The organism is Companilactobacillus nantensis DSM 16982 (genome assembly GCF_001435815.1).
In the GTDB taxonomy this organism is placed as follows: Bacteria; Bacillota; Bacilli; order Lactobacillales; family Lactobacillaceae; genus Companilactobacillus; species Companilactobacillus nantensis.
Window position 1 is genome coordinate 1 of sequence record NZ_AZFV01000020.1, and the last position, 57671, is coordinate 57671.

Consider the following 57671-nt stretch of genomic DNA (forward strand, 5'->3'; position numbering starts at 1 on the left):
CGCCACCTTCACTGCTGCCAAAATTTCTGGTTCTCGAAGGCTAGAGTATTAGTTGTTTTCAGCATAATTAGTTTCTATTTAAATAAATAGCAACTCATAAAAAAATTTATTTCAATTCAATCTTTTTAGTAGCTACAGCATCGATTAAATCTTGATCATGGTCAATTAACAGCATTGTTGGGTGCTGTTTTTTAATTGCATCAATAATTTGTTGCCGCGTAATGACATCTAAATAATTTAACGGTTCGTCCCAGAAATATAAATTAGCAGGTTCCGACAAACTAATTGCCAGCGCTACTTTTCTTCGTTGGCCTTGACTCATATTTTCTACTGGTTGTTCGAATAGATAACGTTCAAAACCTAACTTCCGAAGATTTGAATAAACCATTTCCGGTTCAAGCTTTTTTTCGATTGCTAATTGTTTGATATTTCCGACTAACTCATTGTCCTGTCTCAAATAAGAAATTTTGAGATTATTTGCCAAATGAATATCGCCTGTCTGTGTAAAAGGTTGTGGCAATCCGAGGATTTGTTTGAAGATTGTTGTCTTGCCAATTCCGTTTGGTCCTAAGACTGCCAATACTTGGTCACGTTTTAATTCGAAATTAACTACTGGTGTCTTAATATCTTCGTGTTGCAACTGTAAGTTATCCACTGTCACAAAAATATTGGGATGTTTAACTTCTTCGTAATTTAAGGTAATTGGTTCTTCAATCTCAATATTCTTCAACAAACTTTGCTTTTCATCAATGGCCTCATTAGCTCGTTTCGTTGCTGTCTTGGCTTTTTTCATCATCTTAGCTGATTTATGACCCAAGAAGCCTTTGTCCAAATTAACTTTTTCAGTGTAATTTTTCTTATTCTTTTGTGCCTCTGATTGATTGGACCAGTTCTCTCGTTTAACAGCTGTTTCATGTAGACGATTAATATCTTTTTTCAATTGATCTTTTTGATTCATTTCTGATTGATCTTGACGTTCCTTGTTTTCTTGCCAAGTATCAAAATTACCCTTATACACATCCACATCGGCTCGGTTGATGGAAATAACGTGGTCAATCACTGGATTCAAAAATGACTTGTCGTGACTAATAACGATAAAACCTTTTTTACTTTTCAGATAATCAGAAACAATCTTACGACCTTCAATATCCAAGTGGTTGGTTGGTTCATCAATCAGTTGGAAACCGGATTCATCAATGAACAAGATTGCCAACAATACTTTAGTCCGTTCTCCAGGACTCAATGTTGAAAATTCTTGTTGCAAAACTTCGGGGTCAACTTGTAATTTATCTAATTCAATTTCAATTTTCCAAAGATCGTAATCTTCCAAATGTGCCAAGTTTTTAACAACTTTAATTGTTGGCACATTTTTATTAACAACTGTTTGTGGATAATAATAAAAGTTTAGGTTTGAAACGACCTTGCCGGTGTAATCGAGCTGTCCCATTAGCAGCTTCAATAATGTTGTCTTGCCACGACCATTACGACCAATTAAGCCTAGTTTCCATGATTCGTCAATTTTTAGATCCAACGAGTTGAACAAGTTATCAACCATTTGATCATATTTAAAGCTTACGTTTTCTATTTGTATTGTTCCCATTTAAAAACACCCTCATTCAGGTGCAGATCGATTCGGCTGAACGAAAAATTTCGTACAAAAAAAGGACGCTAAACAGCGTCCTTAATATTTTTAAGGAGACACTGTTGAGAAAATAAGCCAAATCAAACTACACACAATATTTATTATATTTGTATAATTTAAAATTTGAACTTAATTTCTCAACGGCGCACTTCCTCTCTGGTTTTAAGATATAAATAAATTTATCAGGTTAAATCATTTCTGTCAAGACTCAATTAAATCATCTTCACCAATTAATTTAACATCAGCACCTAAACAGTGCAACTTCCAAACGACTTGATCGTAACCACGTAAAATATTTTCTGCATGGTCGATCACTGTTTGACCGTCAGCCAAAAGGCCCGCAATCATCAAACAAGCACCGGCTCTGATTTCATCGGCAGTTACATTAGCACCTTTAAGTTTGGCACCTCCGTGAACAAAAATCAAATCATTTTCACTCGTAATATCGGCACCCATCTTTGTCAATTGTGATATGTGCTTCACACGCTTGGGATAAATAGTATCGATAATCATAGCTTCACCGCTTGCTTCCATCAAAAGAGGCGTAATCGGTTGTTGAAGGTCAGTTGCAAAACCTGGATATGGCATTGTCTTAATATTAACTGCTTTAAGGTTTGGAGAAGGTTTAACATAAATACTATCTTCACCAACTTCCAAATTAACACCCATTTCGTCCATTTTAGCCAAAAAGGCATCCAAGTGTTCACTGATGATATTTTTAACCAAAATATCCCCACCATTAGCTGCGGCTAAACTTAAATACGTCCCAGCTTCGATTCGATCAGGAATAATAGTGTGAGCATTGTTTGAACGGAGTGTATCAACACCTTCGATACGAATTGTTTCCGTACCAACACCACGGATAACGGCACCCATGTTGTTCAAGAATGTTGCCAAATCAATAATTTCTGGTTCTTTGGCTGCATTTTCAATCACAGTTGTCCCCTTAGCCTTAACAGCTGCCAAGATAACATTGATTGTTGCACCAACTGAAACCATGTCTAAAAAGATTTTAGCTCCTTTAAGGCCTTCTTCAGGAGTTGTAATAATGATTTGCCCATGTTTGTTCTCAACGTGTGCACCTAATGCTTCAAATCCCTTGATATGTTGATCAATAGGACGTGGTCCAATATCGTCGCCGCCGGGAAAACCGACTACAGCTTTACCGAATCGACCTAGCATGGCACCCATAAAATAATATGAGGCACGTAAACTACTTACCTTACCACTGGGCAATTCAGCAAATTGGATCTTGGTCGGATCAATTCGCAATACATCATTATTCATTTCTGAAGTAACGTTCATATCTTTCAAAATAGAACGTAAATTTTTTACATCTCTAATTTGGGGAACAGAATCTAACACTACAGGTGTATCAGATAAAATGGCTGCAGGAATCAACGCTACGGTACTGTTTTTAGCACCACCAATAGTCACTTCACCCGACAATTTCTTTCCACCGTTGATTACAAGTTTTTGCATAAGCTTTTTCCTAACTATATTTAACTACTTCAAAAGAAGACTACATGTTGTCTTCTTCAAGGCCTGAAGCTGCACCGATGAATCCCTTGAACAAGCCCTCTGGTTTAGTAGGTCTTGATAAGAATTCTGGATGGTATTGAGCAGCAACGAAGAACTTGTTTTCAGGAATTTCAATTACTTCGACCAAACGGTTGTCTGGTGAAACACCTGAGAATACTAAGCCAAGATCTTCGAATTGTTTACGATATTCATTGTTAAATTCATATCTGTGACGATGTCTTTCTTGGATAACTGATTGGTTATCATAGGCAGCAGCTGCTTTTGAACCTTCTTTTAGTTTACATGGATAAGCACCCAAACGTAAAGTACCACCACGATCTTCGACATCTTTCTTATCAGCCATGATATCGATAACCTTGTGTGGAGCATTAGCATCAACTTCACCAGTTGTAGCATCTTTGATACCAGCGACGTTTCTAGCAAATTCAATACTTGCCATTTGCATACCTAAACAAATTCCAAGATATGGCACATCATGTTCACGGGCATACTTAATAGTTGTGATCATACCTTCAAGACCACGGCTACCAAAACCACCAGGTACTAGGATACCATCAGAATCCTTTAGATAATCAGCAACGTTATCTTCAGTAATAAGGTCAGCTGAAATTTTTTCTAGTTCTATCTCTGTATTATAAGCATATCCTGCAGCACGTAAAGCTTCTGTAACGGAAATATATGCATCTTGTAACTTTGTATATTTACCAACTAAAGTGATCTTTGTCTTGTGTTTCAAGTTGTGAACACGGTCAACTAGCTTGTTCCAGTTTGCCATGTCAGCTTTCTTAGTATCTAAGTGTAGGTAACGACAAACGATATCATCGAAGTTTTGAGCTTGTAAGTTCAAAGGAATATCGTAAAGTGAACTAGCATCACGTGATTCGATAACTGCCTCTGAGTCAACATCACAGAATGATGCAATCTTGTCTTTCATGTTTTGTGGCATTGGCAATTCAGTTCTAACAACTAGGATGTTAGGTTGGATACCAATCCCACGTAATTCTTTAACACTGTGTTGAGTTGGTTTTGTTTTCATTTCTCCAGCAGCCTTCAAGTAAGGTACTAGTGACGTATGAATGTAAACAACGTTTTCTGAGCCAACTTCGGCTTTCATTTGACGCAATGCTTCTAGGTATGGTTGTGATTCAATATCACCAACAGTACCACCGACTTCAGTAATGATAACGTCTGAATCAGTTGTTGTAGCAGCACGCATAATTTTTTGTTTGATCATATCTGTAATATGTGGAATTACTTGGACAGTTGCTCCGTTGTAATCACCGTGACGTTCGCGACGAATTACTTCAGAATAGATCTTACCGGTAGTAACGTTTGAATATTTGTTCAAATCGTTATCGATAAATCTTTCATAGTGTCCCAAATCAAGGTCAGTTTCCGTACCATCGTTAGTAACATAAACTTCACCGTGTTGATATGGGCTCATTGTACCTGGGTCCACGTTAATATAAGGATCAAATTTTTGCATTGTCACCTTAAGGCCGCGATTCTTTAATAGTCTACCAAGGGATGCGGCAACAATCCCTTTACCTAATGATGAAACGACTCCACCTGTAATAAAAATGTATTTTGTCATAACTTTCCTCCACATATTAATTCTAGGGATTTCTTAATCGCAAAAATAAAAAAGTCCCCTATTCAACATGAACAGGGAACTTGAATTTGTCTATCTAATAGAGCCCGAACTATATAATACCGTGATATGTTCGAGTCGTCAAACTTTTAATTCAAAAAATTCAACTTATTTATTGCTATCTTCGTCATCATCATCAATGTCGTCGTCTTCGTCATCATCGTCGTCATCTGAAAGATCGATATCTTCATCGTCGTCGTCAGCGTCAAATTCTGACAATTGACCTTCGATACCATCTTCAAGACTGTCGTCGTGTTCATCATCATCGTCATCATCAACTGATGTCAAATCTGAATTAGTGAACTTAGATAAGTCAGGACCATTATCTGATGAGCCATCTGATTCGTCATCGTCGTCATCCATATCAGATACACTCAAATCACTGTCATCATCGTAATCGACAACATCGTCATCTTCATCATCGTCACTCAAGAAGGCATTAACCTTTTGTGCAGCTTTATGAGTATTTTCAGTACCATTATCCTCAGGGTGATTTACTTCTTCATCGACTGAATCATATGGATACCACTTACGTAGACCCCAAACATTTTCGCCGAGTGAAAGAAAACTACCGTCATTATTTAAATCTGTATAAAATTGTGGAAGTGCTTCCTTAATTTTATCATCAGACTTGCCCAAATAATCTTGAATTTCATTAACGATATCTGAGAAGTTCATTACTTCTTTATTGTTGTTGTTTAGAATCTCATAGGCAACCTCAATCAATGAGAGCTCGTCCTTGTTTTGATCCTTGAATTTATCAAACTTCAAACGTGTACACGTCCTTTCGCAGCGTCTTACTTATAATGATATAGACCTAAGCACTAAAAATCAATCTAAACTTATAATTACCTACTACATTATTGTCGTAAATCAAATCATAATCAATGTTTATTTTTCCAGAAAGCGGATTACTTACAATTTCGACCTTTGAATCCTTGGTATATGTGTCTAATGGCAAAACACCATATTCAGTCTCAAGGTGACCATTGTTATGTTCTTGGTGTGTAAAATATAACAACGATGCTAAATTAGTCGACTTAGCAACACGTTTAACATGAATCTCACCTTTTTCCGTAATCTTAACTAAGATCGAAGCCTTATCATTATTTTCTAGACTCTCGTTAAATTTCAAATAGATTGAATTTCCGATCTGAGTAAACTTACCCGGTTCAGAAATTTTCGTATGTGTTAATTCTCCAGATTGCAATGTTTCAATATTTAATTCAACATTTACATCAAAACTATTATTTTCCAATACCCTACAGCCTCTACATGATAAAATTATATTAATTGATTGCCGCCTCCGGGTGTGAACGATGTTAACCTGCTATGGGGACCGATTCGAGCCAAGGTCTCGAATCTCGCTTTTAAGCCTTGCACAAACCGCAAGTCTTAAAAGACGTCCCGTGCTGTAAGGACTAAAGTCCTAACAGCACCTTCACAGCTGGTTACATCGTTCACACCCTCCAGCTAAGTTGTTTTTCAGCTTTTTTATCAATAATTTTTTTATAAAATAAGTAACTAATTCAACTATCTACTTATAAGTTTTAACTAGCTTATGTTTGCTGGCAATTCCATAAATCTTGAATAATATAATAAAATTTATCCTCTTTTCAAGAGCTATGGAATTACCGGCAACTGTAAATTAAATTTATAAAAAAGCAATCATAATCAAACAATAATCTAGCCGGAGGAAGCGAATATGATGTAATGCTGTGAAGGTGGCGTTAGGACGGCTGGTTTTGCCGTTCTTACACCACGGGGCGACTTTTGAAATTCACACGCTTTTCGTGAAGTTCAAAAGCGAGGTTCGAGACCTTGGCTCGGACCGGTCCCCACAGCATTTCATCGTATTCGCTTCCGCAGGCGGCAGTGAACCATCTAACTTGACTAAATTAAAAGAAGTGATTAAGTGAACAATACTATTATATTATACGACCAACAAATTAGCTCTAACAAAGATATGCTTGTTCCATTTTCAGACACTGGTGCTATTTTGAAATTTGTCTCCGAAAATCATCAGCCGGTACTTCATTTTTGGGTTACTCCACCAACGGTCATTCTAGGTATGCAAGATAAACGTCTGCTTAATCTACAAGCAGGCTTAAGTATGTTATCCGAAAAAGATTATCTTTTTTACTTACGTAATTCCGGTGGACTTGGTGTTGTGACCGATGAAGGTATTTTAAACTGCACGCTCTTTTTACCTGATAAAGATAATTTACAAATTGATGATGCTTACGAAAAAATGTATTCCTTATTAAAACAAGCTTTCTCTAATCGTATCGAAACAGGTGAAATAACACGTTCTTATTGTCCAGGTACTTATGATCTCAGTATCGGTGGCCAAAAATTTGCTGGGATTTCGCAACGCCGAGCTGGAAATGCGGTCGCTGTCATGGCTTATATTAGCATCAATGGCGACCAAAAACAGCGCAGTCAGTTGATGAAAGATTTTTATGAAATCAGCAACTTTCCAAAGCATCCCCGTTTTGAGTATCCTGAAATTGATTTGCATGCCATGGAAAATTTGGATTCATTATTGAATCGGAACCTTTCCATTGACCAAGCTAAGCAAGCCATTCTTAATGTAATAACTCAGGAATACGATATCAATCGGGAAGAATTCTTCATCGTTCAAAATTCCCTACCTTATCAAGAAGCCTACAACGCAACACTAACCGACTTAATCAAACGCAATAAAATTTTATTGGAGGACAAATAATGTCATACAACGTTCAAATGTTACCACGTGAAAAAGTTTTCCGTGATCCGATTCATAATTATATTCATATTCAACACAAAGTCATTCTCGACTTGATCAATACCAAGGAATTTCAACGTTTACGCCGAGTTAAACAACTAGGTACTTCATCGTTCACTTTCCAAGGTGCTGAACACTCTCGTTTTACTCACTGTATGGGAGTTTACGAAATCACTCGTCAAATATGTGATAACTTCCAACGTAATTATCCAACTAAAACACCTGGTGACGGTCTTTGGGATGACAACGAACGAATCGTCGCTCTCTGTGCTGCCCTCTTACATGACGTTGGTCATGGTGCGTACTCACACACGTTTGAACATATTTTTAACACCGATCATGAAATGTGGACCCAAAAGATCATTACTTCGCCTGAAACGGAAATTAATGCTGTTTTACGCCAAGTATCTGATGACTTTCCTGAAAAAGTTGCCGGTGTCATTGCTCACACTTACCCTAATCCACAAGTCGTTCAAATGATTTCCAGTCAAGTTGACGCTGATCGAATGGATTACCTACTCCGTGATGCTTACTTTACAGGTACAAAATATGGAATGTTCGATTTAACTAGAATCTTGCGAGTAATGCGTCCTTACAAAGGTGGCATTGCTTTTGATAAAGATGGGATGCACGCGGTGGAAGATTACATCGTCAGCCGTTTCCAAATGTATCAACAAGTTTATTTCCACCCAGTTTCTCGTGGTATGGAGGTTGTTTTAACCAAACTTTTGCAACGTGCCAAAGATTTATACGAACACAATCATATGAACGGTTTTGAAATGCCAAGTCTACTCATCCCATTTTTCGAAAATAAAGTTACTATTGATGATTACCTTCTACTCGATGATGGAATTTTGAATACCTACTTCACCCTTTGGCAAAGTTATCCTGACGAGATTCTCAAAGATTTAGCTTATCGTTTCTTATCTAGAAAACCTTTCAAGTCATCAGAATATGATAACACGACTGAACATATCCTTCCGGAACTAGCCGATATCGTCGAAAATGTTGGCTTTGATAAAGACTATTACACAGCTACTAATACTAGTTACGATTTACCATACGATGTTTACAATCCTAATTCCAACAAGAGCCGTACTCAAATTGAAATTATGCAAGACGACGGTTCATTACTAGAACTATCAACCGTCAGTCGTTTGGTCAATGCTCTAACAGGCCGTATTTTAGGTGATGAACGTTTCTACTTCCCTAAATCAATGTTGATTCAACACGCTGACGATATTTTCAGCGACGATTATGACGAATTTCAAAAACATATTCATAATGACAAAATAGTTAAATGAAATTCTAACGGAGAGAGTGGGACAAAACATGTTCAGCTTTCGAGCATTAAGGCAAATAAGAGCGGTAATCCGATTTTGGATTGCTGCTCTTATTTGGTTTACGCGGAAAAAGCTATGTTTTGTTCCACGTTTATGCTGCATGTTTGGGGATAATAATGGTTTTGTCCCAAACTCTTTTTTTGTCAGCCCTATAACTAAACACGAGCGCCTATTGGATAGCAATACGCTGGCATAACCAGTTTTATTTTCTAAGTTCTGGATACATCACAACTAAAAGCTCGATGGCTCAAAACAAAAAATAAACTAGCCGGAAGAAGCAAGAATTTAGGTCGCTGTGCAGGTGGAGTTAGAGCTTTAGCTCTTACACCACGGGACGAGTTTTGAAACTCGCGTTTTGTGCGAGGTTCAAAATCGAGCCGAAAGACACAAGGCTGTCGGCGGTCCCCATAGCGACCTAAATTTCTTGCTTCTGGAGGCGGCATAACATAATTAAATTTCAAGATAATCATAGAAATCGCTTTCAACTTCTCCGTTATTTTATTAAAATAAAGCTAACATATTTTGATATCTTTTTTGTGCAATTTTCAGCAGATGAGCTTATGCTTATTTTGCCAGAATGTGTAAAATACAGGAGGTCATCATGACAGAATTTTCCAATCAGACTAGATCAAACAACTTGCAAAAAATGCAAGATGAAGTATTAGATTTATTAGTAATTGGTGGCGGTATTACCGGAAGTGGTATTGCCCTTGATGCTCAAACAAGAGGTATCCAAACTGGCTTAATCGAAATGCGTGATTTCGCATCCGGGACATCCAGCCGTTCAACTAAATTAGTTCACGGCGGACTCCGTTATCTCAAGCAAGCAGCTGTCAAAGAAGTCCATGAAGTTGGTAGTGAACGTGCTTTGGTTTATAACAATGCTCCTCACGTTACGACACCACTCAAAATGATGTTGCCATTTTACGATGATGGAACATTTGGACCCTTCACAACAGCTATCGGATTAGATGTTTACGACCGCTTAGCACAAGTCAAACGTTCAGAACGTAAATACATGCTCAATGCCCACGATGCCTTGGAACGTGAACCATATCTCAAGGGTGAAAACATGAAAGGTGCCGGTGTTTACGTTGAATATCGAACAGACGATGCACGTTTAACACTCGAAGTTTTAAAGAAAGCTAATTCTGAAGGTGCATTAATTGCTAACTATGTTAAGGCAACCGGACTCCTTTACGATGCTAATAATAAAATTTGTGGAGTTATTTTCAAAAATCTTCTCGATGGTACAACTGGTGAAATTCAGGCTAGGAAAGTTATTAATGCCTGTGGCCCATGGGTAGATGAAATTAGACAAATGGATAATTCCGATAAGAGTAAACATTTGCACCTGACAAAAGGGGTTCACTTAGTCATTGATCACGACAAGTTCCCTATTTCAAATTCCGTTTACTTTGATACACCTTTCCACGATGGACGTATGATGTTTGCTATTCCTCGTGAAGGCAAAACTTACATTGGAACAACTGATACAACTTGGACCGAAGATCCCAAGGAGCCTAATATTACTGCAACAGATGTTACCTATATCTTAGCAGCTGCTAATCAGATGTTTGACCTACCAGAATACTTAACCCCTGATGACGTGGAGAGTGGTTGGTCGGGTGTCAGACCATTGATTCAAGAAGAAGGTAAATCACCTTCTGAAATCTCACGTAAAGACGAAATTTTCCAATCAGATTCCGACTTGTTATCAATTGCCGGTGGAAAACTAACTGGTTATCGTAAGATGGCCGAAAAAATCGTCAATCGTGTTGCTGAACAATTAACCGTAGAAACAGAATACGAATTCAAAGCAACTATCACCCAAGATTTAGCTTTGTCCGGTGGTGACGTTGGTGGCGATAAAGGCTGGATGGAATTTTTCGACAAAGAAGTTCATGAAGGCATTATCAATTACAGCTTGGAACGTGAGGAGGCTGAAAAATTAGTTCAACGTTACGGCTCCAACATTAAAGACGTTTATGCATTATTACCAGAAACTAAAACTAAAGCTCGCCTACCAAGAATTGACTGGGCAATGTTAAATTACGGTTTACAATTCGAAATGGTGGAACACCCTATCGACTATCTACTCCGTCGTAGCAGCCAAATGTTGTTCGATATCAATCACATGAAGAGTATCAAAACACCAGTGATTGAATACATGAGCAAATATTATGACTGGGACGACGATACCAAACAAGCAATGACAGACGAAGTTAACGAAAAATTAGCTTTAACTGATTTAAGCGAAATTAAACAAAAATACGCTGCTTATCGTAAACAATAAAATTGAAAAAAGTCCTCGCAACAATCAAAACGATTGCAACGAGGACTTTATTTTGTATTAAGTTTTAAAAACTACACCTCTATCAAACTAGAGAGCAATACTCTAGCCGGAGGTCATGATGGAGTCTACCAGCAGTGAAAGTGATGTTAGGACGGTGCTTTTCCGTTCTTACATCACGGACGTATTTTGAGATTTGCGAACTTTGCAAAGCTCAAAATCGAGGCGAAAGACCTTGGCTTTCGCCGGTCCCACAGCAGGTAGAACTCCATCGTGACCGGAGGCGGAAACCTTAATATCGATTATTATGGTCATTTCTTTGTTGATATCTTAATAAATCACGGATTTGTTGTAAGTATTCAGTTTGTGGGTCAGGTATTTCTTCACCATTCTGATCAAACTTACTACGTGAACCGTCACGGCGCATTTTGTTCATCATCTTAACAATCATAAAGACCACAAACATAATGATTAGGAAATTGATCAAAGCATTGATTAGGTCACCAATTAAAAAATTAGCTCCTAAAACTTGAAACTTCATATCTGATAGATCAATTTGTCCAATAAAGAGTCCGATTAGCGGATTCAAAAGGTATGTAGTAATCGCTGATACTAGGTTATTAAAGGCAGCACCAACGATAACACCGACAGCTAAGTCAACAACAGTACCACGGGAAATAAATTCTTGGAATTCCTTAAACATTCTCGCCAAATCTCCTTCATTGATATTACCTTTTTCAAAGTACAAACTTCACTTTACTATATTTTGAGAAAAATTAAAGTAGCGTGATTAATTTTTATTTAAATTTTAATTGGTTTGAAATGTGCCGCTTCCAAGAGCAAGAAATTTAGGTCGCTATGGGGACCGGTTCGAGCCAAAAGGCGGTCTCGAACCTCGATTTTGAACCTCGCAAAAACCACGAGTTTCAAAACTCGTCCCGTGGTGTAGGCGCTAAAGCGCCAACGCCACCTTCACAGCGACCTAAATTCTTGCTCTTTCCAGCTAATTCTTTGTTGATGAATGACAATTTGTTATATTTTTACCATAATCACCTAGAAAAATAGGTTATATCCATACTTTAAATTTACTAAATCACACAATGAATCGCAAAAAGAGTAATCCTCACGATTACCCTTTTAACACAATTAATTCTACTTTAAAGGTGTAACAACTTTCAAATCAAGCGCTTGTAAGAATCCACTCTCACCGTCAACGACCATTGGAATAACATTGACACTTGGGGCGGCACTTGTGACATAACTTTCATCCAAAGGCATCATTCCGTCGATACTAATGTCCAATGTCTTCGGTAGCCCTTCGATGTGAATCTTATTGTCAATTGCAGGTGTCTTAACAACATCATCACAAATCTTATGAACGTAAATCAAGCTAACTTTAGCTTCGCCATCAACCATGCCACTCATCGTAAATTTGTGTCCACAAAGAGTACCTTTTTTAACTGTGCCAAATGTTGGGTGTAAATCTTCAGGAGCTGTGTACCATTGATGTTCAATCTTCATGTCGTCGAACTTAAATCCTAAACGCTCGCCCATTTCGTAAACACCTGAAACGTAATATGATGCAATTCCTAATTTGAGTCTATCTTGTGGGAATTTATCCGGATCCATGCCGTAACCAAAGACTTTGACCCAGCTTGAATAGTTGTGTTGATCATCTTCACCTGATTGAACTGTGATTTTATCAACTCGACCCATCAATCCTGCTAAAATAGTTGGAATATATGAGGCATATGCACCTGGCAACAAACCTGTTGGTAAATATGAAACACCATTCTCTTTGGCAGTATCGTTAATCATCTTATAAAGATCTGGTGTTGTAGCTTGAGAATAATAAATTGGTAACGTCGTTACAACATTTTTCTTAGCTTTCAAAACACGACAAACGTCCACTGCACTTGGTGTGAAACCACCTTTTTCATCACGAACCAAAGGTGTGTAATCTAAAACAACATCTGCATCCAGCTTTAAAGCTGTATCGATGTCGTCCGTTACCGTGATACCAGTCTTAGGAAAATCAAAAATTTCTCCGGCATCCTTGCCAATCTTCTTAGGATCAACATCAACGGCAGCGACTAACTGTAAAGATTCTTTTTCTTGAATCATTCTAATGGCAGCCCGGCCAACATTACCGAGACCCCAAACAATTACTTTATACTGTTTCATCATATCACCCCAATTCGGTCTAGAATCGGCCTATCTATTGCTCATAATATCACGAAGTCTGATGGGATTAAATCATTTACCAAATTAAAAAAAGTTAGTAATCAAAATTTCGATTACTAACTTTTTTAATTTCATTATTTTTAGGCAGTGTCGTTTTAGGGCCGGTAGTTTTGGCAGTGGCTCTGAAACGGGCTGCGGACGACAGATTCATAAAGTTTTCTACGCTTCCCAAACTATCCGCAAAATACGCGGATAATTCGTGAAGCTAGGAAAACTTTATAAATCTATGCGTCGTCCTTCGCCCTCTTTTATTTAGCAGCTTTTCTTTCGAAACGTGTATTGAACAATGGACTTACTGGGTCATTATCGTGGACACGTTTGATAGCTTCACCGATAAGTGGTCCAACTGAAACTTGAACCATCTTATCAATAATCTTTTCCTTAGGAAGGTTGATTGAATCTGTCACAACCAAAGTCTTGATTGGTGATGCTTCAATTCTTTCGATAGCTGGACCTGAAAGAATTGGGTGTGTACAACATGCATAAACTTCAGTAGCACCGGCATCGATAAGTGCTTGTGATGCTAATGAAATTGTACCTGCTGTATCAATCATATCATCGATAATGATTGCACGTTTGCCTTTAACATTACCAATAATGTTCATAACTTCGGCAACGTTAGCACGAGGTCTACGTTTATCAATGATGGCAATTGGTGTCTTCAAGAATTCAGCTAGTTTTCTGGCACGTGTAACACCACCATGATCAGGTGAAACAACAACAGCGCCTTCTTCTAGATGATTTGTTAAGAAGTAATCAGCCAATAATGGGGCACCCATCAAGTGATCAACTGGGATATCAAAGAATCCTTGGATTTGTGCAGCATGGAGATCAAGTGCAAGAACACGGTCTACTCCGGCACGTTCTAACATATTAGCAACTAACTTAGCTGTAATAGGTTCACGTGAACGTGACTTACGATCTTGACGAGCATAACCGTAATATGGAATCACAACGTTAATAACTGAAGCTGATGCACGTCTAAGAGCATCAACCATGATCAATAGTTCCATCAAGTTATCGTTAACTGGAGCTGAAGTTGATTGAATCAAGAATACTTCTGAACCACGAATACTTTCATCAATATTAATTTGGATTTCACCATCACTGAAACGTGTAACTGATGATTTACCTAGTGGTACACCAACCTCTTTAGCAATTTTTTCTGCTAAAGGTTTGTTTGAGTTCAATGCAAAAATCTTCATTGGTCGTTCGTTATTTTGACATGACATTTAATTATTCACCCTTATTTCCAATCTTCACTATTTGATAGTGGTAATCTATCCCAAAAATCTTCTTTATTTGTTTGTCTTTGACGTGCAATAGCCATTGCATGCTTAGGAATATCGTTGGTAATGGTTGAACCCGCAGCAATAAATGAGTGGTCAGACATTTCAACTGGAGCAACAATGTTTGAGTTGCTACCAATAAATGAATGGTCACCAATATTACTATGCCACTTCTTAACGCCATCATAGTTTACGAAGACGACACCACAACCAACATTGATATCAGTTCCAAGTGTAGCATCACCAACATATGATAAGTGCCCTACCTTAGTTCTGTCACCAATTTTAGCATTTTTAATTTCACAGAAATTACCAATATGAACATCACGACCGATTTCAGCTTTTGGTCTGAGGTGTGAATTAGGGCCAACATTGCTACCCTTGTGCATAATGGCACTTTCAATAGTTGAACTAATTACTTCAACATTATCTTGAATCTCTGAATCGGAAATTCTGGAACCAGAACCAATTACACATTCTGAGCCAATCTTTGTTTGACCAAAAATCTTAACATTAGGCTCAATAACAGTATCGTTGCCAATTTCAACATCAACATCGATATATGTATTGTCAGGATCAACAATTGTAACGCCATCACGCATATGAGCTTCATTGATTCTTCTTTGCATGATTTTTTCAGCTTTAGCCAAGGCTACACGATCATTAACACCTAATGATTCTGAAAGGTCAGCCATTTGATAGGCAGAAACTTTCTTACCTTGTTGCTTAAGCAATGAAATCACATCTGGTAAATAGTATTCACCTTGAGCGTTGTCGTTCTTAACTTTATGTAAGTTTTCAAACAACAATTTGTTATCAAAGCAAATAACACCAGTATTGATTTCTTGAATTTCTTGTTCACTTCTTGAAGCATCTTTTTGTTCAACAATCTTTTCCACATTACCGTTACCATCGCGAACAATGCGACCGTAACCAAATGGATCGTCAGCGTGGGCTGTCAAAATTGTGGCAGCAGCACCTTCTTTTTCATGAAAATCAAACAATTTTTCAAATGTGTCAGAAGTAAACAATGGTGTATCACCAGTCGCAACCAGTGTAATACCATCTTTGGCACCTAAATCTTTTTCAGTTTGTAAAACAGCATGTCCTGTTCCTAATTGTTCAGATTGCAAAGCGTACTTTGTTCTATCACCAAGTAATTCCTCAACCTTATCGGCACCATTACCAATAACTGTTTCGATCATGTCCGGTTGGACTTTTTCTACTTGAGTTAGGACGTGGTCAACCATGGCTCTACCTGCAACAGGATGTAAAACTTTGTATAATCTAGACTTCATTCTTGTGCCTTTCCCAGCAGCAAGAATTATTACATAACGATTCGACATCAGAAACTCCCTTCAGTCATTCAAATATCCTTATATATAATAGCATTATTATATATGACTGCTCAATCAAGAATTTATTCAAAATAACTGAAATCGGTATTAGCTAAATAATTTCCTGGTTCAACATTCAAAATCTTATTTTGTGTATCAATTTTAGTTACTTTAAAAATCGACGTAATCTCCGCGTCACTGAATTGGCTGTGCATGTTGATATTCTCAGCAAAGACTGTTGCACCAACAAAAATGGCATTAAATTCAGAAATCAAACTACGCAAACCATTAATAGTACCGCCGCCTTTCATAAAGTCATCAACTACCAAGACACGTGAGCCTTCATCCAAACTACGTTTTGAAAGTTCCATCTTTTCGACTCGATCTGATGATCCTGAAGCATAGTTCACACTAATTGTTGAGCCTTCAGTAATCTTAGAATCACGACGAACAATCACAAACGGAATGTTCAAGAAATTCGCAACGCTTTGTGCAATTGGTATACCCTTTGTAGCCACCGTCATAACGACGTCAATTGAGCTTTGAGAATATTGAGTAGCAATCATTCGCCCAACTGTTCTCAATAATTCTGGATCAGCCAATAAATCAGTTAAATACAAATAGCCACCTGGCAAAATCCGATTAGGTTCAACAAGGCGTTTTGAAGTATTTCCAACAAATTCAGTAGCTTCTTTCTTAGAGATTCCCGGTGTAAAAATCACACCACCACCAGCTCCAGGCAATGTTTCGAGAACTCCAATCCCCCGAATCATGAAAGTTCTACGTAAAATTCCTAAATCCTCAGATATTGATGACTTAGCTGATTCATAACGATCAGCAAAAAATGCTAAAGAAATCAATGTATGTGGTCGTTCCAATAAATAGCGAGTCATGTCAATTAATCGTTCGCTTCTTCGTGTTTTCATCTTTTTTTCTCCTAAAAACATATCTTCCTACAAGATTATAAAGCAAAACAATGAACAATTCATGTTTTTTTCATAATAAACTTGGTGATTTGATGCCGCCTCCAGTTGTAAGCAACAAAGTCTGCTGTGGGACCGCCCGGAGCCAAGGTCTCCAGGCTCGGTTTTGAACTTCGCACAATACGCGAATTTCAAAACACGTCCGTACTGTAAGGACTAAAGTCCTAACAGTACCGTCACTACTGACTTTGTTGCTTACAACCTCCGGCTAGTTGAACTGAATATTTGGTATTAACTATTACTAAATGCATTTAAAATTTAGTATATTTCGAACAAGTCCCACTGATAAATCAATTTAATTTTTCCAAATAAAATCAAAAAAATTCAAAATGATTAGCTAATAATCATGCCCAATTTATTTTCTGTTTTAATTCCAGTGCTTAACTGCCAAACAAACCAATAAATTCAAACAAACTCAAAATAAACATTACTTATTCAAAAATACCCTAGCCAGCAGTTGCGAGAAATTCTGGCAGCAATGCAGGTGGCGTTATGGCTTTAGCCATTACACCACGGGACGAGTTTTGAAACTCGCGGTCTATGCGAGGTTCAAAATCGAGGTTCGAGACCGCCCTTTGGCTCGAACCGGTCGCAACTGCTGGCGGCATCCTTAAAAAAACAACAAAAAAAGCCTGAACAAGAAATGTTCAGACCATCTAATGAACGCTTATTATATTTATTCAGCTTCAGCCTCAACGTCTGAGTCTGGTTCTGATAATTCTTCAGCAGGTTCATCGCTATCAAATTGAATATCAATTGATTTTGTTAACAAATCAGCATAGCTGTATGAAACTCTTTCAAAGGAGTTTTCATTTTGATCTAGATCTACGACAAAAACTGAATGGAATGTTTCGGATAAAGTTCCGCGACGGCGGACAACCTTCTTACGACCTGCTTGGGCAACAATCGTCAAATTCTCACCTAAGTGTGAATCTAAACGACTCTTGATTGTCTTCAATGATGTTGGCATTATAATAATCACTCCTTAGGAGTGAAATTTTACCACGTCTCACTGAAAATTTCAATAAAATAATATATTTGTAATCTAATTTTTGCTAAATTCGACTGCCATTTGCTTAAATTGTGCGATTGAAACCTGCTCACCACGGGCGTTTTCCGCAATTCCACATTTTTCAAAAACATTTTTTATTTTTTCACGATTTTCATCAGTTCGACCTAACCAATTTAACATATTGTTCATCAAACTCTTTCGTTTTTGCATGAAAGCTGAACGAACCAATTTGTTGAAGAAAACTGGATCTTCAATATCGATTTGTTCTTTTGGCAAACGATCTAAAACGGCAACAGCTGAATCAACTTTTGGACGTGGAATAAATGACTTACTACCAACAATACGGTCAATTCTAGCACTCATTTGTGTTTGCACAGCTATGGAAAGTGAACCATATTCACGATGCCCCGGATTAGCTGTGATTCTTTCGGCAACTTCCTTTTGCATCATCAAAACTAATGATTGGAAAGGATAATCACTGTCGATCAAGTTCAACATGATTGGTGTCGTAATGTAGTAAGGCAAGTTAGCAACAACTTTGATTGTCTTACCTTCGAGATTATTATCTTTAACGAATTGATCGAGGTCAACTTTCAAAATATCTTGGTTGATAACGTCGATATTATCGTAATATTGCAATGTATCTGCTAAAACAGGAATCAAATTATCATCGATTTCAAAAGCATAGACATGTTCAGCAACTTGAGCTAATTTTTCAGTCAATGCACCAATACCAGGTCCAATTTCAATTGCAATCTCATCAGACTTTAAACCACTGGCATCAACAATATCATCTAAAACTTTTTCGTTGGTTAAGAAATTTTGTCCTAAACTTTTCTTTGCGCGTAATTTGTATTTACGCATAATGTCATTTGTACGAATAGGATCAGCAATACTTAATCTATTTTGTGTCATGAGTACTTCCCTTATCAAAATTTTTAACCGCAGTTAGTAAATCGGTTGGAGCAATTTGAAACATATTTAAGCGATTCAAAAATTGTTTGGCATTTGTATAGCCAATTTTCAATTCTGAACCGACCGCTAATCTTCGCTGATGAGAATCTGGTTCACCAATTAAACCTAAGTTGACCATATCAGCATGATCATAACTCGTAAATTCTTCATCGGTATGCGTATAAACGGCAGCTAGAGCGGCTTTGATATCAGCATCTTTGGCATGTTCGATACCTAAACTGCCATCGCTATGTTTTGGAACGGCTTTACTTCGAGGTAAAAAGGCTTGTTTGGCATCAGGTACAGCCTTTTGAATGATTGTCCGCAAACGATTGCCATTAAAATCAGGATCAGTGAAAATAATCACGCCCCGTTTTTGTTGGGCAATTTTAATTTGCTTGATTGTCTCATCACTCAAGGCTGATCCAGTTGTTTCCAACGTATCAATCCCGTCGTCTCCAAAACAATCTTTCAAACGATTCGTATCTGACTTACCTTCTACTACAATAATTTCTTTTATTTTTGTCATAATTATAGATTATACACTTGGTGAGCATTGTTAAAGGTGTGTTCAGCAACCTCATTTGGTGTAATACCTTTATATTTAGCAATCGCATCAACAACATAACGTGTGTATGCTGGTTGATTGGCATGACCACGATATGGTTCAGGTGTTAAATATGGTGCATCGGTTTCAACAAGTAATCGATCAAGTGGGGTGTTCTTAGCTGATTCATGAACTTCCGGAGCGTTTTTGAATGAGACAACGCCACTATATGAAATCCAGAGTCCCAAATCTAAAAACTTATTGAGCCAATTAAGGTCCCCATTGAAACTGTGCATGATAATACCTGACTTAGACATATCATGATCTTTCAAAATTTGATACATGTCATCAAAAGCATCTCGACAATGGATTGACACAGGCATGTTATATTGTTGCGCCACATCCAATTGTTGGATCAAAACCTTTTGTTGAATCTTAGGGTCTGGATCCTCTTCCCAATGATAATCGAGTCCAATTTCACCAATACCAACAACTTCAGGCAATTTGATTTGATTGACCAATTGCTCTTCGTTATATTTTTTAGCAAATTCTGGATGCCAACCAACAACCGCATGTAATGGTTGATAGTTTTGTGCTAAGCGGATGGCTTCGATATTGAATTCTTCGTTCGAACCAATAATTGCCATCTCAACAACATCCAACTCCTTAGCATTATCAATGAATTGTTGAGTTTTCCCGGCGAAAGCCTCGTCATTTAAATGTGTATGTGTATCAAAAATTTTCATTAGCCTAAAATAGCTCCATTTTTGTGTGAATTGTCAACGATAGCAAGTTTGACTTCGTCACCCATTTCAGTTGAAAGCAACATTCCGTTACTCCATTCGCCAACCATCTTCCGTGGCTTCAAGTTAACAACTGCAAGAACTTTTTTACCGATAAGTTCTTTGTAATCAGGATAGAATTTGTGCATTCCTGAAAGAATTTGACGATCGATACCTGAACCATCATCAAGCTTAAATTGTAATAGCTTGCTTGAGTTTTCAACTGGTTTGACATCCAAAATTTCTGTTACAACCATCTTAACTTTAGCAAAGTCATCAAATTCAATTTCCTTAGGGAATTCATCATCTGCTTCTTTTTGAGCTTTAGCCTTAGCTTGGGCTGATTTACTCAACTTACCACTACCGTTTTTAGCTTGTTCTTCAGCCATCTTGTCCTTGATGTACTTAACTTCTTCTTCAGCATCAAGACGTGGGAAGATTGGTTCTGGCTTTGCAGTTACGGTCTTACCAACAACAGTATCGCCAAAAGTAAGTGATTTGTCATTAGCGTAATCCAAGCCCAATTGTTCGAACATCTTAACTGGGGCTTGTGTCATAACAGGACTAATCAACAAAGCAATCAAACGTAATGATTCTGCTAAGTGACCAAGAACTGATTGTAGTTCAGCTTTTTTACTGTCGTCTTTAGCAAGAACCCATGGTTGTGTTTCATCAATGTACTTGTTAGCACGGCTAATGAATGCCCAAACACTAGCTAAAGCATCAGGAAATTCAAATTTATCCATGTGTTCACGATAAGCAGTTAATGTATCAGCGTATGACTTTTCAAGGTCCTTATCTAACTCTGTAACAGGTGCCACAGTAACAACTTTACCGTCATCGTACTTGTTGATCATTGAGATACTTCTGTTCAAAAGATTTCCCAAGTCATTAGCTAAATCATAATTGATTTTATCAACGTAATCTTCTGGAGTGAAGACACCATCACTACCGAATGGCATAGCGCGCATTAGATAATAACGTAATGAATCAAGACCGTAACGTGAAACTAACATTTCTGGATAAACGACGTTACCCTTAGATTTCGACATTTTACCGTCTTTCATTAATAACCAACCGTGACCAAAGACTTGCTTAGGTAGTTCCACACCCAAAGCCATCAAAATAATTGGCCAGTAGATTGTGTGGAAACGGACGATTTCCTTACCAACAAATTGAACATTAGCAGGCCAGTATCTCTTGAATAGTGAATCATCATCGCTTTCGTAACCAAGAGCAGTGATATAGTTCAACAACGCATCAACCCAAACGTAGACAACGTGTTCAGGATTACTTGGAATTTTAACACCCCAGTTGAAAGTTGTTCTAGAAATAGCCAAGTCTTCAAGGCCTGGTTTGATAAAGTTATTAATCATTTCATTCTTGCGAATTTCTGGTTCGATGAAAGTTGGATTATCTTCATAATATTTCAAAAGACGATCAGCATACTTACTCATTTTAAAGAAATAACAAGGTTCTTTAACAAGTTGAACTTCGTGACCTGAAGGAGCTTTACCACCAGTAACGTTACCGTCAGCATCATGATAAACTTCAGCCATTTGTGATTCAGTAAAGTATTCTTCATCATCAACAGAATACCAACCTGAATATTCGCCTAAATAAATATCCCCTTGTTTGATTAGGCGTTCGATGATTCTTTGAACTGCTTTCACGTGATAATCATCTGTTGTACGGATAAATTTATCATTTGAAATGTCCAATGACTTCCAAAGTTCCTTGATTCCCTTAGCCATCATGTCAACGTATTCTTGTGGTTGCATGCCTTTTTCTTCGGCTTTTTGTTCAATCTTAAGACCATGTTCGTCAGTTCCTGTTAGGAAGAAAACGTCATAGCCCTCATTACGCTTGTAACGAGCCAAAGTGTCCGCTGCAATCGTTGTATATGAGTTCCCAATTGTTAATTTTCCTGATGGATAATAAATGGGTGTTGTAATGTAAAAAGTCTTTTTCTCTTCAGTCAATATATTAACCTCCACCGCTACTAAATTGATATTAAGTATAGCATTTTTTTATATTTGTATTTAATGTGTCTGCCGTCTCCAGAACCGAGATACAGTAACTGGCTGTGCGGACCGGTCTGAGCCAAGGTCTCATACCTCGGTTTGAAGCCTCGCAAAGTACACGAGTCTCCAAACACGCCCGGTGGTGTAAGTGCTAAAGCACTAACGCCACTTTCACTGCCAGTAACTGTATCTCGGTTCTTCCGACTAGTTTATTTGGATTTATTTTTTAAGAACCATTAAATATTCTTAATCATGACGAATTTTCTTCCAATTGATAATAAAAAATAAATTAGCACCGTGAATGTTTAAATATTGAAATAACATCAAATACATAATTCATCAATCAATTAAATCCCAAACAACTAATACACTAGCCTCCGTGGGCGCAAAATATAGGCAGCAGTGCAGGTGGCGTTAAGGCTTTAGCCTTTACACCACGGGACGAGTTTTGAGACTTGCGGTTTGTGCAAGGCTCAAAATCGAGACCTGAGACCTTGGCTCAGGTCGGTCCCCACAGCAGCCTATATTTTGCGCCCACGGAGGCGGCTCTATATAAACCCTCTAAATCTGTGAAAAAACATTCGTGGCATCATCTGAAATTGCCAAAATGGATGAATCTAAATTTAAATCTTCTTTATTAATGACAACCAATTTAGCTTTCGGTGAACTATATTCCAGTAATCCTGCAAATGGATATACTTTAAAACTAGTCCCAACAACTACTAACAAATCAGCTTTCTGAACAGCCAAAGCTGCATTTTGAAAGTTTTCTGGATTAATATTCTCGCCGTACAAAACTGTTGTGCCGGGACGAATAATACCATTATCTTCATGGTGCCGATAATCTTTTAAGTAATATGTGTAATCAAATTCTTTACCGCAAGTTAGGCAATGAATATTATCATATAAATTTCCATGAAATTCTACGACATTTTTAGCTCCAGCTTTAGTGTGCAATTTATCGACATTTTGAGTGACAATAGCACCTTTTTGATTACTGATTTCAGCCATTTTTGTATGAATAATATTCGGTTGAGCATCTGGAAAGTACATGTTATGAATTACGAAGTCGTGAAAAACATCTGGGTGCTTGACTAGATTATCATGGCTCAACATATATTCTGGCGGAAAATTGAATTTCTCCCGCTTGTACAACCCATTTTTGGAACGATAATCAGGAATCCCTGATGGTACAGATACACCAGCACCAGTTAGAAAAGTTACAAATTTAGCTTGAGCTAGTAAGGATTTAAACTCTTCAATTTTATCGACCATTGGTTTCCTCCCATTATTGCCGCCGAAGGGCCTGAGAATTATACACGCTATGGGACCGGTTCGAGCCAAGGTCTCGAGCCTCGCTTTGAAGCCTTGCACAAACCAGCAAGTCTCCAAAGACGTCCGTGGTGTNGCCTCGCTTTGAAGCCTTGCACAAACCAGCAAGTCTCCAAAGACGTCCGTGGTGTAAGAACTACTCCGTAGTCCTAACGCCACCTTCACAGCATGTATAATTCTCAGACCCTCCGGCTAGTTTATTGTTCTTTTTATTTTATATGATTTGATTCGGATTTCTTTTTATTGATAAAAGCAAAATCAAAAAATCTAATGAAAAAACAACCAACGAATAACTTAGCTGGAGGTTGTGAGCAAATCTGACTGCCGTGATTGTGGTGTTAGAGTGGCGTTTTTCCACTCTTACAGCACGGACGTCTTTTGANAACTACTCCGTAGTCCTAACGCCACCTTCACAGCATGTATAATTCTCAGACCCTCCGGCTAGTTTATTGTTCTTTTTATTTTATATGATTTGATTCGGATTTCTTTTTATTGATAAAAGCAAAATCAAAAAATCTAATGAAAAAACAACCAACGAATAACTTAGCTGGAGGTTGTGAGCAAATCTGACTGCCGTGATTGTGGTGTTAGAGTGGCGTTTTTCCACTCTTACAGCACGGACGTCTTTTGAAATTCGCGGTCTTTGCGAAGTTCAAAAGCGAGGCGCGAGACGCAAGGCTTGCACCGGTCCCATGGCAGACTGATTTGCTCACAACCGGAGGCGGCCTACCTAATTAAATACTTGGTCCCTTGTTCCTTAAATACTTCCTCAACTGTATATTGATAGAAAGTCTTGTAAAATTCTGGAGTTACTTTTTGTGGATCTAAGTTTAAAGTTGCTACTCCTTGACCATCGTTAATACCAATTAAGACAAAACCATCACGTCCGGTGGCGCGGTTTTTAAATTCGGAATGCTTGATTTGATAAACTTGATTCAAGCTTAAACGTAATTGACGTTTTGAAACGACTGGTGTGACATTTAAGAATGTGTGGAAATGTAAACCTTGATAGCCGTTTGAAATAATAATTTCATTGTAGGCATCCAATGTATTTACTAATGCACGTCGGAATTGGAATGGTACTGTTAAATCATTATCTTCAATGATTTTAGCCATTTTATCGGCATACTTATATGACATCGCAAATTCTTGTTGCCAGTCGTCATCAACTGCGTGACCACTAAAAATCATGCCATCTAACATAATTAAAGTACGGTAAAAGCGCATATTTGCACGATCTAATTCCACTTTAGGATGAAGTGCTGCATTGATTCCCTTTAAGTATTCAGTTTTAACTTCATCAGTATATGTTCCGTCTTCTTGTTGGCGTTTCATCACTGTTACGTGTTCTAAAGTTTCGAAAACTGAGTTAGCAATTGCTAAAACTCGGCCGTCTAAATCTTGTTTGCCTGTTGTTAAAGCTGCTGAAATACTTGGTTCATCAGAAAGTTCTAGTTCAATATGGTGCAATTCATGACTCAAAACAAATTCCGCATATTTTTCATTTGTAATTGAAACTTTAATTACATCGTCCTTGATAACATGGTCAGCTTGATCTAGCGTTAAATAATCTTGTTGTTCATAGTCTGCAAAGACTTCGATTTTCTTATTATATTGTTGCTCAATTTTTTCAACCTGTTTTACAATAAGTTCAGGTAGTTCGTTTAGTTCTAATCGTTTCATTATCTATACCTCATATATAAAGGAGATTTTTGTATGGAAATAACAGTATCCCTACCAAATAATTTATTGCCCGACAAATATGGCAAGTACGCCGCACCTGACGATATAAAAAATGGGAAACCGGTTATCAGTTTCCCAATTAAATTATCAGATATTCCGGCAGATGCCAAAACTATTGCCTTTACATTTACTGATCCCGATTCAATTCCTGTCTGTGGTTTTGAATGGATTCATTGGACAGCCGCTAATATTCCTAGTTCTCAAACTGAATTGCCTGAAAACTTTAGTCGTACTGCTACTGCTCCAATCGTTCAAGGCAAAAATAGTTCTGCCAGCCCATTACTAGACGGTCCTAAAGATGTGGCCACCGGTTACAATGGACCTTATCCACCAGATCAAACCCATGATTACGTACTCAAGGTATTCGCTCTTGATGACAATCTTGATTTGGAAAATGGTTTCTGGATGAATGAATTATTGCATAAGATGGACGGCCATGTTTTAGCTACTGCTCAACAGGTCATCCCTAGTCGTGCATAATTACTGATTATCCTGAAGATTCATTTTGTGGAAATAATTGAAGACATAACCTTCTCTAACACCGAAATTCGAAAAACGGATTTCTTTAGAGGGGGTTTTTTTAATGATTTCTGAAATTATTAAAATTCCACCTAAAATGACTTCATATCTGCCATCGCTCAACTCTTTGATCTGACTTCTTTCTTCCAAAGAAGTATGAATCAATTGATCAAATAATTCGTCAATTTGGTCACACGAAATGACAGAATTGTGTAAGGTCTTTTTATTCTTACCTTCACGATTCAAAATACTTGTCACTGCTCGTAATGTCCCACCGAGACCCACAAAAGTTGCCGGAGAACTCATCCAATTGAGACTTTCTAAGCGTTGACTGATATCTTTTCTTGCTGCTTGCAATTGGTTCTCTTTTATTGGATCACTCGCTAAATACAAATCTGAAATTGAAATAGCACCAATTGGTATACTCAAGCCATGCTTAAGTCGGCCCTTTTTAGCCAAACTGATTTCACTACTACCGCCACCAACATCAACAATCAAAGCATCTTTGATTCGCATCGTACTTCTAACGGCTACGTAGTCATAGTAAGCTTCTTCTTGTTCATTAATAATGTCTAGTTGTAATCCTGTTTCTTTGAGAACAGCAAAAATCAATTGATCTTGATTCTTGGCCATCCTTACCGCGGCAGTGGCAATCAAGCTGGTTCTATCAACTTGATATCTTTCAATTCGAGTTTGAAATTTTTTTAAAACATCAATTGTTTCTTCAATTTGATCATTAGTCAAAAGTCGACTCTGAGTGATTGATTTTCCTAGTCTAACAGGCTCTCGCCAACGATCCAAAGTCTTAAAACGATTTTTTTTAGAAGATCTATAAACTGATGTTCTAATGGAGTTAGATCCTATTTCTATAACTGCTAACTTCAAATCTACATCACATCCCATTGTATCAATTATATAAAAAAATAGACCTACATAATAGGTCTATTAAAAATTTAGTCCATTATTTGTTGATTTCTTCTTTGATTACTGCCCTAATCATCCTTCAATTGCTTTCTATCATTGAAGAATTGCTTATAGCCTAAGTAACAAGAAATGATTGAACCGATACTTGTCGATGCCAATAACATGAATGTAACCATGATTTGGTATTTGATAGCTTTAACAGGATCAACACCAGCGAAAATCAAACCGGACATCATCCCGGGTAAACTAACTAATCCAAGTGTCTTAATTGAATCAATCGTTGGTTGCATCCCACTTTTAATTGAATCGCGCAAAATATCCAAAGAAGCTAGTTTGATATCTGCTCCCAAGGCTAATTTTTCCAAAACTTGTTGGTGACGATCGGTATAAGTTTGCATCATATTGCGGTAGCAAAGACCAATGGCAACCATGACATTACTAGCAATCATTCCTGTTACAGGAACGATTTGTTCTGGGACAAACTTAATAGAACCAGTTAAAACTAAGGTTGCTAAAGTTATTGTTGTCCCCACGAAAATAGCTAAAAGTGACGACTGAAAAGCTTTGGGAATCCCGTTACCACGTTTACCAGCATTCCACGAAGCATTGAGCACAATGATGACGAAACAGGCTAATGTCAACCAATTATCGTTGGCTTTGATAACAAATTTTAAAACATAACCCACTAAAGAAAGTTGAATAATTGCACGAACAACACCAATGATAATATCTTTATCAATCCGTAATTTTTCGACATAGCCAATAATTAAAGCTACTAAAACTAAAACAAATCCTAATGCCAAGGTTGAGTTGGAAACTGTTAAATTAGACATCTTGCACCTCCCCATTCTTAATCGTAATTGTATCTGTAGATGATTCAATTTCGGATTCATCATGCGTAACCCGAAGAATCGTTAAACCACGTTGATTGAATTCATTTAACATCTTATGCACAATGGCTTTATTTTCCGTGTCCAAACCAGCGGTAACCTCATCAGTTATCAACACCTCTGGTTGAAAAAGGAGATTCCGTAATAATGCAATCCGTTGTTTTTCCCCACCTGAAACATCATTAACACTCTTGTCGATATAGTCTTGATTGAGGTTAACCATCTCCAAATATTTAATAACTTTATCTTCATCAAACGCTTGCTTGCGAACTTCAAATGGGAAAGCTAAATTTTCACGGACAGTTTTTCCGAATAAAGTTGGCTGTTGAAAAGCATAGGAAACCTTCTGTCGATATTCCGTAGGTTCATACGTTGAAATATCTTTGCCATGGAACAAAACCTCACCAGAAGTAGCACTGATCATTGATGCCAAAATACGCATTAAAGTACTCTTACCACTTCCGGATGGTCCGATAACAGTTAAGTATTTTCCTTGCTCGATATCCAAGGTAATATCCTTCAAAATTTTAGTTTCCCCAACTTGATAGAAGAGATTTTTTACTTCAAATATTTTTTCCACAATCGCACCTCTATTTTCAATTTATTATCAACATTCACTTGTGTATAACATATTTGCCGCCTCCAGGAACAAGAAATTTAGGTCGATGTTCCTTCCGGCTAGTTTATTCGCAGATTTTTATTCTAAATTGTCAAAGTAACAAAAGTCATAAACTATTTAACAATTCTGGAAAAATCCTACTTAGCACTATGCAAAGTTCAAAATCAAGGTTCGAGACGCAAAGCTCGCACCGGTCCTCACAACAACCTGTATTCTCACTCCCAGATGCAATATTTCCCTTATAATACGCTTTTAACTAAGCTTACAAAACTATTCAAAGAAAGCCAAATATTAGCATTAATTCGTTAGTATTTTTTTACTATCCAACTTGTCTAGCATTAGAATTTTAATTTTGTCTGATTCGAACTTAAGATAGCGGCGAAATCTAAAAAAAGAAGGATTAATATTATGCTATTGAATAAGAAATGTGTTTATTTAGGTATTTCTTTATTTTCAGCCATGCTCCTTACTGCTACTTCAACCGAGGAGGCTAAAGCCGCTACTACTGCCACAACTCAATCGACTACCACGAGTTCGACATCCACCAGTGGAACTACTTCAGTGACCTCTCCAACTACATCTACGACTACACCAAGTAGCCCAACCACGACTCAACCGATTACTGCCGCAACCACTAAACCTGCCACTGGGACGACTACCACACCGACAACTACTGCTACTATCACACAAACGTCCAGTACCTCAACAGACACTTCCTCACCAACTGGTACAACTGTTAAAGGATCAACTTCTACATCAAGTACACCAGTCACAGCCGGAACAACTACGACAACCAGCTCAACTGTAAGTACTCCGGTATCTTCAGTAACTACACCAGTGCAAACTACACCAGCTCAAACACTCTCTACCACCACAGCAACCACCCCAGCTCAAACCACTGGCACGACTACAACAACTATGACAGGAACAACCAATCCTTACGCCATTCCTGCCAATGTCACTAGCGATACGGTCATTACTTTCACCGATCCTACTTTAGGATATGCTGTTAAAGATGCCTTGCATATTCCCTACAATGCTAATTTAACTGTCGGCAATATCACGTCATACACTGGTGGATACTTACCAATCTCGATAGATAATTACGACATCAATCATCCTAATGGACCAACCTCAACGCGTTTGCCTAATACTAGCTATATGGCCGATACTGACAGCACGCCAATTGAAAGTTTAAATGGTATGCAATACTTCCAGCTCTTGCCTACTAAAGCTGGTCTCAGTCTGCAAGTCCAACTAGCTTCCGATCCCAGTGCTAATACCGATTTAACACCTTTGGAAAAAATCAATTTTGCAGGTTTAAATATTGCTGGTAACTTCAGTGATCCCACTGCTAAAGAAATTGACCCCAGCCAAGTCGAAAATCTCAATTTATCTAACTCTGGAACTTTAGACCTTGAAGGCTCCAAGGAAGGTCAAGGTATCACGCAAGCACAACTAAACGAATTGGCACCAACAATCAATAAATATGCCAACAATGGTCAAGGTTTCAATATGATTGAATTTGATAATTCTTCAATCAGCGACTTTTCACCACTCAAGGGTACTGAAACTGGCAAGAGTGTCATGATTGATGCTGTATCTAATACAATCAACGACCCTACTCCAGTTTATGCGGTGACTGGTCAACCAATTGCTTTCACATCTCCAAAATTTCTCGATCCGAGTGGAACCGATATTGCTCCTTTATACAACTATTCAGCTTCCACAACTAGTGCATTCTCAAAGAGTGGTAATTTAACTAGTGCCGGCGGTGACAATTTTGTTTTGAACAATGCGGACCCAACTGCTAAAGTTTTAAGCTATGGTAATTACGGCTATCATAATGGTTTTACCCGTGGCTCAATGGTGCAAGAAAATCTCGGAAACACTTACTTTCAAACTGCTACGACTGTTAACCAGCCCCTAGTTTGGCAAGCACATCCAACTGTCACTATTAATTATGTCGATGCAACTGGCAAACCCATTATGAACAAAGGTGCTGCTTTAACTAAAACTATCAGTGGTACTACTATTGGTTCAACTTTTGATTTAACCCCTGACAGTACAGTCGCCGGCTATAAGCTAACTAGTCCTGCAACACTTTTGAAAGGTGCATTCACACAAAATCCCCAGACAATTAATTTAGCTTATAGTGCCTTACCAAAGAAGGAACCTACTTCAACAACAAATCCTCCTTCAATTGAAGCAGACGAACCAACTACGCCTGTATCCAAACATCCAACTAGTCATAGCCACGGTCGTGAACAAGTTACAATTCATGACACTTCTTCTGGCTCTTATTTAAGTGACATCGGCGTTCATGGTACAACAACCATCAATGGCAAACCTTTCTATTTATTAGACGATGGTGAGTTTATTGAGGTTCAAGATTATGACGCAACTGCTTCTTCCAAGCCTGGCATCTTAATCACCTATGAAACTCCAGTCAAATTAATGGATAGCCGCGGTAGATACATCAACGTGGATTCCGAGCCCAACACTAAATGGAAATACGATAAATTAATGGCTATTAATGGCAAAGGTTACTATCGTATCGCTACTGACAAGTATCTTGTGATTGATCAAGCGACAGAGTTCACTCCTGTTCCTACCAAATCAAAAGTTCATCTAACAACTAAGACAGTGCTCTATAATTCACGTGGTCAAAAACTACGTCTAACTTTACCTGCTAATAGTTATTGGAGAACCGACGGTTACATTGTGGTTCATGGCGTTAAAATGTATCGTGTCGCTACTGATGAATATGTTGAAGCTGAATTGTTTTGATTTATAGATTCTTAGATTTTTAGACAGAAAAATAGGCCTAGTAATCGTTGTTGCTTTCCACGATTGCTGGACCTGTTTTTTTTATATATGGGCAGTGGCTCTGAAACGAGCTACAGACGACAGATTTTGAGCCTTTGCTACACTTCCCAAATCATCCGCAAAATTCGCGGATAATTCGTGAAGCTAGGCAAATTCTCAAAATCTAACCGTCGTCTTCCGCTCTCTAATTTTGACTCTTAATTTCCTGAATCAACTTAGCTTGAGCTTCTGCTTTAAATGCTTTTTCAGCTTGTTGTGTAACTTGCTTTTGCTCGTCTGGAGTCATCTTAGGGTTGGCTTTCATAGCCTTCATAACTGCAGTTTTAACGTAAGTTGCACCTTCTTGTTTCATTTGTGCTTGGAAGGCTTTGCTCTTCATTTTCTTTTGCAATTGACTAGCTTGAGTAGTTGTCAAAACTAACCAATCATTGCCAACTTTAAAGGTATTTGTTTGTTTAACGAATTCCTTATTATTATCTGATAGTCCAAAGAGGAATGAATAGAAACCATTCTTATATTCCCAACGGGTTGTTTTACGTTCCAAAGTAGCAGCTGAATAATTTCCAGTCTTCACTTTGTTTGTAACATTAACGTCAACTTTAGTTGTCGTTGGTTTCTTCTTATTAGCTGTCTCAGGTGTCCGGTAAATATAAACATCTTCTTTACCCTTGGTACCTAATTCTTTCTTTAAGAGAAGATTTGAACCCTTTTGAACTGATTGAATTTGATAAGTTTTTTCATTAACTACTTGTTTCATACCAAAATGGCTATATTCATTTGAGATCAACAATACCAAACTCAAGATGAACAAGGCGATAAATGTGAATGACAATGAATAACCAACTTTTTTATTTTGCAAGAAAACAGCGAAGTAATATGCTAAAACGGCGAAAACTAAAATAGAAATGAGAATCATTATTCTTCACCTGCCAATCTTGTTTTTCTTAATGTATCAGTATCAATTGTTTTTGATTTAGAGCTATTTGTGACCATCAAACTGATCAAGTAGCCGATGACACAGAATAAAATAGCTACAGCAAAAGCTGCGTGGTAACCACTCAATGTAGCGTTAAAGAAGTTATCTTTATATTGAAGTGGTGCTTGTGCCAACAGTGACTTACCAGGCTTCAAATTGTTTGTAACGTTAGTCAAGACACTGACCAAAATAGCTGTACCCATTGAACTGAAAATCTGTCTAACTGTGTTATTTACGGCTGTACCATGACTCATCAAGTCAAATGGCAAAGCATTCATACCATCAGTTGTAACAGGCATCAAGACCATGGAAATACCGAACATCCGAATCATGTAAAGGACCACGATATCAAGAACTGGTGTTGTCTTTGTTAGGAACAAGAATGGAATCGTACCGGCAGTCAATAAGAACATACCCATACGTGCCAAGTCTTTAGGTCCAAATTTATCAAAAGCATTACCAGTAATTGGACTCATGATACCAATCATCAAAGCACCAGGTAGCAATGTTAAACCTGAATGAAAAGCTGACATACCTTTAACAATTTGAAGGTATAGTGGTAGAACCATTTCAACACCGATCATGGCCATGTTAGTAACAGATGACAATGCGGCAGCAATCGCAAATTTCTTTTCTTTGAAAACACGCAATTCCAAGAATGGTGTCTTCATATGCAATTGACGGTAACCAAATAATAAAATAAAAATAATACCAACAGCGATTGAACCAAGAACTGTCATTGAACCCCAACCATCATTACCAACAGATGAGAATCCATAAAGAATGGCACCAAAACCAACAGTTGATTCAATCAATGATAAAACATCAAGTTTCGTACGACGTGTCTTAATAACAGGTCTCATAAAGAAAAAGGCCAAAATCAAAACTAAGATAACGATAGGAATAATCATTCCGAAAAGATCTCTCCATGTCCAGTTATCAATAATGAAACCTGAAAGTGTAGGTCCGATAGCAGGAGCAAGTCCGATAACCAAACCACCAAGTCCCATGGCAGCACCACGTTGGTTAGCCGGGAAAATTGATAGCATAACAACTTGCATAAGTGGCATTGTAATACCAACACCGATTGCTTGAATCAAACGACCAGCTAGGATAACGCCGAAAGTTGGAGCAACGAAACACATAATCGTTCCGACTAAGAAAGTTGACATCGCGATAATGTATAAAATCTTAGTACTGAAGTTGTTACTTAACCAAGCAGTAACAGGAATCATAATACCGTTAACCATTAAAAATCCAGTTGTTAACCACTGAACATCTGATGTTGTGACACTGAATTCTTTCATCAATGTAGGAAATGCGGTAGTTAAAATAGTACCGTTTAAAACTGTACAGAATGTACCAACTAGTAAAACCAAAACCAATAAATTACGGTTGAATGGCTTACCATGTGCATCCACAATTGCTTTATTATTAGGCATAATAATAAAACCCTTCTCTCAAAATTTTACTTAGTGGGTATCTCGATGCTGTCTAAATTCTTATAAACCTTTTCTAATATACTCTCTAGTTGTGTTTGTTCCTCTGAAGTGACACCCTTAAACATCACTTCATTACTGGCACGAAAATCACGGCGAATCTTGTCGTAAAGCTCTTCGCCCTTTTCGGTAAGTTTGACAATTTTACGTCGTCCATTGTCCGGATCAGGTTTTCGTAACACGTAGCCATAGCTTTCAAGTTTTTTCAAAGAACGGGCGATACTTGCACCATCAGACATCGTAATCTCACCAATCCTGTCTTGAGTGCAAGAATTCTTTTTATAAACGATTGATAAGATGATACTTTCAAAAGCATTTAGGCCCTTATCCTTGAGATAACTAGCCGCAATTCGTCGTTTGATTGAAGTATATTTCATCACAAAACCAATCAAATTATAATCATCCATAAATTCACCTCATTTTATTTAAAAAAACTTTCTGTTTTTTAGAACAAAAGCTATTCTATACCCGACTCTTGATAAAATCAAGAGTTATGCACGAAATATTTTCAGGAAATTTTTATGACACTTTCAGAAAAATATGAGGTTAACTAGACATGCCGCCTCCAGAAGCAAGAAATTTAGGTCGCTGTGGGGACCGCCGAAAGCCAAGGTCTTTCGGCTCGATTTTGAACCTCGCACAAAACGCGAGTTTCAAAACTCGTCCCGTGGTGTAAGCGCTAAAGCGCTAACGCCACCTTCACAGCGACCTAAATTCTTGCTTCTTCCGGCTAGTTTATCCTTTGTTTTTTATTAAACGTAAATAAACTGGAATATTACTGTCTGGCTTGATTATTTTTTCGTCAATGATGATTAGAATATCAAGACTTAAAGTATATTTTGATTCTTTCAACCTTTAGTTGATAATTTGAATCTATAAAAAAGAACAAAATAAAAGAAGCAATCATTGAATATTTCTACTCAACAATTACTTCTTGTCATTTAGTTATTATTAATCTTTTAAATTCAAAACACAGCAATTCAAAATCCGCTGCATACCAGCCATATAGCTGGAGGGTGCGAGAAAATTTATTCCGCTGTGAAGGTGGAAGTTAGGACAGGTGATTTTCCTGTTCTTACTCCACGGACGTCTTTTAAGACTTGCGATTTGTGCAAGGCTTAAAAGCGAGTAGCGAGACCTTGGCTCGATACGGTCCCATAGCGGAATAAATTTTTCTTGCACCCGGAAGCGGCCCTAGTCAAAATAATTGACACCAATAGCCTTACGAACTTCACTCAATGTTTGGTTAGCAACGATATTAGCATTGTTGCTACCTTTTTTAAGGATGTCATAAACGCCAGGGATATCTTTTTCATATTCGGCACGACGGTTACGGATTGGTTCAAGGATTTCTTGTAGAACGTCATTTAGATAACGTTTAACTTTTACATCCCCTAGACCACCGGCTTGATATTGTTCCTTCAATTCAGCAATCTTTTCCTTATCAGTTCCGAAAGCATCAAGATATGTGAAAACGGTGTTGCCTTCAATTTTACCTGGATCTTCAACGTGAATGTGATCTGGGTCAGTATACATTGACATAACTTTCTTAGTTACTACATCAGCTGGGTCTGACAAGTAAATACAATTACCAAGTGACTTACTCATCTTAGCGTTACCATCGATACCAGGAAGTCTACCTTGGCCCTTAGGTGGGAAGTATCCTTCTGGTTCAACTAATGTATCAACATTATAAGTATTGTTGAACGTACGAACGATTTCACGAGCTTGTTCCATCATTGGTTCTTGGTCATCACCAACTGGCACTGTATCGGCTTTGAAGGCTGTAATATCGGCTGTTTGGCTAACAGGATATGTTAGGAAACCAGCAGGGATACTTTGACCAAAGCTCTTTTGTTTAATTTCTGACTTAACAGTTGGGTTTCTTTCCAAACGAGAAACACTTACAAGGTCAAGATAGTACATTGTTAATTCATTCAAAGCAGGAATTTGTGATTGGACCAAAATATTTGTCTTAGCCGGATCAATTCCAACTGAAAGATAATCCAAAGCAACTTGAATCAAACTATTACGAACTTTTTCAGGATCTCGAGCATTATCTGTCAAAGCTTGCATATCGGCAATCATGATAAACATCTTATACTTGCCTTCATCTTGAAGCTTAACACGGTTCTTCAATGATCCTAAATAATGTCCAATGTGTAACTTACCTGTTGGACGATCCCCAGTTAAAATTGTATTTGTTTTCATATTTTTTCCTCCTGAATTCATTAATGCAAAGACGTTTCCAAGGTGTTATAATGTCTCTTCGACTAAAAAGGCGCCCTATCATATTTTAAAAATATAATAGGACGCTTCAGCGTGGTACCACCTGTTTTGTAGAGATTACTCTACCACTCGAAGTTATAAGGTAACTACCCATACCATTTCCTAAAACAAGGTCGATAACTTTTTCAGACTGGAAGTTATTCTCTGGACCAACTTACTTGAATTAGTACTCAAAAATGTCTATGCTTTAATGTACTCTAATTGCTATTAGCATAATTAAAAATCTACAAATTGTCAACGAGAGGTATTTCAATGTCGATTAATCAATCTAAACAAGAAGAACAAGAACGGGTCAATGTCGTCGCTGACAAGATTGACAAAAAAATTGAACGTGTTGATCAAAGTATCGCTCAAGCACATCAAGAAACCCATCGTATCGAACGTAATTACGGTGAAAATACCAAAGTTAACACCACCGAAGTCGATGACCAAATGGAAACCAACGCTTCAGTTCAGCAACAAAAGCAGTTGGTTGCTTTGGCAGTCGAAAATGAAAATATTTTAAATTCAAATAAATTAAAACTCGAAAATCTGCAAGGTTCACCTTACTTTGGACGCATCGATATCGTCGAAGATGGCGAAGAAGATACCCTCTACATTGGTACTTCCACACTCCAAGATGAAGATGGAGAATTTCTCATTTATGATTGGCGTGCTCCAATTTCCGGAATTTACTATAACGGTGTCTTAGGCAAAGTTCATTATCAAACGCCTAATGGACCAACAACTGTTGATCTAAAGAAGAAACGCCAATTCCAAATCGTTCACAATCAAATTCGAACCATGTTTGATACCAATGAAACGGTTGGTGACGAGATTCTTCAATCAGTTTTGAGTGAATATAGTGATGAATACTTACGTAACATCGTCTCAACTATTCAACGTGAACAAAATACTATTATTCGTGATACTCATTCCGATGTCTTGCTTGTTCAAGGTGTCGCTGGTTCTGGTAAAACATCTGCTATCTTACAACGGGTCGCTTACTTGCTTTATCACAGCCGTTCAACAATGAATGCGGACAATATCGTGCTCTTCTCACCTAACAAACTCTTCAGTAATTATATTTCCGAAGTTTTACCAAGTTTAGGTGAAAGAAACATGCGTCAAGTTACCTTAAATGAGTTCATATCCTTACGTTTATCAGGTGTTCAAGTCGAAACCTTGTTTGAACGTTATGAAAAAGATGAGCATAATTTACCCGAAACGACTATTAAAATCCGTCTATACAAAGAAAGTGGCGAATTTCTCGATCACCTTGCCGAATTAGAAGAAACTCATCCCGACCACATTTTGCATTTTGAAGATGTTATTTTTGATGGAAAACCTTTCTTTACTAAAGAAGAAATTTCCAAAATTTACGATCACATCAATCATGCTTATCACATCCCAGACCGTTTCTTGAAGACTAAAAACATCTTAATCAAAAGACTTCAAAAACGAATCCACGCTGACCGGAATGAAGATTGGGTTCAAGCTGAAATTGATAACTTATCAGATGAAGATTTCCAACAAATCATCACTGACCATAATATTGAGGAATCAGCTAGTCAACGTGAAATTATTGCTGAAGAGTTTTTGCGTGACCGTTACGCTCCTATTTACAATGCGTTGATCAACAACTACTTCTTCAATCCTTACAAGGAATACCTCTTCTTGTTAGGCGAAATGGATCAAGACCTAGTACCTGATAATGTTTGGCAAACAATGATTGAATCAATTGATGACAGTATTGAGACGCACAAACTCAATCTCAGTGATTCAGTTGCCATTCTGTATTTGCGCGACTTACTGACTGACGGTGGCATCAATCACGCTATCCAACATATTTTTATTGATGAAGTCCAAGATTATACAATGGCCCAGTTGAAATATATTGCTCATGCTTTCCCTAACGCTAAAATGACGTTGTTGGGCGATCGAGCACAAGATGTTTTAACTAGTTCTTATCGGAAAAAGGACCTTGTGACTGAAGTTAATGATTTATTCAATAAGAAGAAAATCACAACTATCACACTTAACCAAAGTTATCGTTCAACGGCTGAAATCACTAACTTTGCGACAAAACTTTTGCCAAATGGTAGTGAAATCAAAGCTTTCTCACGCCAAGGTGAAGATCCTGTTATTAAAGTTTTCGATAACGACGATTATTACCAGGGCTTAAAAGATACTGCTCGAGAGTTAAATAAAAAGTATGATACTGTCGCTATTTTGACACGTAATCAAGCTCAAGCTGAACAAATTTATGCTCACTATGGCGATGAATCAATCGTGACACTGGTTGACGCTGACTTCCGTTCCATTCCTAAAGGCATTCTAGTTTTGCCAATTTACTTAGCTAAAGGTTTGGAATTCGACGCCGTTATTGCCCATGATGTTTCGGCTACCAATTATCCTGACGAACGTAGTGTGGATGTCTTGTATACGATTTGTACCCGTGCTATGCACAGTTTAACTTTGTGTGTTGATAAGGAAGTTTCTCCACTTTTGAGTCATGAATCAGTTGATTTGATTTCTGAACAATAATTAAAAAGACCTGCAATCCGATAATGGATTGCAGGTCTTTTGGCTGTTTAAATAATAATTGTACCAACAGCGGCACTGACCATCGCAACGAAGATAGCCATTTTTTCATCTTTGGTATATAAGTAAGTCAAGGCATAGCACCAGCCCAAGGCCATCATCATCAAGAATTGCAAAAGTGAGCCAGGTAAACTGATCAAACCAGCAATGATACCACTCAAGATAATACCCATAACGGCGCTGTATGCAGACGTTTTTCTAAAGAAGTAATTAAAGAAAAATCCTGTCTGAACTAACTGTTGTTGAATCGCAACGATAAAGACGTTAGCTACCATATTGAAAAGGAAAACATTTTGGTCTGAACTCAAAACGTCATCGTTCGCAAAACTAGGCAACTTTCCTGTCACTTGTAAATAACTGATCATGATTCTTAATAAACAAACCATGACAATCATCAAACTGACTAAGCCAATATTAGAAACTAATGAATAAACAAATCCATCAGCTGTATCTGAAAATGACCTTTCCTCACGAATATACTTCCTAATCATTAAGAATAAAGTGATAAGACCAACGGCAAAGAACGCAATAACCATCGGCATATTGAAACCTTTTTGATTAGCCGCATTATTTTTCAACATCAAAGTTGCAATTGAAAATGCAATCCAAATTAAATATCTAACAAAATCAGTCCCTGGGGATTCTCCTACGCGCATAATAACTTCTTCCAATCAATAATTTTACTTTGTCATTATATCATACGCTAATACTTCATTTTCAGTCGGTTTTCAACTATTATTAATAGAGCATGCCGTCTCCGGAGTTGAGAGGATTCACCTGCTGTGCGGACCGGGCCAAGCCAAGGTCTTGTCCCTCGGTTTGAAGCCTTGCTAGCAAGTCTCCAAACACGCCCGGCGCTGTAAGAACGGCAAAGACCGCCGTCCTAACACCACTTTCACTGCAGGTGAATCCTCTCAACTCCTCCGCCTAATTTAACTTTTATTATTTATGTCCTATTTTTAAAATTTAATAATAACTTAAACTGATAGTTGAGTAATATATGTTTTTTGGAGATTTTTAATTAATTTTAGTAACCATTACTCTAGCTGGAGGTTGTAAGCGACAAAGTCAGCAGTGATAGTGGTGTTAGTGCTTTAGCACTTACTCCACTGGACGTATTTTGAAATTCGAGTGATTTTCTCGAAGTTCAAAATCGAACCTTGAGACCTTGGCTCAAGGCGGTCCCATAGCAGACTTTGTCGCTTACAACCGGAGGCGACCAACACATTTTCAATCGTAAAGCTCTTATGGAGGGACTTTTTAATGAACAAAAATCATCGTATTTTTTATCTCGACTTTATTCGTGTTATTGCTATTTTCTTGGTAATTTTTATTCATGTTTCCGCAATCGATACCATCAAAAACATCGGTACGGGGCAATGGCAAATAACGAAAATTCTTAATTACTTTGCCCACATCAGTGTGCCTGTTTTCTTCATGATTTCCGGCTCACTCTTACTCAATAGTAAAAAAACAACTTCACTTACTTACACTTGGAAACAACGGATTCCACGTGTTACGATTCCTTTTATTATGTGGTCGATTCTTTCACCCATCGTTGTAGGAATTTACGCACACTCATTATCATTCCACAATGTTTTTAGCGTTGTTAAAACGATTCTTTACCATCCCACTTCACCAACACTTTGGTTTATGTATCCGTTGATTGGGATTTACATTTTATCTCCCGTGATCAAGACATTTGTTCAAAATGCTACGACTGAAATGCTAGTTTACGTCACAGGTATCTGGTTGGTTACATGCTCGCTTTTACCATCCCTAGCTGTACTTCTACCCAAGGACATGCAAACTATCTTAGAACTCTCGCCAGTAGCTAGTTTCTTCTTAGTTGGAGGCTTTACTGGATACTTCATTCTTGGTTACTTACTTACGAAAGTTAAAATTGAGAATACCAATAACCTTGTTTTACTGTTAATTTTCTTAATTGCTGGAGTTAGCGGTAATTACGTTTCTACTGCGGTTCCACAAATTTATGATGTCAATAACGGCTACTACGTAACTTCGATTTTTATTCCGATTATGTCAGTTGCCGCATTTATCCTCTTGCAAAAATGGGGTAGTAAAATCAAGTCACCAACAACGATTAAAACGTTTGAATTCCTATCACCATTGGTATTCGGAGTTTATCTAATTCATAATTTACTGATTTTGTATGTAGAACCTTGGTTTACTAATCATGTAGCAATTCATGGTTTAGCTGCTACGTTCATGCGTTACATCGTGGTCAGCATTTTGTCAGTTGTAATAATTTGGATTTTGAATTTGATTCCCGGAGTTAATTACTTATTAACAGGAAATTCTAGTAAGAAAAAATAATTTATACTAAAAAATCTCGTTACAACTTAATTGGTTGTGACGAGATTTTTTTAATAATTGTGAGCATTGAACACAGTCATTTATAGACCAGTTCCTAATAACAATTATATCATTAATCTTCTTTTTTAATATGTGTAGCTTTCAAAATCAAACCGAATGCCAATACAATCAAACCAAGAATTGTTGCTAGAACACCATCAGTTTCACTTGTTTGTGGCAAGAGACCTGATTCATTAGCAGCATTAGTCTTAGGTGTTTGTGAAACATCCTTGTTATTCCCAACAACATTTGGTAATAGACCGTTGTTCAAATCACCCTTAGGATCAGTACCTTCAGAACCACCATGAATGATAGTATCTCCGCCTTCACCTAAATCATCTTCATCGGCATCTTTTTCTTCATTGCCGTTACTTTCTTCAGAATCTTTATCTTCTTCATCTGTACCAGGTTTCTCGGTACTTGGCTTTTCAGTATCTGTTGTTTCATCAGGATCTTCACCCTCAGAGCCACCTTCAACTAATTCACCTGTATCAGTGTCGATATCTTCTTCCTCTTCTTCATCAGGGTGGTCGACATTCTCTTCTTCCTCGTTATCTTCTTCGCCAGGAAGTTCAGGCAATTCACCAGGAATTGTTACGATGTGGTCATAATCAGTTTCTGTTTCAGAGTGGTCTTGCAAGTCCCATCTGTGAGTTTCAGAGTTAACAATAACTTTGTCTGCAACAATGTTACCATCCAAATTAGCATTGACTTCAATTTCTGCCTTTGGAGCTAAAACACTGCCTTGGAATGGACGGTTGATATTAATGTGGCCATTATAAAGCTTATCGTTAGCTGTACTGTCATAGAAGTTCCATAGCAAGTGGTTATCGTCGAAATATTCTGTTTCTTGATTAGGACGTTCAACATTATTATTGGCTGTACCATCGTTATAAATTAACTTAATTTGTGAATTTACATCGTAAGGGTCTTGTCCTTTAGTATCAACATTAATAACAATGTTAGTACCACCCTTGTCAGCTGATAGTCCATAAATATAAATTGGTCTGTCGGTGGCAAGGACGCTTGGGTCCAAATTAATTACGATTTGATTGTCATCAGTTACTTCATAGTCTTCCAAATTGATAACACGTTGGTTTTGATCAGGAAAATCATCATTTGTCACGGTAACTTGTGGTGTCTTGTTAGTAAGTGTCGTTGACTTATTACTCAAGAAATTATCGAGATAGTTAGCAACATCAATATATTCCTTACCATTCTTGTCTTGATAAATTTCTTGACTATTGATGTGATCCAAGTCTGTACCATTAATACTTGGACGTTGTTCATTTGAAACATCAATATCATTATTTTCACCAAAGACAACTTTGTTTTCACGAGTGCTACCACTAGTTACAAATGAACTATTAGCAATATTGTGTGGACGTTGGATATATGAAACTTCTCTATCAACCCCACCTTCTTTAACATTTGTACCAAAGTTGACATTACCGTAAAAATCACCGACAGCAACATTCCCATTGGTATGAGCATTCAAATGTGCTTCATTAGCAAAAATGTGGAAGTTAGATGCGTAACCTAATTGATTTTGGCCCTCATTATCAAAGTCATCACTAACATGTCCACCATCTTGAACTGCATCATTAGTAGCTTGAGTTGCTGCTGAATTAGAACTTGCAGCTTGTATCGTTGCAGAATTTGTACTTGTTGCTTGTGTTGTTGTCACATTGCCAAGTGCATTATTAACTGCATCCCCGTTTGTATTATTAGTATTGCTTGTTGTATTTTCAGAATTAACATTATTGTTAACAGTTGTATCAGCGTGAACAGTTGTACTCATTCCCATCAATACTGCTGCACTAACAGCTGCACAAGATAAAGCCCATTCTTTTCCCTTTTTCATTAACATAATTACTAAACCACCCTCATTAATTTAGAGTAATTATTATCTGTCACAAATCCGGTAATAATTATATTTATGAAAATTATTACGCTACTCGAAAACATTGTCAAATCAAGTTTTAGTTATACCTATCAATAAAAAAAGGATATACAAATGACAAAATAAAAGCGCCTAACAAAATTAGACGCTTATCACCACATATGAAAAATTGTTGCTAAAAATCCTCCGACAGGAAAAATTAACCACCAATATCGACTTAAGAATTCCCATCCATTCATATGGTGTTCTGGAGAATTTGAAACTGTAATATTCTTTTGTAATTCATTATCACCTTTAATTAAGCTATCCAAAGTAACGCCAAATAAATCACTAATTTGAATCAAACGCTCTATATCTGGATAAGCACTGCCTAATTCCCATTTAGATATTGATTGCCGACTGACATTTAACTTATCAGCTAGCTCATTTTGGGTCCAATCACGATTTTCACGTTCTTCTTTAATCCTTTGTCCGAGAATCATTTTGCTCATCACCTTTCTCTTTTCAAGATTAATTATTAGCTATTGCGCAGTAGAACGCACGAATTTAATCTGAGCTTTCGGCAACCACTAGTTGCATTGCGTTATAACGACTAAAAAACGTCTAACCAAAATCGTTAGACGTTTACTTTTTTATTATTTCTATATCGTCGAATCGGGGAGGAATTCAACATTAAGTACGTGGTGCTTCACCCATAGCGAAGACAGCCACACAGCCAAACCCAGTATGACTAGAAATTGTCATACCGATTGGATAAATTTGAATATCAGCTGTACTGATCTTTTCAAGTATTCGTGCTTTAACAACTTCAGCGGCATCATAATCGCCACTGGTTGTGATAATAATTGGTTGATCCGGCTCATGTTTAATTGTTGCAAGTGTATTATCAGCCAGTTCTAATAGTGATCTTTTACGGGTTCTCGTTTTCGAAACCATTCGTAATTTACCATCAGGATCAACATCTAGAATTGGTTTAACTTTTAATAATGTTCCTAAAGCAGCCGATGTTCTGGAAATACGGCCGCCATGATAAAGGTAATTCAAATTATCGACCGTAAAGCTCGATCTTAGGAGCATTTTATTTTTGTCAAACCAGTCAACAAATTCATCTAACGTGGCACCAGATTTTTGCAATCTGATTGCCTTGAGAACCATCAATCCTTCACCACCACTGGCAGCTAAAGTATCAACGATACGGATGTCAGCGTCTGGATAAGTTTCCAACAACATCTCTTTGGCCTGATGGGCACTCGACATTGAACCGCTTAGTCCGCTAGAAAAGCCAACATAAACAATTGGCATTTTATTTTCAACGTATGGTTTAAAGAATTCAAAGTATTCACCAACGTTAACTTGGGTCGTTGTGGGCATCGTACCAGATTGAATTTTCTGATAAAAGTCATTGATATCATAACTTTTTCCAAAATCATTAATCAAATCTTGATCATCAATCTTAGTATGAAAACTGATTGCATCAACATTGCTTGCCTCTAAAGTCGCTAGCGGCAAATCACATTCTGAATCAGTTAATATTTGATACATACCGCACACCTCCTAAAGTTTTATTAGTGATTTAATTACAGTTTGTATTTAAGCCACTGAATAATAATACCATTTATTTTAGTTTTGTAAACTGTATTATCTAGTTTTGAAAACTAGATGTTTTTTTGATAGATAGTTATTACTTATTCCATTTGCCAAAGACTACGTACAATCCCCATAAATAAAGAGCCGTTAAAAAAATTGTTATCAATAAATATGTCATTGGCAACTTCTGGTGAATTTTTACCGTTAGTTTCTTTTGTTTCGACTTGTTGCTGATCTTAATTAATCCCTTTGAACTTGAGTCAATATTAACTTTTTGACCATTCACTGTGACATCGTAATTAAGTGACTTGTAGTAAAAGAACGGCAATGTTACTGTCCCTTTCGGAATATTCGTACCTGTTAATATCGTCGCATTACTATCTCCACTGTACTCCATCGGAATCTTTTTACCATCTATTATTGCCAAATGATGTGATAATGTCTCGACATTCTCATCGGAAAAACTGAATCCGTTACTATTATCCTTAACTTTTACAGTCGCTGGTGAATAATCTGGAATGAGTGTTCGAGTGATTCGGTCACTGTTGATTCCAGTCGATGTTAACTTAGCAACGCCTTCTGTTGGAATATCCTCTGTCGAATACTGAGTTAGTACCGGAAAACCAGCAGTATATTGATATTGAGCGTTATATGCTGCTCGAAATGCCATTCCATACGAAAGAATTGTCACCAACAGTAAAATCAATCTGGCTCTTTTTCCATGGAAATTAATTAGAAAAATTATGACTGGAATCACACTCAAATATAAAGCAAAACGCCAACTTGAATTTTGAAAATTATTGATAATTGGAACGTTACTCAACAAATTCCAAGGTACTAAATTGGTACAGAAAATTACTATAACTGCTTCTACCACAAACCATGTCACGATATTGGTTAGCTGTTTTTTATTTAGAAAAATTATTGTTAAAGCTAATAATAAGATTGCTGCATAAGAAATTGAATTCTTCGTGTTCCAAGCAGCTCCTGATAGGAAGTTGAATAATGAGTAACTTTCAATCCGTCCCTGACTAAATGGTGCATTCAATCCGGTACTGGAAATTTTGACAACTCGATAAATAATTGGCCACGATAACACAATTGTACCTAGTGCAGCCAATCCTAAATTAACTATTGAAATAAAATTACGTTTCCAAATCAGATTTATAAGCCAACAAATACCGACAATCATACTGATTGCAACAATACTCAACAAGTGGGAATTAACGACAAATGTCATCAATAATGCAATTTCAAGTATCAATTTGAAATCAATTTTCTTACTCTCGACAGCGTCTTTTAAACAGAAGACTAGCGGGAATGCCACTATCATTGCCAACGATGTCCCCGTCTGCATTTCGTTGATTAAATCTTTTAAAATACCACCTGATAGGACAAAAATAGTGGCTGAGAAAGCTGCGTTAGTGCTATCAAAATACTTATTAAGTGTTATAAATGAAACCAAATAAGTTGCCATAATAATTAAGGATTTAATGGCAATAATTTGATGAATTGGCGTCAAAAAATTCGTTAACCGTACAAATGGATACAGTGTAAAATCAGGATACATCCCGTTAATTGCTTGCCCAGTATGAAAAAAGGTATTGTAGTTAATCCACGCAGGCAATGTTTGTTGTTGAAATGCTAATCTAATTTCATAGATTCGCTCCGCGTGGAAAAATGAATCATACATGGAAATCATATAGTTAAAACGAAACTGCCAGAGCGTCCATATTATTATAGTTATGAAAAAAATAACTGAGATAACTAAAGCTTTGAGGTTATTTATCTTCTTGAATTGAAACATGGTTACTCCTTACGTAAAAAATATTCTCGTATACATTATATTTACCAAACACCTATTCGTAAAATAGAATTTTGAAATATATCAGTATAAATATTTTTTTGAATAAAAAAAGACATATCCTAGATTAGGAAATGTCTTTTTTCATTTGACGAATTTTTTTCTCGTCATATCCATACATCTGTTGTTCCGTAAATGGATATTTAGATTGCTTGTTTCGCAAAATTCTTACAGGACCAAGCCACAACACAATTGTTGAGGCGAATGCGCCAATAAATCCAATCATGTAATCCATTGGTGTCGCCAAATTATTGACCATCACGTACCAAATGTAATAAATTCCCACAGGCCAATGTAGTAATAAAACTGAAGCCAATCCCGGATTATACCAACTTTTTAGTTTAATATTATTGTAGAAGCCATGATTTACTATTTGAACCATTCCCTGACCAATCGTAATTAGACCATACCAAATGGTGTTAGGAAAAATAATTGCTAAAATGTAAAAAGTGTACGCCATAAATACATTGTTTATCATAACCTGATTGGCATTCAGCGGATAATTCTCAGGAACTTCTTTCTCCCCACAACACACGATATTAAATATGGAGGGAAAACCGCCTGGTAATCCATATTCTTCAAACTGGTGGACCAGCATTGCCATGTAACTGTATATTAAAATTAATTGGATCTGGCTGAAATCATTCCTCCAAAACCCTACAATATAAGCCAAAGCAACAAAAATAATTCCTCCAATATAATACCAATTACGACGATAAAATTTCATAAAGATCAAGCCCTTTCTCTGTTCAAAAACTACTATATATACAAGATAATCCCTGGTATACCAGTCATCAACCAACAGAGACAGGTCAAGTGTCGGAAAGTAAGTACAGTCAATGAGAAAGAATCCCCAACAAACACAAATAACACGTCAAAATATAATTGACGCTTACTGTATCTTGTCTAAATCAGAGAAGAAAAGCCAAATTACGGTTAAATCACTTTCAGAAAAAGCAGGTTACAATCGTAGTACCTTTTACGACTATTTCAATGACGTTTACGATGTTCAAGAACAAATTCAAGATTTTGTAATTGATCATATTCAACATAATTTAAAGGATAACTTTCGTACGGGAAAACTAGAAAATTCTTTTATCAAATCGTTTGATGATTTACATGCTCATTTCCCCAATTATTATGATGTCATATTCACTGGCACGACAGATGTTATATTTACTAATCGTTTAAAAAATACCATTAAGATTGAAATCAAAAATAAATATCAGCTGACAAATCTCAGTATTGAAGAAGATTACGCCATCGATTTTTTCGTATCTGGAGCAATTGCTATCATTTGTAGTTGGATTAATCACAATCGGAATATTTCTGCATCACAATTAGGAAAGTTAATTCGTAGTTTGGTGGAAAGCGGTATTGGAGAGTATTTGCCTAAATAGTTAATTGTGAAGATATCGCTAGTAACGTTGATTACGAGAGAATAACAATATAAACTATGACCAAATACTCAGCCAGAAATCATAATGTATTTAATCGAAAGGAGGATTTTTATCATGGACACTAACAAATGGATAGACGACTACTTAAAATGGATGAAAACTAAATACTCAATTACTTCATTTGATAATGGAGATGAAATTATTACTCCCTTTACAAATATTCTTGGAAATCGAATAGCCATATACGTATTACCGATTGACGATAATAAGATTCAGTTATCTGATGATGGTAATACTGTTAATGATTTAATTTTACTGGGTATTGATATTAAAAGTAATGTTCGTTTCAGAATACTAAAAGACATTATTAAGTCTTTTAATGTTCAACTAACAGAGAATAATGTTTTAAAAATTGATGGCAAAAAGGGAGACTTCCCGATAATGAAACAATCATTAATTCAAGCAATCCTAAGAATTGATGATTTACTGATGACACGTAAAAATAATGTAAAAAATCTCTTCTTCGATGATGTCATGAATTATTTTGATGATATGGAATTTAAGGGATTACCAAATTATCCTGTTAATGGCGGTAGTGGTCATACTTATAAGATTTCCTATGCCATCGGAAAATCAAAAAGCAAACCACTCCAGCTAATTCAAATATTGAATAACGCTGATTTCCAACGGATTTCTGCTGAGATCGTTACCTTTGAAGACATTGCTGGTAACGTTGATTACGAGAATCACAACATGAATTATTCAGTTATTTTCAATGATATTGATAATAACATTTCAGATAAATCTAAAAATATTGCACATACTCGTGGTCTGGAAATTATTCCATGGAGTAATAAAGAATCAATTTTGAAATTAAAAAATTAAGACGCTGGTGTATTCTAAAAAAAGACAAATGCTGAAATATCAACATTTGTCTTTTTAAATATATTCATATAATTATTTTCTAAGCCGTCTATCGGATTTGAACCGACGACCCCCACCTTACCATGGTGATGCTCTACCTATCTGAGCTAAGACGGCGTAAACACTCCCTACATTTTAGCAAATTTCCCAAATGTAGAAAATGCTTTTAATTAAAATGCTTCGATAATTTCGGAAATTCCAGTGGCAAAGAAGAAGAATGCCAACATGAAGACGATGAAACTTCCAGCTAAGACCGGATTGAATAGCAAAATAATAGCGAACAATAAGTTCAAGCATGCTAAAATCACGATCAATATGTAATACTTTTTACCAAAGAAATGATAAAAACGTGATGTTAAAATTTGGAACATCGCATCTAGTAAGAACCAGATGGCAAACATATAAATTATGACCACGATTCCAACTTTAACGTGCGAAACGAAAATAATACCAATAATAATATTAACAACGGCTGAGAAAATCGTCCAACCACTTCGAACGCCTAAAAATCGTGTCATTTGTGATCCAAACCATAATTGATAAACACCACGTAAAATAACGAAGACGCCAAAAATTACGGCAACAGTTGATAGACTGCTTAATGGGTACCAAATGACTAAATAACCAGCATATAAAGAAATTAATCCGATAATAAAACCGAACCAATCAAAACGACGTTTTGGTTCATTCATAAATATCCCTCCCCTCTACAAAAATATTTTAACATTATACATTATCAAAGTTGAATGATATGCGCTATAATAGAATGGCTAATAATATTATTAGGTCAAACGAAAGGTTGTAAAATTGTCCCCTAACAAAGAAAATTATCTTAAAACTATTTATGAATTAAATTATGATTTTACAAAAATAACTAACAAGCGTATTTCCGAGATCATGAATGTGTCCGCCCCATCTGTCACAGAAATGTTAAACGCCTTAGCTAGTGAAGGATATTTGACACACTCGCCATATAACAAAATTGTGTTAACTCCAAAAGGAAACAAAGTTTCCGAAAAATTGGTTCGTACTCACCGCTTATGGGAAGTATTTTTGCATGAATGTCTCAAGTACCCCGTCGATAATGTCCATCACAACGCTGATGCCCTTGAACACTCTTCTGATGAAGATTTAGTTAACCACTTGAATGATTTCCTTGGTCAACCTCAACGTTGCCCACACGGTGGAATTATTCCTGGTAACGGACAAGGTGAAACTGATGCTGACGATAAATTGCTCAGCATGATTTCTGATGGCGATAAAGTTCAAATTGTCAGAGTTTCTGATAATTATGATTTCTTACAATACTTTGGTAGTTTAAATCTTGAAATCGACGATACGATTGAAGTTATCAAGCATGAAAAATTTGATAACTCACTCGTTGTTCGTAAAGAAGATGGAACAAATATTACAATCGGTGCAAAGGCCATCGATTATATTTTTGTTGAAAATAGATAAATTTAAAGTGTGTTAAAAAGCTAGCAATCCAAAATTGGATTGCTAGCTTTTTTAATACAGAAATAATTTTTAGTGATTATTAAAGCCAGTTACAAACCCCGTCCAAAAACTATACAAATTAGGCCACATAACTAGTGCCAACCAGATGATTCCTAAAAGAACAGTCCATTTAGAAACTATTTTATCAATATTTTTCCATTTAATACTCCAAGCAAAAGCAACAAAGGAAATGACTGTTGGTAAAATCAACCAATAATTCAAACTATTCTCAGAAATATGCAAAAATCCAGCTGAAATAATAAAAGCCACAATTGCTAAACCGATACCTACAATTGTAATGAATAAAGCTTTGTTCATCTTAGAACCATTTTCAAATTTATCCATAAGAGCTGCATCTCCTTTAATTAATTCGTCTAAAGAGATATCAAAGAGTTCACTAATTGCAATAACATTAGCAAAACTAGGTAACGCAGCCCCACTTTCCCATTTGGAAATCGACTGACGCGAAATATTAAGTTTCTTAGCTAAAACTTCTTGTGACATATTACGTTGCTTTCGTTGATATTGGAGTTGTTTACCTATTTCCATATTAATCTCCTCGATTCACTGACAGAATAAATCATTTTCAGACCACCGCCTAGCACCATTTGGTTGCATTCAATATAGGCGTTATAACGGTTGCCTTTGTAAAGCAAATTTTACAATAATTAGCTAGAGAAGATAAGCTTCACACATCGAATATATAGATTAAAGCCACAAAAAAAGAACACCCATGAGGATTTTTCATCATAGGTGTTCTTTTCGTATATAACTATTGTTTTTTTATTATTAATGGTTTTAAGGTTCAAAATATACTTTAAGTCTTATTAAAAAAAATAACTAAGCTGAACAGTAATACTCCAATTTATTTACTCTTAATCAAAACAAAGAATAAACTATCCGGAAGAAACAAAAATTTAGGTCGCTGTGGAGGTGGCGTTATGGCTTTAGCCATTACACCACGGGACGAGTTTTGAAACTCGCGTATTTTGCGAGGTTCAAAATCGAGATTGGAGACCGCCCTTTGGCTCCAATCGGTCCCCATAGCGACCTAATTTTCTTGTTTCTGGAGGCGGCATTTTTTACTATCTTTGTTGATTCTTTTGATTATTCTCCAAAACTTTTTGGTAAAAAATCGTCATTGTTAATTGTTCATAGGGTTGTAACCAAACGGACAATAGTTCATGTGTCATTGCGTTCAAAATTTCCCAGAAGAAAAATTCCAAACATAATGAGAAATACGTCCATTTATAACCACGCATTAAAACTGAACTACGATTAAAGGTTGAAAAAGCCATTCTTAATGTCCACTTACCGTTCTCCTCAACATCATCTTTAAAGACCAAGAAGACCTGTGAAAAAATCATTAAAAACCAAATTCCTGGAATGATATACAACATAAATCCGGCTTCTAGAAATAAGGCAAACAATGCCGTTATGAAAATCATTGGGAAAAAGTAGCGTCCTGAGAACGTTTGTAGTCCATCTCGTAACGCATTGACTTGGTAGTCAGGATTACGCAATTTATCAAGAATTGTGTAGGATACTCCGACACAAACCATGATAAAGAAAAACATAAAGGCATAAACGACGACACTTGTTGCTGGAGTCAGCGTTAACATATATTTTTCCATTGAACTAGGGTCATTAGCCATGTTATTTGAAATCTCGGTCAAACGACGGCTAGTTTGTCCTGGATCAGCCAAATTAACATTTAAATTAGCCATCCAAGTAGTATAGAGTTTTGTTCCAAAAAACACTGCCAAGAATCTCAATAAAATGGGAATTACGTTTAGGGGAATATTTCCTCTAATATCTTTTCGAAAAGCTCGATGTGCTTCCCGGCGAATTTCTATGGCAGATATTCGATTATAGTTATTATTCATCAATACCCCTCGCATTAAATAACGCCATTATAACAAAGTTGGCAATAACAACCTAATCTACTTAATCGTAATCGTTCCCTTTGTGGCTTTTACATCAAGCAAATTAGCCGCATCAGTTTTATTTTCGAAACTAGTGCCATAACTCTTGTCAAAATATCTAACGACACCCTTGTCTGTATTTAACTTCAAGCCATCAACGGTCAATTCCTCACCTGTGAAACGGCCTGTGTTAAAGAGTCTGATTTTATTCTTATTCATCAGTGTTGTCTTCGACATTGTGATCTTACTGTGGGTAGTAAATGATTTCAACGAATCAATATTAGAACTCTTAATATTCATGCTTGATTCATCCAAATTTATACTTGGATTTTTAAAAGTCGTATTTTGAACCACAATATTTGAGTAAACATTTGCAGCCAAAGTCAAATTAGATATATTAGAATTCTTCATTTCTAAATCGGCGTTATACAAACCAATTTTATCGGCGTTATGAACTGTCACATCACTCAAATACAAATTAGCATCATAATCCATATCTTTCGCTGTTTTAACCAAGTTATTTATCGTCACGTCATTAATATGAATCTTACTATTAGCTGTTCGTAAATTAACATTATCAAGTGTTTTATTCATTGGAATCGTGATTGTGATTTTCTCACGTCCTAAAACATCAACACCGATACGACCTTTTTTAGCGCTTCCGAGAACTGTCAATGTATTATCTTTAACTTTATACGTTGGGGCTTGTGACCTATCTCCATCGACATGAATCTTATAACGGTCACCAAATTTAATAGTAACGTCGGCATCACGACCTTCAACGTAAATATTTTTAAAATTATCTAGCGGATAAGTTTCATCCTTAACTTGGGCTACTTTAAAACCGTGATCCCAAACAACTGAACGATTGGCTCCCATCAAAACACCGCCTAGGAGCAAGATGCCACCAACAATCAATAAATAAAAGCCGGTTACGAAATACTTACGCATTTTCTTTTTCCCCCTTCATTGGTGTTTTACGACCGTGCAATAATTTCTTACCTAACCAACGGAAGAAAATAACAATTACACTGAAGAACCATTTAAATAGTGCAACGATAATCGGAATAATAAAGAAATCAACTCCTAGAATCAAAAGTCCAATTCCGACATAAAAAATAGTTGTCGCAAATGATTGGAAAATAACTGATAGTCCCATGAAGATGGCACCAATTCCGCCGACCACAGACATCGCTATCATGAATAGGAATAAGAGCACGAAAAAGACACCCAAACCGATAAATAATAAAATCAATGGAATCAAAATGATAGCAATAATAATGGCTACAGGTGAAGCCATCAAAGCTAAAATGACCAACCCTATCATTTTCAAATTTTTCGAAAAGCGTTCGTTACTCGTCATCTGTCCATTATCAACACTTTGATAATTTTCCTCGGACATTTTGATTGAATAGTCAGCCAAAACCTTGCGTGCTAAGTGCTTGGGAGTTCCCAATTCGTTGATGATGGCATCTGATGTTTGTAAATTAGCATCGATGATATATTCTCGATAAAATTCAAGTACATCTTGTTTTTCTTTGTCGCTTAATTGATGTAAATATATTTCAAATTCATCGATATAAGAATCAATTACTTTATTCTTCATTATTCCCCTCCAAGATAGCATCCGTAGCTGCCTTTAAATCCTGCCAATTATTTCTAATTTGTCCTAAACGTTCTAAACCCTGATCAGTAATCTTGTAGTAACGACGATTTCGACCTTCATAAGCTTCATCGTACGTACTCAACCAGTCCTCTTTTTTTAGACGACGTAAAATCGGATACATGGTTGATTCTGAGATAGGAAAAACCTTCTTAACCTCACGCGTTATCGCATAACCGTAGTAATCCTCTTTGGTCAACAGAGCTAAAACTGAACCCTCAAGAATCTCAGTCGAAACTTGAATTGCCATATTATCTCCTCGTTTCTATAATATTATACGTCGTATAATATGATTTCATTAACAATATATTATAGATTGTAGGTTATGTCAATTGTGCCACCTCCGGTTGGGAGCTAGAACATGGTCTGCTGTGGGACCGCCTGGAGACCTTGGCTCCAGGCGGTCCCACAGCAGTTACCAGTACTCGCCCGCCCCAGCGGCCTCCAAAAAAAAAGCTTGACTTTGTTTTCCCCAGGTCGTACGATAGCTTCAACATTTTAAAACAAATATAAAAAACGACGACAGAAGAGTAATTGAGTAAATCAGTCCAGAGAGTTAACGTTGGTGTGAGTTAACCTGATTCTTGATGAAACACATCTGTAAGTTGAATGATTGAAACAAGTAGGTCATTTCGGTAGCACCGTTACAGCTGAAGTTATTGTAACTTCATGAGTCTAGTATCGTGAGATATTGGTAACCAGAGGTGGAACCGCGAATATTCGCCCTCTTAGTCATTTTGGCTAAGAGGGCTTTTTTTATTCACGAACTCTTTTTTACAATAACTTTTTGAGGTCAGTATCGTGAGGTACTGACAAACTCGAGGTGGAACCACGTCAAAGACGTCCTCTAGCATTTTGCTAGCGGGCGTCTTTTTTTATATTTGTTAAAGGGGAGAGAAATTATGATGAATTATATTTTGGAAATTTTACCGTCACTGTTAAGTGGTACTGCAATGACATTAAAAGTCTTCTTCTGGACAATCATCTGTTCATTGCCACTCGGAATTTTAGTTTCATTGGGCCGCAGCTCAAAATTTAAACCACTCAGCTGGTTGTTATCATTTTACATTTGGGTCATGCGTGGAACTCCATTGCTATTACAATTGATTTTCGTCTTCTACGGCTTACCAAACATGCCTTTCGCACATATCGTTTTTGAAAGATATGACGCCGCCCTCTTTGCCTTTATCCTTAACTACACCGCCTACTTTGCTGAAATCTTCCGCGGTGGTTTTGGAACTGTTAGTAAAGGTCAATTCGAAGGTGCCAAGGTGCTTGGTTTAAATTACTGGCAAACAATTCGTAAGATTATCATTCCCCAAGTTGTTAAAATTGTTCTACCTTCAATTGGTAACGAAGTTATCAACTTGGTCAAGGATTCATCGTTAGTCTACGTTATCGGTTTAGGCGACTTATTACGGGCCGGAAATATCGCCAGTTCACGTGATGTAACCTTACTACCTTTAGTCTTAGTTGGTATTATTTACCTACTATTGACACTTATCTGTACCTGGATTTTGAAAGTCTTAGAAAAACGCTTTAGCTATTACCGTTAGGAGAGAGAAAATATGTTGAAATTAGAGAATATTACGAAAAGTTTTGATGGCAAAACCATCTTAAATAATTTAAATCTTGAAGTTGAAAATAATTCAATCCTCAGTATTGTCGGACCTAGTGGTGCTGGTAAAACAACTCTCTTGCGTTGTATCGCTGGACTAGAAAAAGTTGATTCAGGAACTTTCTCACTCGACGGCAAACCATTTGATCCATTCGACGAAACCGCTAAAGAACGAGTTATCGGAGTTGTTTTCCAAGACTTCAATCTCTTCCCTCATCTATCAGTTATGGAAAATATCGCTTTAGCTCCTGAAATGGTGCTCAAACAAGATAAAAAAACAGCACAAAAGAATGTTGCTGACTTATTAGCTCAACTTGGCCTCACTAGTCTCAAAGATCAATACCCATTTGAATTATCAGGTGGTCAAAAACAACGTGTTGCCATTGCTCGTGCTTTAGCTATGCAACCACAAATTCTTTGTTATGACGAACCAACCTCAGCTTTGGACCCAAGTTTACGTGACACCGTTGCTCAAGTTATCCTCGATTTAAAGAACACTGGCATCACTCAAATCGTCATCACCCACGATCCCGATTTTGCCAAAAAGATTGCTGACCAGTTACTCGAAGTTAAACCATTAAACGATTAATCATAGGGGGATTAATAAAATGAAGAAAAAGATATTTATACTTTTAAGTTTATTAGCCTTCTTTAGCCTAACTTTAGCTGGTTGTAGTGGTAGCCAAAAATCAGTTGCGCAGGAAGCTAACACGACTGACACTTGGTCACACATAAAAAAACGTGGACGAGTTATCATCGGACTTGATGATACTTTCGTTCCTATGGGGTTTCGTGAAAAGAATGGTAAATTAGTTGGTTATGATATTGATTTAGCTAAAGCCGTCTTTAAACAATACGGAATTAAAGCCGATTTTCAACCAATCGATTGGAATATGAAAGAAACTGAATTAAGAAATCGGACAATTGACCTAATTTGGAACGGTTATACCATTACACCTGCCCGTCAAAAACAGTTACTTTTCTCAAGACCATATATGGCTAACCGCCAAGTGCTTGTTACCAAAACTGCGGAAAACATTACCAGTTTCAAAGGTATGACTGGTAAAACTTTGGGAGCACAAACAAGTTCTTCCGGTGCCAGTCTGCTCGATGAACACCCAACAATGCTCAAAAATTACATCAAAGATAAAACACCAGTCCTCTACGATTCCTTCAACAATGGACTAATGGACCTCGACGCCAACCGAATTCAAGGGCTCTTGATTGATAGTGTGTATGCAGGTTATTACATCAGTAAAGAAAAAGACCCAGCTTCATACCGTGTCACACGTGGTGGCTTTGACGGTGAAGACTTCGCTGCCGGTATGCGTAAAGGTGATAAAACATTGAAACGTAAAATTGACCAAGGGTTACAAGAATTAGCAAATACAGGTGAATTACAACAAATCAACAAAAAGTGGTTTGGTAATTCCGATAATTCTTTGATTAAACCTGAGAAATAAATACTAAACCTATCTAAAAATTTAATATTCAATCTGACATAATTCATTAATTTCAACTTTTATATGAACTGAATTAATGAAAGAAACTAGCCGGAAGAATCGAGAAAGCTTGACTGGCAGTGAAAGTGGCGTTAGAGCTTTAGCTCTTACACCACCGGGCGTGTTTGGAGACTCGCGTATTTTGCGAGGCTTCAAACCGAGGCATGAGACCTTGGCTCAGGCCGGTCCGCACTGCCAGTCAAGCTTTTCTCTATTCTGGAGACGGCATATAAAAAAGAAGCCCCTAGACTAATGCTCTAGAAGCTTCTTTTTTCGCGAACGGTGCAATAATACTGTTTAACAACTCGGGATTTCGTAACTGATTCTTCCAGTCTTCGCTCACATGATCAGTTAGATTCTCACAACTACTGATTGTGGCAGTAATGCTGGCTATCGTGTCGGTATCGTCGCCTAAATTGACGGCTAAAATAATTGCATTATCAATACTCGTGCTTGCTAAAGCACACCAGGTACTGGCTAATAACGTATCAACCACGTAACCGGATGACTTAATATCTTTGCGCAACGTCATCCCAAAGTTATTCTGAAACATCTCATCATATTGTGATAGTTCAGCTAACTCATCAGGACAATTTTGTAACGCTTGGTTCAATTGCTCAGGCAAATAATTTAAAATTGCCCGTAAAGCACGACCATTCAATAAGCCATGTAAAATTTCTAAATAAATATAACTACCGACGATAGCCCGCGGATGACGGTGAGTTAAACAAGTGTATTCATAAGCTAAGCGCAGACGTTTGTTCAAGTCTGATTCATCAGCTAAATGAATTGCCAACGG

The 57671-nt window shown here is 37.0% G+C and carries 50 protein-coding genes, 1 tRNA gene and 1 other annotated feature (1 of these 52 running past the window's edge); of the genes, 13 read left to right on the plus strand and 38 right to left on the minus strand.

Annotated elements, in window-relative coordinates; all coding sequences use genetic code 11:
* Positions 1 to 106: 106 nt before the first annotated feature.
* The 5 genes from abc-f to FD31_RS09225 form a co-directional block, all read right to left on the minus strand.
* Complete coding sequence (gene abc-f, locus FD31_RS09205; protein WP_057892488.1) at positions 107 to 1600, minus strand: ribosomal protection-like ABC-F family protein; 1494 nt, start codon at positions 1598 to 1600, stop codon at positions 107 to 109.
* Positions 1601 to 1843: 243 nt separating this feature from the next.
* Entirely contained in the window at positions 1844 to 3124 is a 1281-nt protein-coding gene (locus FD31_RS09210) for a UDP-N-acetylglucosamine 1-carboxyvinyltransferase (protein WP_057892489.1), read from the minus strand.
* A gap of 40 nt (positions 3125 to 3164) precedes the next feature.
* Positions 3165 to 4778, minus strand: coding sequence for a CTP synthase (locus FD31_RS09215; RefSeq protein ID WP_057892490.1), 1614 nt, complete (start codon positions 4776 to 4778; stop codon positions 3165 to 3167).
* A gap of 165 nt (positions 4779 to 4943) precedes the next feature.
* Complete coding sequence (gene rpoE, locus FD31_RS09220) at positions 4944 to 5606, minus strand: DNA-directed RNA polymerase subunit delta (protein WP_057892491.1); 663 nt, start codon at positions 5604 to 5606, stop codon at positions 4944 to 4946.
* A gap of 46 nt (positions 5607 to 5652) precedes the next feature.
* Positions 5653 to 6093, minus strand: a complete 441-nt coding sequence (locus tag FD31_RS09225; protein ID WP_057892492.1) for a YwiB family protein — start codon at positions 6091 to 6093, stop codon at positions 5653 to 5655.
* Between the two features lie 657 nt (positions 6094 to 6750).
* Between FD31_RS09225 and FD31_RS09230 the strand changes: the two genes are divergently transcribed.
* The 3 genes from FD31_RS09230 (at position 6751) to FD31_RS09240 (ending at position 11241) form a co-directional block, all read left to right on the plus strand.
* Positions 6751 to 7563: a lipoate--protein ligase family protein gene (locus tag FD31_RS09230; RefSeq protein WP_057892493.1), complete on the plus strand. Its 813-nt coding sequence runs from the start codon at positions 6751 to 6753 to the stop codon at positions 7561 to 7563.
* Positions 7563 to 8906, plus strand: a complete 1344-nt coding sequence (locus FD31_RS09235; protein WP_057892494.1) for an HD domain-containing protein — start codon at positions 7563 to 7565, stop codon at positions 8904 to 8906. The genes FD31_RS09230 and FD31_RS09235 overlap by 1 nt, the downstream gene beginning before the upstream one ends.
* Before the next feature lie 640 nt (positions 8907 to 9546).
* Positions 9547 to 11241, plus strand: a complete 1695-nt coding sequence (locus FD31_RS09240) for a glycerol-3-phosphate dehydrogenase/oxidase (RefSeq protein WP_057892495.1) — start codon at positions 9547 to 9549, stop codon at positions 11239 to 11241.
* Positions 11242 to 11530: 289 nt separating this feature from the next.
* Here the strand turns inward: FD31_RS09240 and mscL are convergent, their stop codons facing one another.
* The 12 genes from mscL to FD31_RS09300 all read right to left on the minus strand — a co-directional run bounded on the left by mscL (position 11531) and on the right by FD31_RS09300 (position 25425).
* Positions 11531 to 11941, minus strand: coding sequence for a large conductance mechanosensitive channel protein MscL (gene mscL, locus FD31_RS09245; RefSeq protein ID WP_057892496.1), 411 nt, complete (start codon positions 11939 to 11941; stop codon positions 11531 to 11533).
* A gap of 449 nt (positions 11942 to 12390) precedes the next feature.
* Complete coding sequence (locus tag FD31_RS09250; RefSeq protein ID WP_083483635.1) at positions 12391 to 13425, minus strand: hypothetical protein; 1035 nt, start codon at positions 13423 to 13425, stop codon at positions 12391 to 12393.
* A gap of 305 nt (positions 13426 to 13730) precedes the next feature.
* Positions 13731 to 14714: a ribose-phosphate diphosphokinase gene (locus FD31_RS09255; RefSeq protein WP_057892498.1), complete on the minus strand. Its 984-nt coding sequence runs from the start codon at positions 14712 to 14714 to the stop codon at positions 13731 to 13733.
* A 14-nt stretch (positions 14715 to 14728) separates the two neighbouring features.
* Positions 14729 to 16117, minus strand: coding sequence for a bifunctional UDP-N-acetylglucosamine diphosphorylase/glucosamine-1-phosphate N-acetyltransferase GlmU (glmU, locus tag FD31_RS09260; RefSeq protein ID WP_057892499.1), 1389 nt, complete (start codon positions 16115 to 16117; stop codon positions 14729 to 14731).
* Positions 16118 to 16191: 74 nt separating this feature from the next.
* A complete protein-coding gene (gene purR, locus FD31_RS09265; protein ID WP_057892500.1) occupies positions 16192 to 17034 on the minus strand; it encodes a pur operon repressor in 843 nt (280 codons plus the stop codon).
* A 733-nt stretch (positions 17035 to 17767) separates the two neighbouring features.
* On the minus strand, positions 17768 to 18061 hold the full coding sequence (locus FD31_RS09270; RefSeq protein ID WP_057892501.1) for a Veg family protein: 294 nt from the start codon (positions 18059 to 18061) through the stop codon (positions 17768 to 17770).
* Between the two features lie 75 nt (positions 18062 to 18136).
* Entirely contained in the window at positions 18137 to 19018 is an 882-nt protein-coding gene (gene rsmA, locus FD31_RS09275; RefSeq protein WP_057892502.1) for a 16S rRNA (adenine(1518)-N(6)/adenine(1519)-N(6))-dimethyltransferase RsmA, read from the minus strand.
* The gene (gene rnmV, locus FD31_RS09280; RefSeq protein WP_057892503.1) at positions 19005 to 19586 is read right to left on the minus strand and encodes a ribonuclease M5; all 582 of its coding nucleotides are present in this window, start codon (positions 19584 to 19586) and stop codon (positions 19005 to 19007) included. The genes rsmA and rnmV overlap by 14 nt, the downstream gene beginning before the upstream one ends.
* A 2-nt stretch (positions 19587 to 19588) precedes the next feature.
* Positions 19589 to 20350 (minus strand): TatD family hydrolase, encoded by a 762-nt coding sequence (locus tag FD31_RS09285; RefSeq protein WP_057892504.1) that lies wholly within the window; start codon positions 20348 to 20350, stop codon positions 19589 to 19591.
* Positions 20350 to 22368: a methionine--tRNA ligase gene (metG, locus tag FD31_RS09290; protein ID WP_057892505.1), complete on the minus strand. Its 2019-nt coding sequence runs from the start codon at positions 22366 to 22368 to the stop codon at positions 20350 to 20352. Before metG ends, FD31_RS09285 begins: the two co-directional genes overlap by 1 nt.
* A gap of 603 nt (positions 22369 to 22971) precedes the next feature.
* Complete coding sequence (locus tag FD31_RS09295) at positions 22972 to 23673, minus strand: NAD-dependent protein deacylase (protein WP_057892539.1); 702 nt, start codon at positions 23671 to 23673, stop codon at positions 22972 to 22974.
* A 795-nt stretch (positions 23674 to 24468) separates the two neighbouring features.
* Positions 24469 to 25425, minus strand: a complete 957-nt coding sequence (locus tag FD31_RS09300; protein WP_057892506.1) for a hypothetical protein — start codon at positions 25423 to 25425, stop codon at positions 24469 to 24471.
* 33 nt (positions 25426 to 25458) lie between these two features.
* On the opposite strand from FD31_RS09300, the gene FD31_RS09305 reads away from it, so the two are divergent.
* Positions 25459 to 25965, plus strand: a complete 507-nt coding sequence (locus tag FD31_RS09305) for a YbhB/YbcL family Raf kinase inhibitor-like protein (RefSeq protein ID WP_057892507.1) — start codon at positions 25459 to 25461, stop codon at positions 25963 to 25965.
* Here FD31_RS09305 and FD31_RS09310 read toward each other — a convergent pair whose 3' ends face one another.
* The 3 genes from FD31_RS09310 to FD31_RS09320 form a co-directional block, all read right to left on the minus strand.
* Positions 25966 to 26889 carry a Ppx/GppA phosphatase family protein gene (locus FD31_RS09310; RefSeq protein ID WP_057892508.1) on the minus strand — a complete coding sequence of 308 codons (924 nt, stop codon included), beginning with the start codon at positions 26887 to 26889 and terminating at the stop codon, positions 25966 to 25968. It lies immediately after the preceding gene.
* 107 nt (positions 26890 to 26996) lie between these two features.
* Positions 26997 to 27761, minus strand: a complete 765-nt coding sequence (locus FD31_RS09315; protein WP_057892509.1) for an ABC transporter permease — start codon at positions 27759 to 27761, stop codon at positions 26997 to 26999.
* Positions 27754 to 28398, minus strand: a complete 645-nt coding sequence (locus FD31_RS09320; RefSeq protein ID WP_057892510.1) for an ABC transporter ATP-binding protein — start codon at positions 28396 to 28398, stop codon at positions 27754 to 27756. Before FD31_RS09320 ends, FD31_RS09315 begins: the two co-directional genes overlap by 8 nt.
* Positions 28399 to 28845: 447 nt before the next feature.
* Between FD31_RS09320 and FD31_RS09325 the strand changes: the two genes are divergently transcribed.
* Positions 28846 to 31227, plus strand: a complete 2382-nt coding sequence (locus FD31_RS09325; protein WP_057892511.1) for a MucBP domain-containing protein — start codon at positions 28846 to 28848, stop codon at positions 31225 to 31227.
* Positions 31228 to 31450: 223 nt separating this feature from the next.
* Here the strand turns inward: FD31_RS09325 and FD31_RS09330 are convergent, their stop codons facing one another.
* The 4 genes from FD31_RS09330 to trpS all read right to left on the minus strand — a co-directional run bounded on the left by FD31_RS09330 (position 31451) and on the right by trpS (position 35952).
* The gene (locus FD31_RS09330; protein WP_057892512.1) at positions 31451 to 32182 is read right to left on the minus strand and encodes a DUF4811 domain-containing protein; all 732 of its coding nucleotides are present in this window, start codon (positions 32180 to 32182) and stop codon (positions 31451 to 31453) included.
* The gene (locus tag FD31_RS09335; RefSeq protein WP_057892513.1) at positions 32182 to 33684 is read right to left on the minus strand and encodes an MDR family MFS transporter; all 1503 of its coding nucleotides are present in this window, start codon (positions 33682 to 33684) and stop codon (positions 32182 to 32184) included. The genes FD31_RS09330 and FD31_RS09335 overlap by 1 nt, the downstream gene beginning before the upstream one ends.
* Positions 33685 to 33710: 26 nt before the next feature.
* Positions 33711 to 34148 (minus strand): MarR family winged helix-turn-helix transcriptional regulator, encoded by a 438-nt coding sequence (locus FD31_RS09340; protein ID WP_057892514.1) that lies wholly within the window; start codon positions 34146 to 34148, stop codon positions 33711 to 33713.
* 787 nt (positions 34149 to 34935) lie between these two features.
* On the minus strand, positions 34936 to 35952 hold the full coding sequence (gene trpS, locus FD31_RS09345) for a tryptophan--tRNA ligase (protein ID WP_057892515.1): 1017 nt from the start codon (positions 35950 to 35952) through the stop codon (positions 34936 to 34938).
* Positions 35953 to 36282: 330 nt separating this feature from the next.
* Here trpS and helD point away from each other — a divergent pair, with 330 nt between their 5' ends.
* Positions 36283 to 38556, plus strand: a complete 2274-nt coding sequence (gene helD, locus FD31_RS09350; protein WP_057892516.1) for an RNA polymerase recycling motor HelD — start codon at positions 36283 to 36285, stop codon at positions 38554 to 38556.
* 47 nt (positions 38557 to 38603) lie between these two features.
* Here helD and FD31_RS09355 read toward each other — a convergent pair whose 3' ends face one another.
* Entirely contained in the window at positions 38604 to 39269 is a 666-nt protein-coding gene (locus FD31_RS09355) for a CPBP family glutamic-type intramembrane protease (protein ID WP_057892517.1), read from the minus strand.
* A 607-nt stretch (positions 39270 to 39876) separates the two neighbouring features.
* Here FD31_RS09355 and FD31_RS09365 point away from each other — a divergent pair.
* Positions 39877 to 40950: an acyltransferase gene (locus FD31_RS09365; RefSeq protein WP_057892519.1), complete on the plus strand. Its 1074-nt coding sequence runs from the start codon at positions 39877 to 39879 to the stop codon at positions 40948 to 40950.
* A gap of 112 nt (positions 40951 to 41062) precedes the next feature.
* On the opposite strand, the gene FD31_RS09370 is transcribed toward FD31_RS09365, so the two are convergent.
* The 5 genes from FD31_RS09370 to FD31_RS09390 form a co-directional block, all read right to left on the minus strand.
* Positions 41063 to 42859, minus strand: a complete 1797-nt coding sequence (locus FD31_RS09370; protein WP_057892520.1) for an LPXTG cell wall anchor domain-containing protein — start codon at positions 42857 to 42859, stop codon at positions 41063 to 41065.
* Between the two features lie 185 nt (positions 42860 to 43044).
* Positions 43045 to 43374 (minus strand): helix-turn-helix domain-containing protein, encoded by a 330-nt coding sequence (locus FD31_RS09375; protein ID WP_057892540.1) that lies wholly within the window; start codon positions 43372 to 43374, stop codon positions 43045 to 43047.
* 190 nt (positions 43375 to 43564) lie between these two features.
* Positions 43565 to 44434, minus strand: coding sequence for a DegV family protein (locus FD31_RS09380; protein WP_057892521.1), 870 nt, complete (start codon positions 44432 to 44434; stop codon positions 43565 to 43567).
* Positions 44435 to 44573: 139 nt separating this feature from the next.
* Positions 44574 to 46286 carry a glycosyltransferase family protein gene (locus FD31_RS09385; RefSeq protein WP_057892522.1) on the minus strand — a complete coding sequence of 571 codons (1713 nt, stop codon included), beginning with the start codon at positions 46284 to 46286 and terminating at the stop codon, positions 44574 to 44576.
* Between the two features lie 124 nt (positions 46287 to 46410).
* The gene (locus tag FD31_RS09390; protein ID WP_057892523.1) at positions 46411 to 47070 is read right to left on the minus strand and encodes an HXXEE domain-containing protein; all 660 of its coding nucleotides are present in this window, start codon (positions 47068 to 47070) and stop codon (positions 46411 to 46413) included.
* A 112-nt stretch (positions 47071 to 47182) separates the two neighbouring features.
* Between FD31_RS09390 and FD31_RS09395 the strand changes: the two genes are divergently transcribed.
* Both FD31_RS09395 and FD31_RS09400 read left to right on the plus strand, forming a co-directional pair.
* On the plus strand, positions 47183 to 47743 hold the full coding sequence (locus FD31_RS09395; protein WP_057892524.1) for a TetR/AcrR family transcriptional regulator: 561 nt from the start codon (positions 47183 to 47185) through the stop codon (positions 47741 to 47743).
* Positions 47744 to 47857: 114 nt separating this feature from the next.
* Positions 47858 to 48628 (plus strand): DUF1828 domain-containing protein, encoded by a 771-nt coding sequence (locus FD31_RS09400; RefSeq protein WP_057892525.1) that lies wholly within the window; start codon positions 47858 to 47860, stop codon positions 48626 to 48628.
* Positions 48629 to 48710: 82 nt separating this feature from the next.
* Here FD31_RS09400 and FD31_RS09405 read toward each other — a convergent pair.
* Positions 48711 to 48784 (minus strand) — tRNA-Thr (locus tag FD31_RS09405).
* Positions 48785 to 48837: 53 nt separating this feature from the next.
* Entirely contained in the window at positions 48838 to 49359 is a 522-nt protein-coding gene (locus tag FD31_RS09410; protein ID WP_057892526.1) for an HdeD family acid-resistance protein, read from the minus strand.
* A gap of 115 nt (positions 49360 to 49474) precedes the next feature.
* Here FD31_RS09410 and FD31_RS09415 point away from each other — a divergent pair, with 115 nt between their 5' ends.
* The gene (locus tag FD31_RS09415; RefSeq protein ID WP_057892527.1) at positions 49475 to 50125 is read left to right on the plus strand and encodes a metal-dependent transcriptional regulator; all 651 of its coding nucleotides are present in this window, start codon (positions 49475 to 49477) and stop codon (positions 50123 to 50125) included.
* 69 nt (positions 50126 to 50194) lie between these two features.
* Here the strand turns inward: FD31_RS09415 and FD31_RS09420 are convergent, their stop codons facing one another.
* The 5 genes from FD31_RS09420 to FD31_RS09440 form a co-directional block, all read right to left on the minus strand.
* Positions 50195 to 50713, minus strand: coding sequence for a helix-turn-helix domain-containing protein (locus tag FD31_RS09420; protein WP_057892528.1), 519 nt, complete (start codon positions 50711 to 50713; stop codon positions 50195 to 50197).
* A 536-nt stretch (positions 50714 to 51249) separates the two neighbouring features.
* Complete coding sequence (locus FD31_RS09425; protein ID WP_057892529.1) at positions 51250 to 52050, minus strand: DUF975 family protein; 801 nt, start codon at positions 52048 to 52050, stop codon at positions 51250 to 51252.
* A gap of 57 nt (positions 52051 to 52107) precedes the next feature.
* A complete protein-coding gene (locus FD31_RS09430; protein WP_057892530.1) occupies positions 52108 to 53040 on the minus strand; it encodes a DUF4097 family beta strand repeat-containing protein in 933 nt (310 codons plus the stop codon).
* Entirely contained in the window at positions 53033 to 53695 is a 663-nt protein-coding gene (locus FD31_RS09435) for a DUF1700 domain-containing protein (protein ID WP_057892531.1), read from the minus strand. The genes FD31_RS09430 and FD31_RS09435 overlap by 8 nt, the downstream gene beginning before the upstream one ends.
* A complete protein-coding gene (locus tag FD31_RS09440; RefSeq protein ID WP_057892532.1) occupies positions 53685 to 54002 on the minus strand; it encodes a PadR family transcriptional regulator in 318 nt (105 codons plus the stop codon). Before FD31_RS09440 ends, FD31_RS09435 begins: the two co-directional genes overlap by 11 nt.
* A gap of 260 nt (positions 54003 to 54262) precedes the next feature.
* Positions 54263 to 54483 (plus strand) — a binding site (T-box leader).
* A 171-nt stretch (positions 54484 to 54654) separates the two neighbouring features.
* Here FD31_RS09440 and FD31_RS09445 point away from each other — a divergent pair.
* The 3 genes from FD31_RS09445 to FD31_RS09455 are packed head-to-tail and all read left to right on the plus strand — an operon-like array spanning position 54655 to position 56833.
* A complete protein-coding gene (locus FD31_RS09445; RefSeq protein ID WP_057892533.1) occupies positions 54655 to 55308 on the plus strand; it encodes an amino acid ABC transporter permease in 654 nt (217 codons plus the stop codon).
* 12 nt (positions 55309 to 55320) lie between these two features.
* The gene (locus FD31_RS09450) at positions 55321 to 55959 is read left to right on the plus strand and encodes an amino acid ABC transporter ATP-binding protein (RefSeq protein WP_057892534.1); all 639 of its coding nucleotides are present in this window, start codon (positions 55321 to 55323) and stop codon (positions 55957 to 55959) included.
* Positions 55960 to 55978: 19 nt separating this feature from the next.
* A complete protein-coding gene (locus FD31_RS09455; RefSeq protein WP_057892535.1) occupies positions 55979 to 56833 on the plus strand; it encodes an amino acid ABC transporter substrate-binding protein in 855 nt (284 codons plus the stop codon).
* 283 nt (positions 56834 to 57116) lie between these two features.
* Here the strand turns inward: FD31_RS09455 and FD31_RS09460 are convergent, their stop codons facing one another.
* A protein-coding gene (locus tag FD31_RS09460; RefSeq protein ID WP_057892536.1) for an ADP-ribosylglycohydrolase family protein crosses the window boundary here: on the minus strand, positions 57117 to 57671 show its 3' portion. The gene runs 396 nt beyond the window's last position; the window shows 555 of its 951 coding nt (coding positions 397-951); its start codon lies off the right edge, out of view; it ends in the stop codon at positions 57117 to 57119.

Coding starts and splice junctions, on each gene's coding strand:
- abc-f (WP_057892488.1), bottom strand. CDS start 1,600: ATGGGAACAATACAAATAGAAAACGTAAGCTTTAAATATGATCAAATG.
- FD31_RS09210 (WP_057892489.1), bottom strand. CDS start 3,124: ATGCAAAAACTTGTAATCAACGGTGGAAAGAAATTGTCGGGTGAAGTG.
- FD31_RS09215 (WP_057892490.1), bottom strand. CDS start 4,778: ATGACAAAATACATTTTTATTACAGGTGGAGTCGTTTCATCATTAGGT.
- FD31_RS09235 (WP_057892494.1), top strand. CDS start 7,563: ATGTCATACAACGTTCAAATGTTACCACGTGAAAAAGTTTTCCGTGAT.
- FD31_RS09240 (WP_057892495.1), top strand. CDS start 9,547: ATGACAGAATTTTCCAATCAGACTAGATCAAACAACTTGCAAAAAATG.
- mscL (WP_057892496.1), bottom strand. CDS start 11,941: ATGTTTAAGGAATTCCAAGAATTTATTTCCCGTGGTACTGTTGTTGAC.
- FD31_RS09250 (WP_083483635.1), bottom strand. CDS start 13,425: ATGATGAAACAGTATAAAGTAATTGTTTGGGGTCTCGGTAATGTTGGC.
- FD31_RS09255 (WP_057892498.1), bottom strand. CDS start 14,714: ATGTCATGTCAAAATAACGAACGACCAATGAAGATTTTTGCATTGAAC.
- glmU (WP_057892499.1), bottom strand. CDS start 16,117: ATGTCGAATCGTTATGTAATAATTCTTGCTGCTGGGAAAGGCACAAGA.
- purR (WP_057892500.1), bottom strand. CDS start 17,034: ATGAAAACACGAAGAAGCGAACGATTAATTGACATGACTCGCTATTTA.
- FD31_RS09270 (WP_057892501.1), bottom strand. CDS start 18,061: ATGCCAACATCATTGAAGACAATCAAGAGTCGTTTAGATTCACACTTA.
- rsmA (WP_057892502.1), bottom strand. CDS start 19,018: ATGACACAAAATAGATTAAGTATTGCTGATCCTATTCGTACAAATGAC.
- rnmV (WP_057892503.1), bottom strand. CDS start 19,586: ATGACAAAAATAAAAGAAATTATTGTAGTAGAAGGTAAGTCAGATACG.
- FD31_RS09285 (WP_057892504.1), bottom strand. CDS start 20,350: ATGAAAATTTTTGATACACATACACATTTAAATGACGAGGCTTTCGCC.
- FD31_RS09300 (WP_057892506.1), bottom strand. CDS start 25,425: ATGAAACGATTAGAACTAAACGAACTACCTGAACTTATTGTAAAACAG.
- FD31_RS09305 (WP_057892507.1), top strand. CDS start 25,459: ATGGAAATAACAGTATCCCTACCAAATAATTTATTGCCCGACAAATAT.
- FD31_RS09315 (WP_057892509.1), bottom strand. CDS start 27,761: ATGTCTAATTTAACAGTTTCCAACTCAACCTTGGCATTAGGATTTGTT.
- FD31_RS09325 (WP_057892511.1), top strand. CDS start 28,846: ATGCTATTGAATAAGAAATGTGTTTATTTAGGTATTTCTTTATTTTCA.
- FD31_RS09330 (WP_057892512.1), bottom strand. CDS start 32,182: ATGATTCTCATTTCTATTTTAGTTTTCGCCGTTTTAGCATATTACTTC.
- FD31_RS09335 (WP_057892513.1), bottom strand. CDS start 33,684: ATGCCTAATAATAAAGCAATTGTGGATGCACATGGTAAGCCATTCAAC.
- FD31_RS09340 (WP_057892514.1), bottom strand. CDS start 34,148: ATGGATGATTATAATTTGATTGGTTTTGTGATGAAATATACTTCAATC.
- trpS (WP_057892515.1), bottom strand. CDS start 35,952: ATGAAAACAAATACAATTTTAACTGGGGATCGTCCAACAGGTAAGTTA.
- helD (WP_057892516.1), top strand. CDS start 36,283: ATGTCGATTAATCAATCTAAACAAGAAGAACAAGAACGGGTCAATGTC.
- FD31_RS09355 (WP_057892517.1), bottom strand. CDS start 39,269: ATGCGCGTAGGAGAATCCCCAGGGACTGATTTTGTTAGATATTTAATT.
- FD31_RS09365 (WP_057892519.1), top strand. CDS start 39,877: ATGAACAAAAATCATCGTATTTTTTATCTCGACTTTATTCGTGTTATT.
- FD31_RS09370 (WP_057892520.1), bottom strand. CDS start 42,859: ATGTTAATGAAAAAGGGAAAAGAATGGGCTTTATCTTGTGCAGCTGTT.
- FD31_RS09375 (WP_057892540.1), bottom strand. CDS start 43,374: ATGATTCTCGGACAAAGGATTAAAGAAGAACGTGAAAATCGTGATTGG.
- FD31_RS09380 (WP_057892521.1), bottom strand. CDS start 44,434: ATGTATCAAATATTAACTGATTCAGAATGTGATTTGCCGCTAGCGACT.
- FD31_RS09385 (WP_057892522.1), bottom strand. CDS start 46,286: ATGTTTCAATTCAAGAAGATAAATAACCTCAAAGCTTTAGTTATCTCA.
- FD31_RS09390 (WP_057892523.1), bottom strand. CDS start 47,070: ATGAAATTTTATCGTCGTAATTGGTATTATATTGGAGGAATTATTTTT.
- FD31_RS09395 (WP_057892524.1), top strand. CDS start 47,183: ATGAGAAAGAATCCCCAACAAACACAAATAACACGTCAAAATATAATT.
- FD31_RS09400 (WP_057892525.1), top strand. CDS start 47,858: ATGGACACTAACAAATGGATAGACGACTACTTAAAATGGATGAAAACT.
- FD31_RS09410 (WP_057892526.1), bottom strand. CDS start 49,359: ATGAATGAACCAAAACGTCGTTTTGATTGGTTCGGTTTTATTATCGGA.
- FD31_RS09420 (WP_057892528.1), bottom strand. CDS start 50,713: ATGGAAATAGGTAAACAACTCCAATATCAACGAAAGCAACGTAATATG.
- FD31_RS09425 (WP_057892529.1), bottom strand. CDS start 52,050: ATGAATAATAACTATAATCGAATATCTGCCATAGAAATTCGCCGGGAA.
- FD31_RS09430 (WP_057892530.1), bottom strand. CDS start 53,040: ATGCGTAAGTATTTCGTAACCGGCTTTTATTTATTGATTGTTGGTGGC.
- FD31_RS09435 (WP_057892531.1), bottom strand. CDS start 53,695: ATGAAGAATAAAGTAATTGATTCTTATATCGATGAATTTGAAATATAT.
- FD31_RS09440 (WP_057892532.1), bottom strand. CDS start 54,002: ATGGCAATTCAAGTTTCGACTGAGATTCTTGAGGGTTCAGTTTTAGCT.
- FD31_RS09445 (WP_057892533.1), top strand. CDS start 54,655: ATGATGAATTATATTTTGGAAATTTTACCGTCACTGTTAAGTGGTACT.
- FD31_RS09450 (WP_057892534.1), top strand. CDS start 55,321: ATGTTGAAATTAGAGAATATTACGAAAAGTTTTGATGGCAAAACCATC.
- FD31_RS09455 (WP_057892535.1), top strand. CDS start 55,979: ATGAAGAAAAAGATATTTATACTTTTAAGTTTATTAGCCTTCTTTAGC.